Raw genomic sequence first — 57,185 nt, 5'->3', positions numbered from 1 at the left:
GATGTCGTGGCCGACGCGGAGGCCGGACCCGAGGTCGAGATCACCACCACGCTGCGCATCCTCCGCGCGCTCAAGCCGGACGACTCGCCCGTGCCCGAACCGGTCAACGCCGTCCTGCACTACGTGCCCGTGGCCGTCGCCTTCGTGGACGACGACCTGGACCTTCCCCTCCCCGACCCCGACTTCCCCGACCGCATCAGGGCTCTCACGGCCCTCACGGCCACGGCCCCCGCCTCTTCGGCTCCGACCGCACCGGTGGTCGGCGGTTCGGCGGAAGCCCCCCGCCGCGCACGCAAGCGCAAGCCCCTGCCGGAACGCAGGCGCCCGCGCCGCACCGCGACCGGCTCCACATAGAGCCCGGCTCCGCAAAAGGCCCCGCTCCACGCAAGGCCGGTTTCACGCAAGGCCGGTTTCACGTGAAACGGGAGCGCGGCTGGTTCCACGTGAAACATCGCAGGGGCAGGAGGTGCAGCGCCTCCTGCCCCCGCGATGCGATGTCCTGCGGCGAGGTGATGTCCTGCCGCCGTGTCAGCCGCGGTCCTTCTGTTCCGCAGCCTCCGCTTCGGCCTCGGCCTGCTTGGCCTGGACCTCGGGGTCGAGCTCGTCCTGAGCGCTGCCGTCGACCGAGGTCAGGTGGCCGCCCTCCGGGACCTCCGTGGCGGCGGGCGGTTCGACCAGCCAGTCGGGGTTGGCCTGCTTGTCCCACCACTTCCAGGCGGCGAAGGCGCCACCGGCCAGGATGCCCAGCACGGCGAGGCCCTTGGCGAGGCGGCCGACCCTGGCCCGCCGCTCCTGCTTACGGACCAGCTTCTCGACCTGCTTGGCCGAGACCTGACCGCGCAGCGCCGCCAGCGCCGCCACACTGCGGGACGTGGCCTCCTCGCGAACGGGGCCGGCCGCGACCCTGGCCTGCTCGATCCTCGGCCGGGAGTAGTCCGCCGCCTGTCGCGCGGCCTTGCGGGTGCGGACAGCTGCTTCGTGGGCGGCCTGGTCGACCTTCGGCGGCACATGCGTACGTGCCTGCTCAAGACGCGGGGCGAGATGGGCGTCGTACTGCGTACGTGCCTGTTCAGCGGCCTGGAGAGCTGCGGCCGACACCTTCGGCGCGAGCTTGACGCGTGCTTCGTGCGCGTACTGCGTGGCGCGGTCCCTGGTCGTGTCGGCGTAGGGCGCCACCACTTCCGCGGCGTGCCGCACGCTGTCCTTTGCCGACTCGGCCGCTGCGCGCACGCTGTCCTTGCGGGTCACGGGATCCTCCTCCTCGGTGGCGTACATGGGGGCTTGGGGCCATCCCCCAGCAAGTCACAGTTCACCTTTCCACCCTTATCCGGATCATGCCTGCCGGAGAGCTCCGGGGCATGCGAGGGCGGGCATCCGGGTCATGAGAGCCGACTCCGGGCGTACTCGGGGCAATAACTGATCAATACGGTGCAACGGGAGCTTGCCACGACAATGTCACGGATCCCCGGACTGTGCCCCGCTTTGGTGCGAAGCGGTTGAAGCGGTCCGGAGCGGCGGTGACGGAGGACGAGGGGCGCGGTCCGTGCGAGGATCGGGGAGTCACAAAGGACAACGGAAGGCAGATCGTGGCTGAGCAGCTTTACGCCACCCTGAAGACCAATCACGGCGACATCGAAGTGCGGCTCCTGCCGAACCACGCGCCCAAGACGGTCCGGAACTTCGTGGAGCTCGCCAAGGGCGAGCGTGAGTGGACCAACCCGGCCACGGGTGCCAAGTCCAAGGACAAGCTCTACGACGGCACGGTCTTCCACCGGGTGATCAGCGGATTCATGATCCAGGGCGGTGACCCGCTGGGCAACGGCACCGGCGGCCCCGGCTACGAGTTCGAGGACGAGTTCCACCCCGACCTCGGCTTCGACAAGCCGTACCTGCTGGCCATGGCGAACGCCGGCCCGGGCACCAACGGCTCCCAGTTCTTCATCACCGTCTCCCCGACGGCCTGGCTGACCCGCAAGCACACCATCTTCGGTGAGGTGAGCGACGGGGCGAGCCAGAAGGTCGTGGACGCCATCGCCTCCGCGCAGACCAACCCGCGCACCGACCGCCCGGTCAGCGACGTGGTCATCGAGTCGGTCGTCATCGAGACCCGCTGAACCGAGGCACCCGCAGGGATCGAGGCCCCTCGGACGAAACCGAGAGAGGGTCTCCCGCAGGGAACCAAACGCCCCGCCCATCCGTAAGGATGAGCGGGGCGGTGCGTTGCGTACCAAATGCGTACAGAGGATGAGGGGATCCCGATGGACCAGGCGCCAGGCAGCCCGCAGGAACCACAGGGTGCCGCGAGCCTGCCCACCTGTTACCGGCATCCGGACCGGGAGACCGGCGTCCGCTGTACGCGCTGCGAGCGCCCCATCTGCCCCGAGTGCATGATCAGCGCCTCGGTCGGCTTCCAGTGCCCGGAATGCGTGCGGAACGGCTCCGGCACGGGCCACGCCCCCAACGCCGCCCAGCCCCGCACTCTCGCGGGCGGCACGGTCGCCGCGGACCCCCGGCTGATCACCAAGATCCTCGTCGGGCTCAATCTCGCCGTCTTCCTGGTCCAACTCTCCGTGGGTGACCGCTTCACCGACAGCTTCGACCTCATCGGCCGGGCCTTCGTGCCGATCCTCGGAAGCGTCGAGGGCGTCGCGGAGGGGCAGTGGTACCGGATGGTCACGGCGATGTTCCTGCACGGCAGCTATATCCACATCGCCTTCAACATGCTCAGCCTGTGGTGGATCGGCGGCCCTCTGGAGCAGGCTCTCGGCCGCGCCCGCTATATCGCCCTGTACGCGGTGTCCGGCCTCGCCGGCAGCGCGCTCACGTATCTGATCGCCGAGCCGAACCAGCCGTCGCTCGGCGCCTCCGGCGCGATCTTCGGCCTGTTCGGTGCGACCGCCGTCCTCATGCGGCGGCTCAACTACGACATGCGCCCGGTGATCGCCCTGCTGGTGATCAACCTGATCTTCACCTTCGGGTGGAGCAACATCGCCTGGGAGGCCCACATCGGTGGCCTCGTCGGCGGTGTGGTGATCGGTTACGCCATGGTGCACGCGCCTCGCGAGCGCCGGTCCCTGATCCAGTACGGCGTGTGCGCGCTGGTGCTGCTCGCGGTTGTGGTCATGACACTGGTGAGGACCGGCCAGCTCACCTGAGCCGAGCCCTCTCGGCCCCTCCGAAAGTCAAGTCCGACCCGCCTGAGAACCCCGCGCGAGCCCACGTTGTCCACAGACCGTGGCGGATCTTGTGCATGCTGTGCAGGAACAAGTGTGCCCCCTGTCCCTGACCTGGGTTTCCCCAGGCGGGACAGGGGGCGAACGCACTTGCGGATACCGGTAGGTCAGTCACACCGGCGTCAACACCGGATGGGTTATCCACAGATCTTCAGACCTATCCACACTGTGGAAACCCTTGTGGATAACTCAGTGGACAACTTGGGCCACGGCTTGCGGACACAGGCGTGGAGGAGCCCCGGTACAGGCTCCCGACACCTTATGGCCGCGTTACTTCCACTGCGTGGAAACGCCGAATCCCGCCGCGATGAAGCCGAAGCCCACCACGATGTTCCAGTTGCCCAACGCGTCGATCGGCAGCGAACCGTCCGTCACGTAGAACACGACGATCCAGGCGAGGCCGATGAGGAACATGGCCAGCATGACCGGGGCGACCCAGGCACGACTGTTCAGCTTGATGTTGGTCGCCTGCTTCGCCGGGGGCGGCGTGTAGTCGGCCTTCTTGCGGATACGTGACTTCGGCACGAGGGTCTCTCCTGTCGATGCGCTGCGTGGCCGCGCAGGGAACGTGGGCTGGCTCCGGGGCAGCGTACAAGGGGACTCTTAGCGCTCCCCCGGGCGTCCGTTAGCGTAGTGCTTCCGCGGCGCCGAAGGAGATAAGGGTACGTTGAGCAATTCTGCCGACTCCCCCCAGCCGGGTTCCAGCCCTGGCACAATCCGGCGTTTCCGGCCGGTACGGGTGCTGACCGTGGCCGTGTTCGCCCTGGCCGGGCTGATCTTCTTCACCAGCTTCAACACGGCCAAGGGCACCAATATCCGTACGGACGCCTCGCTGCTGAAGCTCTCCGACCTGATTCATGAGCGCAGCCACAAGAACGGGCAGCTCGACGAGAGCAACGGATCGCTGCGTGAGGACGTCGAGTCGCTCGCCGAGCGCGACAACGGCAGTACGAAGGCGGAGGAGGCCAAGCTCGCCGCCCTGGAGAAGAACGCGGGCACCCAGAAGCTCAAGGGCGAGGCCCTCACGGTCACCCTCAACGACGCGCCCCCGAACGCCACCGCCAAGCTCCCCGGCTACCCCGAGCCGCAGCCCGACTACCTGGTCATCCACCAGCAGGACCTCCAGGCCGTGGTGAACGCCCTGTGGCAGGGCGGCGCCAAGGGCATCAAGGTCATGGACCAGCGGCTGATCTCCACCTCCGCCGTCCGCTGTGTGGGCAACACCCTGATCCTCCAGGGCCGCGTCTACTCGCCCCCGTACAAGATCCAGGCGGTCGGTGACCCGGAGAAGCTCCAGAAGGCCCTCTCGGCGTCCAAGGCGATCCAGAACTACATGGTGTACGTCAACGTCTACGGACTCGGCTGGAAAGTCGACGAGGACGGGACCGTGACTCTGCCCGGCTACTCGGGCACAGTGGATCTCCACTACGCGAAGCCTGTGGAGTAGAGCAGCCCGTGGGGTAAGAGCCCATGGAGTAGTGGAGCCGCTGCCGCTGGGGGACTTGTGTCGGTGCGAGTGGTCGTCAGGACGTTCAGCGAGCTGTGCATCACCGTCGGCACCGTGATCGTGCTCTTCGTGGTGTACGTGCTGTTCTGGACGGGTGTGAAGGCCGACACCGCGATGGACGAGCAGATCGCGCAGCTCCAGGAGCAGTGGTCGAAGGGCTCCGTGGCGGCCGGGCCCAAGGAGCCGAGGTCCACGGGGACGGGCGCTCCCGGCACGGGCTCCGGGACGAGCCCCGACGAACCCGCCCCGTACAAGAACGGCAAGCCCTTCGCTGTGATGTACATCCCGCGGCTTGGTTTCACGTGGAACAAGCCCGTGCTCGAAGGCACAAGGACGAGCACCCTCAAGAAGGGTCTCGGCCACTACGTGAGCACCGCACAGCTCGGACAGCCGGGGAACTTCGCCGTCGCCGGCCACCGGCGCACGTACGGGGACCCGTTCAAGGATTTCCCCAGGCTGCGGCCGGGTGACTCGGTGGTGCTGACCGACGGGACGACCTGGTTCACGTACCGCATCGACACAAAGCCCTACAAAACATTGCCCAGTGACATAGCGGTCATTGACCCCGTACCGAAGAAGTCGGGGTACACGCGTGCGGGTCGCTATCTGACGCTGACGACCTGCGAGCCGGAATGGGGCCACAGTCACCGGCTGATCGTCTGGGCACATCTTGACTCGACCCAGCCTGTAGAGGCTGGGAAACCGGAGGCCCTACGCCGTTAGTCTGGTCCGGTACGGCGTGAGTCTGGTGCCGTGGCGCGACGGAAGGGACGGCATGTACGGCTTTATCTGGCGGCATCTGCCGGGGAACACGTGGATCAAGGCACTGATCTCCCTCGTGCTGGTCCTCGCGGCGGTCTACGTGCTCTTCCAGTACGTCTTCCCGTGGGCCGAACCGCTGCTGCCCTTCAACGATGTGACGGTGGACAACCAGTGAGCGCGCGGATTCTCGTCGTCGACAACTACGACAGCTTCGTCTTCAACCTGGTCCAGTACCTGTACCAGCTGGGCGCCCAGTGCGAGGTCCTGCGCAACGACGAGGTGTCGGCGCTGCACGCACAGGACGGCTTCGACGGCGTACTGCTGTCGCCCGGCCCCGGCACGCCCGAAGAGGCCGGTGTCTGCGTCGACATGGTCCGGCACTGCGCCGAGACCGGCATCCCCGTCTTCGGGGTCTGCCTCGGAATGCAGTCGATGCAGGTGGCGTACGGCGGGGTCGTCGACCGCGCGCCCGAGCTGCTGCACGGCAAGACCTCGCTCGTCGAGCACGAGGGCACGGGGGTGTTCGCGGGGCTTCCGTCGCCCTTCACCGCCACCCGCTACCACTCGCTGGCCGCCGAGCCGAAGACCGTCCCCGTCGAGCTGGAGGTCACGGCCCGTACGCACGACGGGATCATCATGGGGCTCAGGCACCGTGAACTCCTGGTCGAGGGTGTGCAGTTCCACCCCGAGTCGGTGCTGACCGAGCACGGTCACCGCATGCTGGCCAACTGGCTGGTGGAGTGCGGAGACCAGGGAGCCGTCGCCAGATCGGTCGGGCTCGCCCCGGTGGTGGGCAGGGCCACGGCGTGACCGCCCTGCGCCCCGAGCGCGACAGTGCCGCCCCGTACGGCGAGGACGCCTTGTACGGGGGCGCTGAGGCGTTCGAGGCGCCGGGCGCCTTCGAGGGGGCGGCGGCCTTCGAGCCGGCCCGCGATTTCGGGGCACCGAATGTCGATGCCCGGCCGAACGGTGCGATGCGGGCCGCCGTCGACGGGCTCGCCGACCCGCTCAGCGACCCTCTGCCGGGACAGCGGCCGCCCGCGGCGCCCGAGCAGCAGGAGTGGTACGACCCTCAGGGGTATCCGCGGGACTGGAGCGTCGGGCAGACCGCCTCTTCGCCCGCGGAGCCGGTACGCCGCGCGTACGAGGACCCCGCGCACGGGTACGCCGAGCCTGGGCAGCCGTCGTCGTATGCGGTGCCGCAGCCGCAGCCGCAGCCGCAGCCGCAGCCGCCGCAGCAGCAGCCGTACGAGCCCCAGAGGCCGTACGAGCCGCAGCGCCCGTACGGGGAGGAGCAGCGACCGTCCTATGGAGGGGCGCCGCAGACGTCGTACGACGGGACGTACGCCCAGCCGGACCCGCTGAGTCCGACGAACCCCCTGAGCTCGACGGGCCCCCTGGGCTCTGCCGGCCCGCTGAGCGCTTCCGGTCCGATGAGCCCGGCGAGTTCCCAGGCTCCGGCGTACTCCGCTTCGTACGATCAGCCGCCTCTCGCCGACGACGAGACGGTCGGGCTGCGCATAGCTGATGTCGTCGAGTCCATACCGGGGAACCCGACGACTGCCGCCGGGCCCGCTGGGCGCGTCGTACCGCCCACGGGGGCCGCAGGCGGCGCTGGAGTCCCCGGTGGCGGCCGTGCGGCCCGTCGCAAGGCTTCCAGGCGCCACGGGCGGCATGGTGGGGCCGGTGGGGCACAGGAGGGGCAGGAGGAGGCCCAGGAGAGCCGGGCGGCGTCCGGCGCGCCCCTCTCCCGCATGGAGGCGCGGCGTGCGGCGCGGGCGCGGAAGCCTGGCGCGGCGGTGATGGCCAGCCGGGCGATCGGCGAGGTGTTCATCACCACCGGCGTGCTGATGCTGCTGTTCGTGACGTACCAGCTGTGGTGGACGAACGTCCGGGCGCACGCGCAGGCGGGCAACGAGGCGAGCAGCCTCCAGGACGACTGGGCCAAGGGCAAGGGGAACCCGGGGGTGTTCGAGCCGGGCCAGGGGTTCGCCCTCCTGCACATCCCGAAGCTCGACGTGGTCGTGCCGATAGCCGAGGGCACCGACAAGAAGCGGGTGCTGGACCGCGGCATGGTCGGCCACTACGCCGAGGAGGGCGTGAAGACGGCGATGCCGGACGCCAAGACGGGCAACTTCGGTCTGGCCGGGCATCGCAACACCCATGGCGAACCGTTCCGCTACATCAACCGCCTGAAGCCGGGCGACCCGATCGTCGTGGAGACGCAGGACAAGTACTTCGTGTACAAGATGGCGTCGATCCTGCCGGTGACGTCGCCGAGCAACACGGCCGTCCTGGACGCGATCCCCAAGGGCGCGGGCTTCACCAAGGCGGGCCGCTACATCACTCTCACCACCTGCACCCCGGAATTCACCAGCAAGTACCGGATGATCGTCTGGGGCACGATGGTCGAGGAACGATCACGCGACAAGGGCAAACCGGACGCTCTCGTCGACTGACGCAACTGGGCGGTCGGCGACACCACGCTTCACGACATCCCGAGCTTCACAACGTCCCAAGCTTCATCCCGAGCTTCACGACATTCCAAGATTCCTGAGAGACCAGACGGGGCAACGCAGTGGCAGCGACGACCGACCACGAAGAGCACACGGACGCCCGGGCGTCCTCGCCCGCGCCGCGGCGCCGTGGCGGCGGCCGGATCGCGGCGGCCGTCAGCGTCTTCGGTGAACTCCTCATCACGGCGGGCCTGATCCTCGGCCTGTTCGTCGCCTACTCGTTGTGGTGGACGAACGTCGTCGCGGACCGCGAGGCCGACAAGCAGGGCGACAAGGTGCGCGACCACTGGGCGGAGGACCGCGGCCCGGTCGGTCTGGACACCAAGGACGGCATCGGCTTCCTGCACGTCCCGGCGATGAAGAACGGCGAGGTGCTGGTCAAGAAGGGCACCTCCACGAAGTCCCTCAACAACGGCATCGCCGGCTACTACACCGACCCCGTCAAGTCCGCCCTCCCGCAGGACAAGAAGGGCAACTTCTCGCTGGCCGCCCACCGCGACGGCCACGGCGCCAAGTTCCACAACATCGACAAGCTCAAGAAGGGCGACGCGATCGTCTTCGAGACCAAGGACGACTGGTACGTCTACAAGGTCTACGCGACCCTTCCCGAGACGTCGAAGTTCAACGTCAAGGTCCTCGCGCCCGTCCCCAAGGAATCGGGCACGAAGAAGGCCGGCCGCTACATCACGCTCACGACCTGCACGCCCGTCTACACGTCCCGCTACCGGTACGTCGTGTGGGGCGAGCTGGACCGCGTGGAGAAGGTGAACGACGAGCGGACCCCGCCGCCGGAACTGCGCTGAGCGGGAACCGCACATCGCTACAGCCCCGCGCCGCTTACGGGCGCGATCCCGCACACCGGACCTCGCAGAGGCCATGCAAATGGGGGCCTGTACTGCTCGACCGAGCAGTACAGGCCCCCATTGACGTCGACCAGCGGTCAGCGTCCGGTCGCCCGGGTCAGTCCTCTTCGGAGGGCTGCTCAGCCGCCGCCTCCGATGAGGCCGCCGTTGCCGTTGCCGCCGTTGTTCTGCTGTCCGGCGTCGATCGTTCCGAGGTTGACCCTGTCGCCGGCCTTCACCTGCTGGCCCTCCTGCGGGTTGCTGGCGAGGACGATGGCGTTGTCGTCCTGCGACCCCTGGACGTTGCCGAGCTGGAGCTGGTTCTGCGCGAGAACCTGCTTGGCCTGGGCGAGGGTCATCTGGGTCACCTTCGGCATGGCGAACTCCTCGTCCTCCGCCGCCTTGCCGATCTGGATGTTCACCGTGGAGCCCGGGTCGGCCGAGGAGTTGGCCGTGGGTGATGTGGCCACGACCTTGCCGACGAGGTTGTCGTCGTCGGTCTCCACATCGGTGCAGTTGCCCTTGAGGTCGTTCTGCTCCATCCGCGCCTTGGCGTCGTCACAGCTCAGGCCGCTGACGTCCGGAACAGTGGACTGTTCCTTCTCCTTGGCGACGGTGAGGGTGATCGTGGAGCCCTTCTCCACCTCGTCACCCGCCGTCGGGTCCTGTTCGAGGACCGTGCCGGGCTCTTCGCTGGACTCCTTGGACTCCGTCTTGACCGTGAAGCCGTACTTGTCGTCCTCGAGCTTGTCCGTGGCCTCGTCGACCGGGTCGTCGATGACGTTCGGGACCGCGACCTTCGGCGCCCCCGTCGACACGGTCAACGTGATCGTGTCGCCCTTCTTGACCTGGGTATCCGCCTTCGGGTTCTGGGCGCAGACGCTGCCCTTCGGGGTGTTCTCGCAGGCCTTGGGGTCGATCTTCAGTTCCAGCTCGCGGTTGGTCGCCATCTTCTCGGCCTCGGACTGGGTCCGGTTCACGAAGTTCGGCGCCGGGAACGCGTCGTCGCCCGACCCGCCCTGCCCGGTGAACGCCCACTTGCCGATGAGGATCGCGCCGACCAGTACGAGCAGACCCGCGACGACCAGCAGGATCGTCGAGGTGTTGTTCTTCTTCTGCTGGCGTCGGCGCCCGGCACGGTCGTCGTAGCCGAAGCCGCCGTCGTCCGGGTTCATCGGGGGCAGCATCGACGTGGCCTGCGCGTCGGTGGAGCGCAGAGCGGTGGTGGGCCGGTCGTCCGGGTAGCCGCCGTAACCCACGGAACCCATGGCCGCCGTCGCCGCGACGGGCTGGCCGTCGAGGCAGGCCTCGATGTCCACGCGCATCTCGTCGGCGGACTGGTAGCGGTAGTCCGGGTCCTTGGTGAGCGCCTTCAGGACGATGGCGTCCATCTCGGGCGTGATCTCGGGGTCGAAGACGCTGGGCGCCTGCGGCTCCTCGCGCACGTGCTGGTACGCGACCGCGACCGGGGAGTCCCCGATGAACGGGGGGCGGACCGTCAGGAGCTCGTACAGCAGACAGCCCGCGGAGTACAGGTCGGAGCGGGCGTCGACCTGCTCGCCCTTCGCCTGCTCCGGCGACAGATACTGCGCGGTTCCTATGACCGCCGCGGTCTGCGTCATCGTCATGCCGGAGTCGCCCATGGCGCGGGCGATACCGAAGTCCATGACCTTGACCTGGCCGTTGCGCGTCAGCATGACGTTCGCCGGCTTGATGTCGCGGTGGACGATTCCGTTGCGGTGCGAGTACTCGAGCGCCTGGAGGATGCCGATGGTCATCTCCATTGCGCGCTCGGGCAGCAGCTTGCGCCCGGAGTGCAGCAGCTCTCTCAGCGTGGACCCGTCGACGTACTCCATCACGATGTACGGGATGGAGATGCCCTCGATGTAGTCCTCACCCGTGTCGTACACGGCGACGATCGCGGGATGGTTGAGCGAGGCGGCCGACTGGGCCTCCCGGCGGAACCGGGCCTGGAACGACGGATCGCGCGCGAGGTCCGCTCGCAGCGTCTTCACCGCCACCGTGCGGCCGAGCCGGGTGTCATGGGCGAGATGTACCTCCGCCATGCCACCACGGCCGAGCACGTGGCCCAGCTCGTACCGGCCGCCGAGGCGACGCGGCTCTTCCATAGCTACCTACCAGCCCTCTCCGACGGTCCTGACCACACCACGTGTGGTCCGGCGGTGTGCTGTCCGGGCATACCGTACCCGGCTCGCCTTGACTGACCTGGCCACAACCGTCACCCGATACAGGACCGGTATCGCAACGTGCACCGATGTGAAGGGGACGTGAGCGGGGTCACTTCTTGCTGTCGATGACTGCCTTCATCACGTCCTTCGCAATCGGTGCCGCGAGGCCGCCGCCGGAGATGTCGTCACGGTTGGCGCTCTCGTCCTCGACGACCACGGCGACGGCGACCGGGGAGCTGCCGTCGTCGAGCTTCGCGTACGAGATGAACCAGGCGTACGGGTTCTCGCTGTTGTCGACACCACGCTGGGCGGTACCGGTCTTGCCGCCGACGGTGACGCCGTTCTCGTTGATCTGGCCCTTGGTGCCGGTGCCCTCCTTGACGACCGTCTCCATCATCGACTGAAGGATCTGGGCGTTCTTCTCGGACAGCGGCTCGCTCATCTTGGAGGGCTCGGTCTGCTCGATGACGTCGAGGCCCGGCGCCTGGAGCTTGTCGACCATGTACGGCTTCATGAGCGTGCCGTCGTTGGCGATGGCCGAGGCCACCATGGCCATCTGCAGCGGCGTCGTGGCCGTCTCGAACTGGCCGATCGAGCTGAGCGCGGTCTGCGGCCTGTCCATCTTCTCGGGGAAGTTGGAGGCGCTGGAGCGGATCGGCACGAACTGCTCCTCGTTGAAGCCGAACTTCTTGGCCGTCTCCAACATGTCCTCCTTGCCGACGTCGACGCCCAGCTTGCCGAAGACGGTGTTGCAGGAGACTCGCAGCGCCTCGCGCAGCGTCGCGTCCTTGCAGGGGATGTTCCCCTCGTTCTTCAGCTCGGTGGTGCTGTCCGGCAGGGTGTACGGCAGCGGCGAGTCGGTCTTCTCATCGGCGCTGTTGTAAATCCCCTTCTCCAGCGCCGCGGCCGCGGTGACCACCTTGAAGGTGGAGCCGGGCGGGTAGATCTCGCGCAGCGCCCGGTTCTGCATCGGGTCGTCGGGATTGTTCTTCTTCTGAAGCTTGGTCCAGGCGTTGCCGTCGACCTTGGTGGAGTTCCCCGCGAACGACGAGGGGTCGTACGAGGGAGTGGAGGCCAGCGCCAGGATCGCGCCGGTCTCGGGGTCGATCGCGGCGACGGCACCCTTGCCCTGCTTCAGCAGACCGCTGTACGCGGCCTTCTGCGCGGCGGCGTTGAGCGTGGTGACGACATTGCCGCCCTCCTGCTTCTTGCCGGTGATCATGTCGAGGGTGCGGCGGAAGAAGAGCCGGTCGTCGTTGCCGGTGAGGATGCCGTCCTCGATGCTCTCCAGCTGCGTGGCGCCGAAGGCCTGCGAGGCGTAGCCCGTCACGGGGGCCCACATCGCGCCGTCCTTGTACGTGCGCTTGTACTCGAAGTCGTTGAAGTCGTCGCCGCTGGTCTTCGTGGACCCGGTGATCGGCTCGCCGTCGACGATGATGTCGCCGCGCGGCGTGGCATAACGCGCTATGGCCACGCGGCGGTTCTTCGTGTCCTTCTTCAGCGAGTCGGCCTGGACGTACTGGATCCAGTTGTCGCGGATGAGCAGCGCGAGGACGAGGAGTCCACAGAAGATCGCGATCCGGCGCAGGGGCTTGTTCACGGTCGGACCACCTGGGTCATCTCGGCGTCGGGGTTGGGCGCGGGGGCCGGCGCGGGGCGGCGGGCGGTGTCGCTGATCCTGATCAGAATGCCGATGAGGGCCCAGTTGGCGATGACGGAGGAACCGCCGTACGCCAGGAAGGGCATCGTCATACCGGTCAGCGGGATCAGGCCCATGACGCCGCCGGCGACGACGAAGACCTGCAGGGCGAAGGCGCCGGACAGGCCGACGGCGAGGAGCTTGCCGAACGGGTCACGGGCCGCGAGCGCCGTACGGACACCGCGCTCCACGATCAGGCCGTACATCAGCAGGATCGCCATCACGCCGGCCAGGCCCAGCTCCTCGCCGAAGGTGGCGAGGATGAAGTCGGAGTTGGCGGCGAAGCCGATGAGGTCGGAGTTGCCCTGGCCGAGCCCGGTGCCGAGGGTGCCACCGGAGCCGAAGGCCCACAGGGCCTGCATCGACTGCTCGGTGTGGCCCAGGACGCCTTCCTGGCTCAGCGTGTACTCGCGCATCGGGTCGAGCCAGGCCTGGACGCGCTGCTGGACGTGCGACTCGAAGGAGGCGACACCGACGGCGCCGGCCGCGGACATCAGCAGACCGAACACGATCCAGCTGGTCCGCTCGGTGGCGACGTACAGCATGATCACGAACATGCCGAAGAACAGCAGCGAGGTACCCAGGTCGGTCTCGAAGATCAGGATCAGGATGGAGAGCGCCCAGATGACGACGATCGGGCCGAGGTCCCGCCCGCGCGGCAGGTAGAGCCCCATGAAGCGGCGGCTGGCCAGGGCCAGGGCGTCGCGTTTCACCATCAGATAGCCGGCGAAGAAGACCGCCAGGGCGATTTTCGCGAACTCACCGGGCTGGATGGTGCCGAGGCCGGGAATCTTGATCCAGATCCTCGCGCCGAAGACGTTCACGCCGAGGCCCGGGACCAGCGGGAGGAGCAGCAGGATCACCGCGGCGACCATGGAGATGTAGGTGTACCGCTGCAGGACGCGGTGGTCCTTGAGGAAGATCAGCACGACCACGAACAGGGCGACGCCCAGCGCGGAGTTCAGCAGCTGGCGGGGGGCCGCCTCGAAGAAGTTGGGGCTCTGCTGCAGCCGCTGCGACTGGTCCAGGCGCCACACGACCGCCAGGCCGATGCCGTTGAGCAGCGTGGCCAGCGGCAGCAGCAGCGGGTCCGCGTAGGGCGCGAACTTCCGGACGACGAGATGGCCGACGCCCGCGAGCAGGCCGAGGCCGAGGCCGTAACTCAGCAGCCCGGGCGGCACCGAGTCGTTCATGGCCAGACCGACGTTGGCGTAGGCGAACACCGCGATGACCACGGCGAACACCAGCAGCGCGAGCTCGGTGTTACGTCGGCTCGGTGCTCCGATCGAGCCGATCGTGGACGTGTGGTGCGTCGACGGGTTGGAAGAACTGCTCATCGTGTGACAGGGCCCCTCACGGCTGCTTACTGCTTACCGCACAGCGAGACCAGCTTCTGCTCTTCGTCGGAGAGGCTGGGGCCGGGTGTGGGAGTGGGTGCGGTCGTGGACTTGGACGGGTCGGGCGATGTTGTACCGGACCCCGACGGGGTCGGCGTAGGTGTCGCCTTGGACGCGGCTGAGGTCCTTGTGGTTCCCGTGACACCGCCGGCCTCGCCCTCACCGGTCTTCGCGTTCTCCTTGCTGTCCGCCTCGCGGCGCTCGGCGTCCTTCTTGCACGCGGACGCCTGGGTGGCCAGCTCCTCGATCTTCGAGCGGGCGTCGGTCAGACCGCCCTCGGCGATCGTGGCCTTGACCTGCTTCTGCTGGTACGGCGGCAGGTACTTGAGTTCGATCTCGGGGTGATCCTTCTCCACCTTCGAGAGCGAGACCCAGGCCAGGTCCTGGCTGATCCCCTGGTACAGCGCGACGTGCTCGTCGTTGGAGCCGACGTAGTACTGCGTCTGCGTCCAGCGGTAGCCGCCGTACAGTCCGCCGCCGATGACGCCGAGCGCGAGCGCGATGTAGAGAGATCTCTTCAGCCACTTCCGCCCGGAGCGCGGCTTGACGAAGTCGTCGTCCGAGTAGCCGCCGAAACCGCCGGCGGGTACGTAGCCGGTGGTGTCGCCGCTGCCGGGCGGGCCGAACTCTCCGCCGCCGCCCTGCCCGGGCACCTGCCGGCCGAGGCTGGAGGCGCGGCCGGCGGGCGTCTGCATGGCGCCGTTGTCGTGCAGCTGGTGCTGGTTCTCGGCGACCGCGCCCACGACGACGGGGGTGTCGGAGAGCTGCCCCGCGAGGGTGTCTCCGCCGTCGATGTCGAGGACGTCGGCCACGATGACCGTGATGTTGTCGGGGCCGCCGCCGCGCAGCGCCAGCTCGATCAGCTGCTGCACGGTCTCCTGCGGGCCCTGGTAGCTGGCGAGGGTGTCCTCCATCGTCTGATGGGAGACGACCCCGGACAGCCCGTCGGAGCAGATCAGGTACCGGTCGCCGGCGCGGACCTCACGGATGGAGAGGTCCGGCTCGACGTGGTCGCCACTGCCCAGCGCGCGCATCAGCAGGGAGCGCTGCGGGTGGGTGGTGGCCTCTTCCTCCGTGATGCGGCCCTCGTCGACGAGGCGCTGCACCCACGTGTGGTCCTGCGTGATCTGCGTCAGCACGCCGTCCCGCAGCAGATACGCGCGGGAGTCACCGACGTGTACGAGGCCGAGCCGCTGCCCGGTCCACAGGAGCGCGGTGAGGGTGGTCCCCATGCCTTCGAGCTGGGGGTCCTCCTCGACCATCATCCTGAGCTGGTCGTTGGCGCGCTGAACGGCCGTCCCGAGCGAGGTGAGGATGTCGGAGCCCGGCACGTCGTCGTCGAGCGCGACGATGGTGGAGATGACCTCGGAGGAGGCCACCTCGCCGGCGGCCTGGCCGCCCATTCCGTCCGCGATCGCGAGCAGCCGCGGACCGGCGTAACCCGAGTCCTCGTTGCCCTCGCGGATCATGCCTTTGTGCGATCCGGCGGCGAAGCGCAGTGACAGACTCATGCGCACCTCGCCCGTCGGCTCCGGGTACATCCGCACGGTGCCCACCCTCCGGTCGGGAGCGCGCCGGGGTCCGTCGTGTGGACCGCCGCTGCCCGCTCGCTCCGCTCGCGCTCATTCATGACGTAGCACTACTTCCGCAGCTCGATGACGGTCTTGCCGATGCGGATCGGCGCGCCCAGCGGGATCGGCGTGGGAGTCGTCAGTCGGTTCCGGTCGAGATACGTGCCGTTGGTGGACCCGAGGTCTTCGACGATCCACTGGCCGTCACGGTCCGGGTAGATCCTGGCATGCCTGCTGGACGCGTAGTCGTCGTCCAGCACGATGGTGCTGTCGTGTGCACGCCCCAGGGTGATGGTCTGCCCCTGCAGGGCGACCGTCGTGCCCGTGAGGATGCCCTCGGAGACGACCAGCTTGGTGGGGGCGCCGCGGCGCTGACGCCCGCCGCCGCTCGGTGGTGCCGCCTGCTGGCGCTGCTGCGGCGGCGCGGCTTGGCGCGCGGCCTGCTGCGGTCGGTTGGCGTCCCTGCGCGAGCCGCGCTGTGTGACGCGCGTTCCGAACAGGTCGCTGCGGATGACCTGCACGGCCACGATCACGAACAGCCACAGTACGGCCAGGAAACCCAGCCGCATGACCGTGAGGGTCAGCTCTGACATTGCCCCCGCTTCACCCTTCGGCTTGCCGGTAAATGATGGTGGTGCTGCCCACGACGATCCGCGAGCCGTCGCGGAGCGTAGCGCGGGTGGTGTGCTGCCCGTCCACCACGATGCCGTTGGTGGACCCGAGATCCTGGACAGTCGAGGGCGTTCCGGTCCGGATCTCACAGTGCCGGCGCGAGACGCCGGGGTCGTCGATCCGCACGTCGGCTTCGGTGCTGCGGCCCAGCACCAGCGTCGGGCGGGAGATCTGATGGCGGGTGCCGTTGATCTCGATCCAGTGCCGCGTACGTCCACCCGGCTGCGGGGCCGCGGCGGGCCGCTGGCCCGCGGGTGCGGCGCCCGGACGGCCGCCGGGGGGCGGCGCGGCAGGCATGGGAGGAGCCGCCGCGGGCGGGTAGCCGTAGCCGCCTGCCTGCCCGCGGGCCGCCGGGGGCGGGCCCGCGGGTGCGCGCTCGGGAGTGGCCTGCTGGTTGGCGGAGGAGGCGAGCGTACGGCTGCGGACCCGGTACAGGCCCGTGTCCAGGTCGTCCGCCTTCTCCAGATGCACCTTGATGGTGCCCATGAAGGTGTATCGCTGCTGCTTGGCGTAGTCGCGAACCATTCCGGCGAGCTCGTCACCGAGCTGGCCGGAGTAGGGGCTGAGCCGCTCGAAGTCGGGCGTGCTCAGCTCCACGATGAAGTCGTTCGGGACGACGGTCCGGTCGCGGTTCCAGATCGTGGCGTTGTTGTCGCACTCGCGCTGGAGCGCTCCCGCGATCTCCACGGGCTGGACCTCGGACTTGAACACCTTGGCGAAGGTGCCGTTGACCAGACCTTCGAGACGTTGCTCGAACTTCTTCAGGACTCCCATGGGGCACCTCCTCCTTCGTCGTTGCCCTGGTACTGCTTACTGATCGTATCCACGCGCCGGGAAATCGGCTGGTTCCCCCTGTCGGCCCGGTCGACAGAAGTCGACGCCCACTGAAGTCCCCTCCCGAAGTTCCCTGGGAAGCCCCTCTTCGAACTCCCCCCGGGCACTCCGTATGAGAAGGATCGTAGAGGTGGCGTCCCCACAGTGTCCCGCACCCGACTGTGGACCCTGGCCCCCTCCTGGGGAGATGGCCTGGACCGGTACGAGGTTGATACGTGAACCGGTTCTCGTTGATACGTGGAGGGTGGGGACGGAGGGATCCGGGGTGCCGTCCGAGGCGGTCCCGCAGGTGACGCAGGCGTGAAGCGAGGCTGATGGGGGGCCGACGCGGAGGTCCGCCGCCCCACCGCCGGCCCTCGGAAACGGATGTGAATCCACCCCATCCACCGTGCTAATCTTCTGCATGTCGGCAGGCGCTCACCCACTCGGTGAGAGACGGACGACACACCCAATGCGCGGGTGGCGGAATAGGCAGACGCGCTGGATTCAGGTTCCAGTGCCCGCAAGGGCGTGGGGGTTCAACTCCCCCCTCGCGCACCACAGGAGACCGGGTCTCCACCAGAACGAAAGTTCCGGTGGGGGCCCGTTCTTCGTTCCCCGGCACATGCACGAACACCTCGTCCGCTCCGGCCGACGACGTGACTGGGCAGGCCCCTGGCGGTGAGGTATCTCACGGTCGGGGGCCTGGTTTGTGTGGGCGCAGGATCGACCCGATGCGGAACAGCTCTCCTCTGACGCTGCCTCGTTATGGCAAGGCGTGTGCGCATCTGTACGTCAACGGGGTGCGCCGGGGTCGCGGCGTTCGTCGGGAGGGCTGGTGGTGACGCTGGCCTTCTTCGGCTTCTTCCCCGGGCTTCATGTCATCGGCTGGGCCCCTCGGCCCTGCGACGTGCGGCTCGTGCGGGCAGGGCCTAGGGTGCCGGTCCGGCCGAGTGGTGGGAGTGGGCTCTGTGAAGGTGATCCTCTTTGGGGCGACCGGGATGGTCGGGCAAGGGGTTCTGCGGGAGTGTCTGCGGGACGCGGGTGTGGAGAGTGTGCTGGTGGTCGGGCGGTCGGCTGTCGGGGTCTCGCATCCGAAGCTGAGTGAGGTCGTGCGGGCCGATCTCATGGATCTCGGCGGGCTCGAGAGCGAGCTCTCCGGGTACGACGCCTGCTTCTTCTGCCTCGGGGTTTCGTCGGCGGGCATGAAGGAGGACGCGTACCGGAAGGTCACGTACGACCTCACGCTTGAGGTGGCGCGTTCGCTGGGCCGCTGGAATCCGGGGCTGACCTTCTGTTACGTGTCCGGGCAGGGGACCGACGGCTCCGCAAAGGGGCGGGTGATGTGGGCGCGGGTCAAGGGGGAGACGGAGAACGCGCTGCTCGCCCTGGACGGTGTGGAGGCGTACATGTTCCGGCCGGGGCTCATCCAGCCGCTGCACGGAATCCGGTCGAAGACCCGGGTGTACCGGGCGATGTACGCGTTGACCGGGCCCCTGCTGCCCGTCCTGCGGAAGCTGGCGCCCCGGCGGATCACCACGACCGAGCAGGTGGGCCTGGCGATGATCGCGGTTGCCCGGGACGGGGCGGCCGAGCGGGTGCTGGAGACGGACGGGATCAACCGGGCGGCGGCAGCGGCCTCGTAGGGGCGACTTCCGTCGTGATGGGGTTTCTGGGGCCGCGGTGGGGTCCCCAGGGGGAAATGGGTCTCCTAGGGATGCCCATCAGTGAAAGTGCCCTCTCCGTAGAGGGTGAAAAACGGTCGTGCGGCGCCGCCTTCGGGCGCCTTGGGCGCCGTACGACCGGGGTGCGTGCTCACGCGGTGAAGTGTCAGGCCGCCTTGGCCGTGAGCTGTTCGGCGAGGGTCCTGGCCTTGTCGGCCGCCTCCCGCAGGGCCTTGGCGCGGGAGGCCTCGAAGAGCGGGACCAGCTCGGACATCGCCGGGACGTGCGGGGCCATCGTGAGCTCCGGGACGATGAATTCGAGGTCCAGGCCGAGCATGTCCTTGAGGATGGCCTCCAGATAGTTCTGCACGTACTCGTAGCCCTCGCGCGGAGTGCCCGGCGCGTAGGAGCCGCCACGGCTGGCCACGACGGTGACCGGGGTGCCCTTGGCGGACGGGGTCTCGCCCGCGGTACGGCCGACGAGGATCACGTTGTCCAGCCACGCCTTGAGGGTCGACGGGATCGAGAAGTTGTACATGGGCGCGCCGATCAGTACGGCGTCCGCCTGCTCCAGCTCCTCGATGAACTTCACGCGCGCGGCGAAGGCGGCGGCCTGCTCCGGGGTGTGCTCGGACGGATCGGCGAAGCCGGCGCTGTGGGCGTCGGCGGTGATGTGCGGCACGGGATTCACGGAGAGGTCGCGGTAGATCACCGTGCCCTCCGGGTGCTGCTCCTCCCAGCTCTTGCGGAAGGCGTCCGTGACGGCGCGGGACGCCGAGGCGGGACCGGGGAAGACGGACGAGTCCAGGTGCAACAGGGTGGCCATGAGTTCTCCAGGGGGCTTCGTTTCTGTTCGTAACTATGAATAACACAGCTACTTACTTTTTTTCACCCCCTCACGGGAGACCAGTACCCTGAAGGGCATGGCGGTCCAGGAAAACCACGACGCTGCGTCGTGCAGGCGGGTGGACAACGGCATCACCCAGGTCTTCCAGGTGCTCGGAAAGCGCTGGACGGGCCCGATCGTGGCCGTGCTCCTGCCCGCCCCCGTGCACTTCGCCGACCTGCGCCGTGCCATCCCCGGCATCAGCGAGCGCATGCTCTCCGACCGGCTCACCGAGCTGGCGACGGTCGGGCTGGTGGTGCGCGAGGTCGACGACGGGCCGCCGCTGCGGGTCTCCTACCGGCTGACGGAGGCGGGAGCGGCGTTGGAGCCCGCGCTGGGGGAGCTGGGCGCGTGGGCGAAGACGTATCTGGCGGAGGACGGACGCTGCCAGGAGCAGTTCCGGCGCTAGCACCGCCTGCCGGCCGTCGTCCTGTTGGTTGTCGTCGGCGCTGAGCTGGTGTGTTTTCCACAGGTGCGGAGTTGTCCACAGGGGCTCACGCGGATCGCCGCCCGGCGGTACGGTCGTCTCGAAATTGATGTTCGTGGCTGATGCTCGTGACTGATGTTCGTGCGCGGGGGAGGCGGTTCGGGTGAGCGAGACCGGTGGTGTGGTGGCCGGGGCGGCAAGGGTTCCGGCGGTGCGCGGGTTCGCGCGGCTGTCCGGAGAGGGGTCGGCGAAGGAGCAGGGCTCGCCCAAGGAAGAGGGCAAGGCGCTGCGAGGCAGCGTCCCGCGCAGTGCGCACTCCTCCATCGACACGAACGGCGACCGCCCGGACGCGGTGACCGCGGTCGACGCGTCCAATCACGGCCGGATCCCCGGGCTCACGCCGATACGGGTCGGCCGGATGGCGGCCACCCCCTTCGCCTTCCTGCGCGGTTCGGCCGGACTCATGGCCTACGACCTGGCGCGTACGCCGCTGACCGGCATCGGCGCCCAGATCTGCGGCGACGCGCACGCGGCGAACTTCGGTCTGTACGGGGACGCGCGCGGCGGTCTCGTCATAGACCTCAACGACTTCGACGAAACCGTCCACGGGCCGTGGGAGTGGGACCTCAAGAGGCTCACGACCTCGCTCGTGCTCGCCGCCCGGGAGGCGGGGGCGGACGAGGACACCTGCCGCAAGGCGGCGTACTTCGCGACCGGTTCGTACCGGCGCACCATGCGGCTGCTCGCCAAGCTCCCGGTCCTGGACGCGTGGAACGCCATCGCGGACGAGGAGTTGGTCTCGCACACCGACGCCCACGATCTGCTCGGCACGCTGGAGCGGGTCTCGGAGAAGGCCCGTGGCAACACCAGTGGGCGGTTCGCGGCCAAGTCGACGGAGGTCGTGGAGGGCGGCGGGCGCCGCTTCGTCGACGCCTCGCCGGTGCTGCGGCGCGTGCCGGACGAAGAGGCCTCCGCGGTCGCGCGGTCGCTGGAGGAGTATCTGGCCACGCTCTCCGAGGACCGTCTCCCGCTCCTCGCGCGGTACGAGGTGCACGACGTGGCGTTCCGCGTGGTCGGCACGGGCAGCGTGGGCACCCGCTCGTACGTGGTGCTGCTCCTCGACCACCGCGGTGAGGCCCTTGTCCTCCAGGTGAAGGAGGCCCGTACGTCCGTCCTGGTGCCGCATCTGGCGACGGCCGGCCTCGCGGTGCCCGAGGTCGAGCACGAGGGCCGCCGGGTCGTCCTCGGCCAGAAGCGGATGCAGGTCGTCAGCGACATCCTCCTCGGCTGGACGTCGGTCGAGGGGCGCCCCTTCCAGGTGCGGCAGTTCCGCAACCGCAAGGGCAGCGTCGATCCCGCGGCGCTGGCCGCGGACCAGATAGACGACTACGCCCGGATGACAGGGGCCCTGCTGGCCCGGGCGCACTCGCACAGCGCCGATCCACGGCTCATCGCCGGGTACTGCGGCAAGAGCGAGGAGCTGGACGAGGCCGTCGCCACCTTCTCGGTCGCCTACGCGGACCGGACCGAGGCCGACCACGCGGAGCTGGTGGCTGCCGTGCGGGCGGGGCGGATCGAGGGAGAGCTGGGGGTCTGACGGGGCGGCGAAAGCCCGGGGAAGGCGTCCGGGGAAGGCCCCTGGCCAGGCAGTTCGAATAGGTGGCTGAGCCGTGGCCTAGGCTGGGCGGGTGACGACCCCGGAAGCTGATCAGCCCCCGTCCGAGCCCCTCGCGGAACCGGGCTCCGGTGAGCCGCGCGCCGAGAAGGTGCCGTCTGCCGAGTCGGACACCGAGAAGCCCGATGAGCCGTCTGTCGAGCCGTCCACTGAGGCATCTGTTGAGGCAGCCGCTGAGGCATCTGCTGAGTCGGGCGCCGAGCCGGGTGCTGAGCCGTCGGTTGAGGCGTCTGCCGGGTCGGGCGCCGACGTGCCGCCGTTGTCGGACGCGGTCGGAGGTGGTGGGGCCGGAGGCGACGAGTCTGCGGACGGCTCCACGGCTGGTGACGGGACGGCGGACGCCCCAGCGGTGGGCGACGAGCCGGTAGGTGGCTCGACCGCGGGTGCAGGGTCGATGGGTGGCTCGACCGCGGGCGATGGGACGGCAGGCGGCTCGGCGGCCGGTGACGCGATCGCGGGTGACGCCGGAGGTGAGGGGCAGGAGCGGCCCGAGGCGCGGTTGGAGCGGGCCGTTCGGGCGGCCGAGCAGGCGTTGATCGAGTTCGAGATCGCGGTGGAGACGTTCCGGGTCGAGGTGGAGAACTTCTCCAGGCTGCACCACCAGAAGCTCGGGCCGATGTACTCGCGGCTCGACGAGCTGGACGCGCAGATCGCCGAGGCGCGGGCCGCGAGCACCGGTGACCCGGAGGACGTGCGCAAGGCGAAGGAGGCACGGGCCCGCGTCATGCCGATGCCGGGGATAGAGGAGTTGTTCCACGACTGGCTCGACTCGGACGGGCTGTCCCCGGAGGCCTCGGCCATGCTGACCGATCAGCCGGTGCGGCCACCGCAGCGGGTCCGGCCGAGCGACGAGGCGCGCAAGCTCTACCGCGAGCTGGTCCGCAAGGCGCACCCCGACCTGGCGCAGGACGACACGGAGCGCGCGCGGCGCGACGAGTTCATCTCCCGGGTCAACGCGGCGTACGGCCGTGGGGACGAGCCCCTGCTCCGGGAGCTGTCCGAGGAGTGGGCCGCCGGTCCCGTCTCCGAGGAGTGGCGCCCGAGCCGCAGCGAGGAGCTCTACGTCCGTCTCGAATGGCTCGCCCAGCGCAAGGAACTGCTCGCCCTTGTCGCCCGCGACCTGGAGGAGAGCGCGATCGGCGCGATGCTCAAGATCGCGCCGGACGACCCCGACCGGCTGCTGGAGGAGATCGCCGAGCAGCTGCTGGCGCAGGTCAGCGAGCGGGAGGCCGAGCTGGCGGGCCTGCTCGGCAGCGGGGCCTGAGGGCAGGCTTCGGGTGACGTCGGCCCTGGGAGCAGTGGGGTGACGTTGGCTCCGGGACCAGTGGCGTCCGTCCGTGTGCACCGGGCCGAGCTGCGGAATGGCCGGGTCGGGTAGCGTCGGGGCATGAGTTTCGGAGCTGGTGTGCCCACGGTCGAGGTCTCGGACCTCGCGGACGGTGACTTCCTGCTGGACGTCCGGGAGGACGACGAGTGGCAGGCGGGTCACGCCGAAGGGGCGCTGCACATTCCCATCAGTGACTTCGTCGCACGCTACGGCGAGCTGACCGAGGCGGCGCCGCAGGACGGCAAGGTCCATGTGATCTGCCGCTCCGGGGGCCGTTCGGCACAGGTCGCGATGTACCTGGTCCAGCAGGGCATCGACGCGGTGAACGTCGACGGCGGCATGCAGGTCTGGGCGGCAGCGGGCCGTCCTGTCGTGAACGCGGAGGGGCAGTCGGGGTTCGTGCTCTAGCCGACGCCGACCCGGGGCGGCCGGGTTTCCCGGCCGCCTGCCTGTCTCAAGGCTGCCTGCCTGTCTCAAGGCTGCCCGGCCGTCTCAATGCACCTCGCTCATCCCGGAGCCTCGCGCTCAGCCCAAGGGATGCGCCGCCAACAGGTCGCCCAGTGCCTCCTCGTGTGCCGCTGCCGGGCCGAGTGAGAGTTCCAGGTGCTTGGCCCAGGCGTGGTACCGGTGCAGGGGGTAGTCGGTGTCCGCGCCGATGCCGCCGTGCAGATGCTGCGCGGTCTGCACGACACGGCGTACGCCCTCGGAGGCCCAGATCTTGGCGACGGCGATGTCACCCGACGCTGGGAGCGCCCCGCCCGCCCCCGAGCTGATCCGCCACGCGGCCTGCCAGAGGGTCGCCTCCATCGCGCGCAGGTCGATGTAGCGGTCGGCGGCCTGCACGGCCACGGCCTGGAACGTGGCGACCGGGAACCCGAACTGCTCCCGCTTGCTGGTGTATTCGCTCGTCATCCCGAGCACTCCCTCGCCCAGCCCGAGCGCCAGCGCGCACGTCCCGGTGGCGAGCAGGTCACGCAGCGACTTCCAGGCTCCGTCGGCGTCGATGACGTCACGGGCGGGAACGTGTACGGAATCCAGCCGGAGTTCGCCGAGCCGCTCGCCCGATGTCGAGAACTGCTCGGCGAGCAGCACGCCTTCGTGGACGCGGGGGACAAGAGCGAGCACGGAGCGGCCCGAGTCGCTGCTCAGCGCGGGTACGAGGACGAAGTCGGCGTTCTGCGCCCAGGGGACGGCCGTCTGCATCCCGTCCAGCACCCACAGGTCGCCCTCCGGCCGCGCGGTCACGGCGAGTTCGGCGCCGTCGTGGCCGGTACGTCCGTTCGCGGCGACCGTCAGGACCAGTTCACCCCGGCCGGTCCGGGTGAGCAGGTCCGCCTTCAACTCCTCGCCGCCGTACGTCTGCACGGTCACCGCGGCAGCGGTGGTCTCCAGCAACGGCACCCGCGCGAGCACCTTCGCCGACTCGCGCAGCACCAGGCAGAGCGCGACGGCGTCCAGGCCCGCGCCGCCGTGGCGGGCGTCGAGCAGCAGGCTCAGCAGGTCCGCGTCGGCGAGTTTCGCCCACAGGGCGCGGTCGAAGTCGTCCGCGACGGCACCGGCGGTGAGCGCGGGACTCGGCACACCGTCCGGCGCGACCCCCGCGAACACCGCCCTCGCCGCCTCCACGGCCGCCTGCTGCTCCTCGGTGAAGGTGAAGTCCACGGCCTTGTCCTTCCGGCGGATCCGTTGATCTGGCGGAGCGTCAAGATAGAACAGGTTCTAGAAGAAGGGAACGGTGCGGGCGGGCCGAGCCGGTCCGGCCGATCGCCGGAGGGCTGCCGACCGACAGGCTGACCGGCAGGCCGATCGATCGGTCGGTGTGTTCGATTCGGGGAGGAGCGAGGGTCGTAAGGTGTCAACCGCTGTGGATAACCTCGTGGCCTCTGTGACCCATGGGACTGTGCTCGGCGGCCGGGCCTGAGTACCGTGCCGGTGCGACTGTCGCGGGACGGGCGACGGGAATCGGACGGACTTCGGGAACGGGGCGGAATGGACGCGTACGACAAGGGCTCGAACGCCCGGCCCGTGCCGGGTGAGCCCGCGGCGGCCGTCCCCGTCCCCGACAGTTCTCCGCCGGACGGCCACGAGACCGCAGACGATCACAAGACCTCGGACGGCCACGAGACCTCGGACAGTCCTGGGCAGAAGCTCTCCGGCGAGGCTCCCGCCCGGATCCCCCAGCAGTACGGCGACCCGCAACGCGACGACCAGCGATACGACGGCCGGTACGACGACGAGCAGTACGTCGACACAGCCCTCGCCGGTCCCCCGCTCCCCCCTCCCACCGGCATCGCCGCCCTCTCCCTCCCGTACCAGATCGCTGCCGCGCTCGCGCTCGCCGTCGTCGCGGTGGCCGCCTGTGTGCACGTCGGCATGGTCTTCCTGCATGTCGCGCCGTCGAACACGGTCACCAAGCAGCACGGGCAGGCGATCGACGAGTGGATCTACCCCGAGTTCGAGCAGAACTGGAAGCTCTTCGCGCCCAACCCGCTGCAGCAGAACATCGCGGTCCAGGTCCGCGCCGACGTGCGGGCCGCGGACGGTGAGATCAGGACGACCCGCTGGTACGACCTCTCCGCGCTGGACGGTGCCGCCATCGACGGCAATCTGCTGCCGAGCCACACCCAGCAGAACGAGCTGCGCCGGGCCTGGGACTTCTTCGTGGCCACGCACGACAACGCGAACCGTCCGAACGGCCTGCGCGGCTCCCTCTCCGAGAAGTACCTGCGCCGCATCGTCGTCCTGCGCCTGGACCGCGAGCAGGCCGGCGGCCGGGGCGCGGTCGTGCAACAGGTCCAGGTCCGCTCCCGTACGAGCAATGTGCCGCCTCCGAAGTGGAGCCAGGAGCAGGTGTCCGACAAGCCCATCGTCCGCGTGCTGCCCTGGTGGCCGGTCTCGGAGGCCGACCGGGCGGCCGGGACGCGGCCCGCGGAGTCCACGGGGACGGAGGCGAGCGCCCGATGAGCGACCTCGGCCACGACCCGACGGGCAACCCCGACCCGCTGGGCAACCACGAACCGACGGGTGACCGCGACCCCAAGCCCACCCCGCCGGACAACCATGACCGCGGTCCCAACCCGGCCGGCGTCCCGGCGAGCACCCCCGACCACCACCGCACGAGCACCCTCAGCCGGGACCGGACGCGCACCCTCGGTCGGGAGCGGCTCGCCGGCCGGATAAGCCGGTTCGACCGTAGTCACCGCGTCGACCGGACCCTCGCGCACGCCATCACACGCGTCACCGGCGAGGCGCTCGGCCCGTACCAGAGCGCCGTGATCCGCATAGGTTTCGCCGCGACCTGGCTGCTGTTCCTGTTGCGGGAGTTCCCGCACCGCGAGGAGCTGTACGGGCCCGACGGCCCCTGGAGCTGGGACCTCGCCCAGCAGCTCATCGCGAGCAATCACGCCTTCACGGCCCTGATGTGGGCCGACGGCCAGGTCTGGTTCGGGATCGTCTACGCGTTCGCCGTACTGTCCAGCTTCCTGCTGATGCTCGGCTGGCGGACCCGGACCATGTCCGTGCTCTTCATGGTCGGCGTGCTCTCCCTGCAGAACCGCAGCATCTTCATGGGGGACGGCGGCGACAACGTCATCCACCTCATGGCGATCTACCTCGTGCTCACGCGCTGCGGACAGGTCTGGTCGCTGGACGAGCGGCGGGAGCGCCGAGCCAGGGACGCATGCGCGCGTGGAGCGTGGGTGGGCCCGGACAGGGCCGGTCCCGTCCTCTGGACAGTGCTCGGCCTCGTCCTGGCCGCGGCCACGCTCGCGGGGAAGATCGACGGCGGCTTTCTCGGCGGCTGGCGGACGATCTACTGGGGGCTGTGGGCCGTACAGGGCCTGTGGTGGCTGGCCGGCCGGTACGGCCGGAGCGTCCAGCCCCGCATCCTCCTCGACGTGGTCGCCAACCTCGTCCACAACGCCGCCCTCTTCGTGATCATGGCCGAGGCGTGTCTGATCTACGCGACCGCCGGCTGGTACAAGATCCAGGGCACGCGCTGGCAGGACGGCACCGCCGTCTACTACCCCCTCCACCTGGACTACTTCTCCCCCTGGCCGGCTCTCTCCGATCTGCTGTCCGCGAGCGGCACGCTGATGCTGCTCGTGACGTACGGGACGGTGATCGTGCAGGTCGCCTTCCCCTTCACGCTGTTCAACCGGCGGGTGAAGAACGTCCTGCTGGCCGCCATGATCACCGAGCACGCCGTGATCGCCGTCGTGCTGGGCCTGCCGTTCTTCTCGCTCGCGATGATCGCCGCCGACGCCGTGTTCCTGCCGACGTCGTTCCTGCGCCGCGTGGGCGGATGGGCGGCACGCGCGCGTGGACGGCTGTTTTCGCGTCTGGGCCGAACGCTTCGTACGGTCCCGCGGCCCCGCAAGGAGCCGGAGCGCACCCCGGAGACGGCCGAGAGGGCCGAGCCTCCGCACGTAGGCTTCACGGCATGACGGACGACCCCCGCGACCTCGATCCCGTCGACCCCCGCGATCTTGATCCCGTGAGCGCCTGGCGTCGGCTCGCCGGCACCTCCGTGCTGCTCGACGGCTTCCACGCCCTCAAGCACGCCGTGCGCTTCCGGGCCGAGATCCCGCTGGCGGTCACCGCCGATCGACAGGCCGCGCTCGCCCTCGCCGACGACCTGGCCCCGGACGTACGGGACACACTGGACGCCCTCCTGACGGAGGTCCCGCAGGCCGCGTACGAAGCCCTCGTCCCGCGCCCGCACCCCACCGCCGTGGCCGCCCTGGCGGTACGTCCCGAGCGCGCAGCCAATCTGCGCGTGCTGGCCCGCACGCCCCGCATCGCGCCCGTGGTCGTCCTCGACCAGCCGCGCAACCTCGGCAACGCGGGTGCCGTGATCCGGCTCGCGGCCGGTTTCGGGGCGACGGGGGTCGTCACGACCGGCACGCTCGATCCGTGGCATCCCACGGTGGTACGCGCCGGGGCGGGCCTGCACTTCGCCACGGCCGTCGAGCGGCTGACCGTGGACGAGCTGCCCGCCGGGCCGGTGTTCGCCCTCGACCCCGAGGGCGAGGACATCCGGGCGCTGAAGCTTCCGGACGACGCGGTCCTCGCCTTCGGCTCCGAGCGCAGCGGGTTGTCGGGTGAACTGCGCGCCCGTACGGACCACTTGGTCTCGCTGCCGATGCGGCCCCAGGTCTCCAGCTACAACCTCGCCACCAGCGTGGCGATGACCCTGTTCCACTGGAGTGCCTCGTAGGTACGGGGTGCCCCATCAGGGGCGCGGGGAACTGCGCGACCAGCCACACCGGTCCGCAGTCGCAAGACGTCCCGCGCCCCTCGGGCCGAATCCTCACGCCTCCCGGCGAACCTCCACCACGCGGAACCGGTTGGCCACGAACGCCCCGTCGCACAGCGCGGCGTTCGCCGCCGGGTTGCCGCCCGAGCCGTGGAAGTCCGAGAACGCGGCGGTCTGGTTGACGTAGACCCCGCCGGTCAGGTTGAGCGAGAGCTGGGCGCACTCCTCCAGGCAGGCCTCCTGGACGGCCTCCTCGACCTCCTCCGAGGTCGTGTACGCGCCCACGGTCATCGCGCCCCTGCTGCTGATGGTCCGCCGCAGCAGCGCCACGGCGTCCGCCGCCGAGTCGACCGCGACCGCGAAGGAGACGGGGCCGAAGCACTCGTTCATGAACGCGGCCTGGTCGTCCGGCTTGGCGCCGTCCAGCTTCACGATCACCGGGGTGCGTACGACCGCGTCCGGGAACTCGGGGTTGGCGATCTCCCGTGAGGCGAGGGCGACTTCGCCCAGACCGGCGGCTGCCTCCAGGCGGGCCTTCACGTCAGGGTTCACGATCGCGCCCAGCAGGCCGTTCGCCCGGGCGTCGTCCCCGAGGAGTCCGCCGACCGACCTCGCGAGGTCGGCGACCACCTCGTCGTACGACCGGGGGCCCTCCTCCGTACGGATGCCGTCGCGGGGGATGAGGAGGTTCTGCGGGGTCGTGCACATCTGGCCGCTGTAGAGGGACAAGGAGAAGGCGAGGTTCGACAGCATCCCCTTGTAGTTGTCGGTCGACTCCACGAGCACCGTGTTGACGCCGGCCTTCTCCGTGTAGACCTGCGCCTGGCGGGCGTTGGCCTCCAGCCAGTCGCCGAACGCCGTCGAACCCGTGTAGTCGATGATCCGGATCTCCGGGCGTGTCGCCAGCGTCTTGGCGATGCCCTCGCCCGCCCGCTCGGCGGCCAGCGCCACCAGGTTCGGGTCGAAGCCGGCCTCGGCGAGCACCTCGCGGGCCACCTGGACGGTGAGCGCGAGCGGCAGCACCGCGCGCGGGTGGGGCTTCACGAGCACCGCGTTGCCCGTGGCCAGGGAGGCGAACAGGCCCGGATAGCCGTTCCACGTCGGGAAGGTGTTGCAGCCGATCACCAGCGCGACACCGCGCGGCACCGGCGTGAACCGCTTGGTCAGCGCGAGCGGGTCGCGCTTGCCCTGGGGCTTCGTCCACTCGGCGTTGTCGGGGGTGCGGACCTGCTCCACGTACGCGTACGCCACCGCCTCCAGGCCGCGGTCCTGTGCGTGCGGGCCGCCCGCCTGGAACGCCATCATGAAGGCCTGGCCGCTGGTGTGCATGACCGCGTGCGCGAACTCGTGCGTGCGGTCGCTGATCCGCTTGAGGATCTCCAGGCACACCACCGCCCGCATCTCCGCGCCCGCGTCGCGCCACGCGCGCTGCCCCGCGCGCATGGCGGGCAGCAGGGTGTCGACGTCCGCGTGCGGGTAGGTGACGCCCAGCTCGATTCCGTACGGCGAGGTCTCGCCGCCCACCCAGTCGTCGGTGCCGGGCTGGCCGAGGTCGAGGCGGGAGCCGAGGAGGGCGTCGAAGGCGGCCTTGCCCGCCACCGCGTCCAGGCTGCCGTTCTCCCCGTACGCCTTGGGGTGCTCGGGGTGTGGCGACCAGTACGCGCGCGTGCGGATCGCTTCCAGCGCCTGGTCGAGGGTGGGCCGGTGCTGTGCGATCAGCTGGTGCGCGGTGAGTTCGGCGGCCATGAGGGACCAACTCCTCGTCTCATGAGCTCTTCGTCGAGCTCACGACCTGGGCAGAAACGGGCGGACAGAGTTAGAGTAACCGAACGATCGGTCGGGACAAGGGGGTCCGCTGAACCTGTGGACAACCCCGTGCGGGAGGATCGCGAGCATGACAGCACTCGACCTCGCCGGCCCCGTGGCCGTCGTCGGTACCGGCACCATGGGCCAGGGCATCGCTCAGGTCGCGCTCGTCGCGGGCCACCCCGTACGGCTGTACGACGCCGTGCCGGGCCGTGCACAGGCCGCGGCCGACGCGATCGCCGCCCGCCTCGACCGGCTCGTCGAGAAGGACCGGCTGACCGGCGCCGAACGGGACGCCGCCCGCGCCCGTCTGCGCCCCGCGGAGAGCCTCGCCGACCTCGCCGACTCGGGCCTGGTCGTCGAAGCCGTCCTGGAGCGCCTGGACGTCAAACAGCAGCTGCTGCGCGAGCTGGAGGACGTCGTCGACGACGACTGCCTGCTCGCCACCAACACCTCCTCCCTGTCGGTGACCGCGATCGGCGGCGCCCTGCGCAACCCCGGCCGTTTCGTGGGGCTGCACTTCTTCAACCCCGCGCCGCTGCTGCCCCTGGTGGAGGTCGTCTCCGGGTTCGCGACCGACGTCACGTCGGCCACGCGCGCGTACGAGATGGCCCGCGCCTGGGGGAAGACCCCGGTCGCCTGCGCCGACACCCCGGGCTTCATCGTCAACCGCATCGCGCGGCCCTTCTACGCCGAGGCCTTCGCGGTCTACGAGGCCCAGGCCGCCGACCCCGCCACGATCGACGCGGTCCTGCGCGAGTCGGGCGGCTTCAGGATGGGCGCCTTCGAACTGACCGACCTCATCGGCCAGGACGTCAACGAGTCCGTCACGCGCTCCGTCTGGGAGGCCTTCTTCCAGGACGTGCGGTTCACGCCCTCGCTGGCCCAGCGCAGGCTCGTCGAGTCGGGCCGCCACGGCCGCAAGTCGGGGCACGGCTGGTACGACTACGGGGCCGAGGGCGAGCGTCCCGAGCCGCACACCGCGGAGAAGGTCCAGCCGCCCGCGTACGTCGTCGTCGAGGGCGATCTGGGCCCCGCGGCCGAGCTGGTCGCGCTGATCCGCGAGGCGGGCATCCAGGTCCGCGAGGACGAGGAGGACCACGGCACGCGGCTGGTGCTGCCGAGCGGCGGCCAGCTGGCCCTCGCGGACGGCCAGACCGCCGTCGAGTTCCGTGACGTCGTCTACTTCGACCTGGCGCTCGACTACCGCCGGGCGACCCGGATCGCCCTGTCCCACTCGCAGGACACCCAGACCCAGACCCTCGCCGAGGCCACCGGGCTCTTCCAGGCGCTCGGCAAGGACGTCAGCGTCATCGGGGACGTGCCTGGCCTGATCGTCGCCCGCACGGTGGCCCGCATCGTCGACCTGGCGCACGACGCCGTCGCCAAGGGAGTGGCCACCGAGGAGGACATCGACACGGCGATGCGCCTGGGCGTCAACTACCCCCTGGGGCCCTTCGAATGGAGCCGCAGGCTGGGCAGGAGCTGGGCCTACGACGTCCTGGACGACCTGCACATGCGCGACCCGTCGGGGCGTTACGCGCCGTCCCTCGCGCTCTACCGCCACGCGTACGCCTCCGAGAAGCGGGAGGGCACCCCATGACCACTGCCAAGCGCGACACCTACACCCCGGAGACGCTGCTCTCCGTGGCCGTGCGGGTCTTCAACGAGCGCGGCTACGACGGCACCTCCATGGAGCACCTCTCCAAGGCGGCGGGCATCTCCAAGTCGTCGATCTACCACCACGTCACGGGCAAGGAGGAGCTGCTGCGCCGGGCCGTCAGCCGGGCGCTCGACGGCCTCTTCGGGATCCTCGACGAGGAGCACGCGCGCGTGGGGCGTGCCGTGGAGCGCCTGGAGTACGTCACCCGGCGCATGGTCGAGGTCCTCACCGCCGAGCTGCCGTACGTGACACTGCTGCTGCGCGTGCGCGGCAACACCGACGCCGAGCGGTGGGCCCTGGAGCGGCGCCGGGACTTCGACCACCGGGTGGCCGAGCTCCTGAGGGCCGCGGCGGCCGACGGGGACGTACGCGTCGACGTGGAGTTCCGGCTCGCCACGCGGCTGGTCTTCGGGATGATCAACTCGATCGTGGAGTGGTACCGCCCCGACGGGCGGGGCATGGGCGAGCGCGAGGTCGCCGACGCGGTGGTGCGGCTGGTCTTCGGGGGGCTCCGGCAGGAGGACTGACCGGGCCGTCACAGGGCTGCTCCGAGGCGTCTTGGGCCCCTCGAAGGCCGAGCGGGCAGCCCTGGACCGATCAGGTCACCCCTGCGGCTCCAGGTCCTCCTCCTCGAACACCAGCAGCGTCCGTGTGCTGAGCACCTCGGGGATGGCCTGGAGCCGGGTGAGCACCAGCTCGCGCAGTGCCCTGTTGTCGGGCGTGTGCACCAGGAGCAGGACGTCGAAGTCCCCGCCCACCAGCGCGATGTGGGAGGCCCCTGGGAGCGCCCTCAGCTGCTCGCGCACGGTGCGCCAGGAGTTCTGCACGATCTTGAGGGTGATGTACGCCGACGTGCTGTGCCCCGCGCGCTCGTGGTTGACGCGGGCACCGAAGCCGCGGATCACGCCGTCCTCGATGAGGCGGTTGATGCGCGCGTAGGCGTTCGCGCGCGACACGTGGACGCACTCGGCCACGGACCGTATCGAGGCGCGGCCGTCCGCCTGGAGCATCTGGAGGATGTCCTGATCGATGGCGTCCAGCGGGCGCGGCGGTGGTAGGGAGGATCCGGCCTCCGGCCCCTCGGCCATTTGTTCAGGTGCCATGTCCCCCCGCCTCCCTACCATGGACGTACTGCATCCATCTCAGGCTGTGGAGAACCGTTTGTCCACAGCCTGGAGGTGCCTGTAGCCAAAATGTGCCGACGACCGAACAATCGGTAGGTGAGGCGCGTCACTCTCGGCACGTCTCTCGAAGCCGCCCCCCGAGGAGGTGCCGACATGACGGTCATGGAGCAGCGAGGCGCATACCGCCCGACCCCGCCGCCCGCCTGGCAGCCCCGCACCGACCCCGCGCCGCTGCTGCCCGACGCGCTGCCCCACCGCGTCCTCGGCACCGAGGCGGCCGAGCGGGTCGACCCGGAGCTCCTGCGCAGGCTGTACGCGCAGCTGGTGCGAGGCCGCCGTTACAACGCGCAGGCCACGGCCCTCACCAAGCAGGGCCGCCTCGCCGTCTACCCCTCCTCCACCGGCCAGGAGGCCTGCGAGGTCGCCGCCGCGCTGGTCCTCGAAGAGCGTGACTGGCTCTTTCCCAGCTACCGCGACACGCTCGCCGCCGTCGCCCGCGGCCTCGACCCCGTCCAGGCGCTGACCCTGCTGCGCGGAGACTGGCACACCGGCTACGACCCGCGCGAGTACCGGATCGCCCCCCTGTGCACACCGCTCGCCACCCAGCTCCCGCATGCCGTGGGCCTCGCGCACGCCGCCCGCCTCAAGGGCGACGACGTGGTCGCGCTCGCCCTGGTCGGCGACGGCGGCACCAGCGAGGGCGACTTCCACGAGGCGCTGAACTTCGCCGCCGTCTGGCAGGCACCGGTCGTCTTCCTCGTACAGAACAACGGCTTCGCGATCTCCGTCCCGCTCGCCAAGCAGACCGCGGCCCCGTCGCTGGCCCACAAGGCCGTCGGCTACGGGATGCCCGGCCGCCTGGTCGACGGCAACGACGCCGCAGCTGTGCACGAGGTCCTGGGCGACGCCGTCGCCCACGCGCGCGCGGGTGGCGGTCCGACGCTCGTGGAGGCGGTCACGTACCGCATGGAGGCGCACACCAACGCCGACGACGACAAGCGCTACCGCGGCGACTCCGAGGTCGAGGCCTGGCGCGCGCACGACCCGATCGCCCTCCTGGAGCACGAGCTGACCGAGCGCGGGCTGCTCGACGAGGCCGGGATGCGCGCCGCGCGCGAGGACGCCGAGGCGATGGCCGCGGACCTGCGCGAGCGCATGAACCAGGACCCGGCGCTCGACCCGATGGACCTCTTCGCGCACGTCTACGCCCAGCCCACCACGCAACTCCTGGAACAGGAGGCACAGTTGCGGGCCGAGCTGGACGCCGAGGCGCACCACCACGAGCACGGGACCGAGAACGAGCACCAGTCGGAAGGAACGGCCCGATGACCACCGTCGCGCTGAAGCCGGCCACCATGGCGCAGGCCCTCGGGCGCGCCCTGCGGGACGCCATGGCCGACGACCCGATCGTGCACGTCATGGGCGAGGACGTCGGCACCCTGGGCGGTGTCTTCCGGGTCACCGACGGGCTCGCCAAGGAGTTCGGCGAGGACCGTGTCACGGACACACCGCTCGCCGAGGCGGGCATCCTCGGCACGGCCGTCGGCATGGCCATGTACGGGCTCAGGCCGGTCGTGGAGATGCAGTTCGACGCCTTCGCCTACCCGGCCTTCGAGCAGCTGATCTCGCACGTGGCCCGTATGCGCAACCGCACGCGCGGGGCGATGCCGCTGCCCATCACCGTGCGCGTGCCCTACGGGGGCGGCATCGGCGGCGTCGAGCACCACAGCGACTCCTCCGAGGCGTACTACATCGCGACCCCGGGCCTCCATGTCGTCACACCCGCGACGGTCGCCGACGCGTACGGACTGCTGCGCGCCGCCATCGCCTCCGACGACCCGGTCGTCTTCCTGGAACCCAAGCGCCTGTACTGGTCGAAGGACACCTGGAACCCCGACGAGCCGCAGGCCGTGGACCCGATCGGCCGCGCGGTCGTGCGGCGCCACGGCCGCAGCGCCACGCTCATCACGTACGGGCCGTCGGTGCCCGTCTGTATGGAGGCCGCCGAGGCGGCGCGGGCCGAGGGCTGGGACCTCGAAGTCGTCGACCTGCGCTCGCTGGTGCCGTTCGACGACGAGACGGTCTCCGCGTCCGTACGACGCACCGGGCGGGCCGTCGTCGTACACGAGTCGGGCGGCTTCGGCGGGCCCGGCGGGGAGATCGCAGCGCGGGTCACCGAGCGGTGCTTCCACTACCTGGAGGCGCCGGTGCTGCGCGTGGCCGGGTTCGACATCCCGTATCCGCCGCCGATGCTGGAGCGCCACCACCTGCCGGGCGTCGACCGGATCCTGGACGCGGTGGCCCGGCTGCAGTGGGAGGCACAGAGCTGATGGCCCAGGTCCTGGAATTCAAGCTGCCCGACCTCGGTGAGGGGCTCACCGAGGCCGAGATCGTCCGCTGGCTCGTCCAGGTCGGCGATGTCGTCGCCGTCGACCAGCCCGTCGTCGAGGTCGAGACGGCCAAGGCGATGGTCGAGGTCCCCTGCCCGTACGGCGGCGTGGTCACGGCCCGCTACGGCGAAGAGGGCACCGAACTGCCCGTCGGCTCCCCGCTGCTGACGGTCGCGGTGGGGGCACCGGCCTCCGAAGTATCAGCCTCCGGCATACCGGCTTCCGGAGCAGGTGCTTCCGGTACGCCGGCTTCCGGTGGCGAGGACGAGGGCTCCGGGAACGTACTCGTGGGCTACGGCACGCAGGCGCCTCCGGCGAGGCGTGGACGGCTGAGGCCGCCGGGGGTCGGGGCGGCTCCGGGGCGGCGGTCACCGGGTTCGTCCGATGGCGGGCCGGGCTCGGGACGGCACGGCAGTGCTGCCGGCGCTGGAGCCGGGGCCGGATCGGCAGGAAGCCGTCGTGCTGGGCTCCCGGACGCCGACCTGGCCGTCGCGGCGGCGCCCACCGCGCCCACCGCGCCCACCGCGCTCGCCGGGCCCGGCACGGCCCCCCGTCGTCCCGTACGGGACGACGAGACGGTCGTGGACGGGACCGGTGCCGATGCGGGGCGCCGGGCCGACGGTCCCGTGCCGGTGATCTCCCCGCTCGTGCGCAGGCTGGCCCGGGAGAACGGGCTCGACCTGCGGGAGCTGGCGGGCTCGGGTCCCGACGGGCTGATCACGCGCGCGGACGTCGAGCACGCCGCGCGGGCCGCCACGTCCGCTCCGACCGCCGCGCGGCCACCACAGGCCGCGGCGCCCGCGCCCGCACCGACGTCCACGTCCGCGCACGCGCGTGGCACCCGCGTTCCGCTCAAGGGCGTCCGAGGTGCCGTTGCCGACAAGCTCTCCCGGAGCCGGCGCGAGATCCCCGACGCGACCTGCTGGGTCGACGCCGATGCCACGGAACTGATGCACGCGCGCGTGCGGATGAACGAGGCGGGCGGGCCGAAGATCTCCCTCCTGGCCCTCCTCGCCCGGATCTGCACCGCCGCGCTGGCCCGTTTCCCCGAGCTCAACTCGACGGTCGACATGGACGCCAGGGAGGTCGTCCGGCTCGACGCGGTGCACCTCGGGTTCGCCGCGCAGACCGAGCGCGGGCTCGTCGTGCCGGTGGTGAAGGACGCGCACACACGGGACGCGGAGTCCCTGAGCGCGGAGTTCGCACGGCTCACCGAGGCGGCACGGACCGGGACGCTCACACCGGCGGAACTCACCGGCGGGACCTTCACGTTGAACAACTACGGGGTGTTCGGCGTCGACGGCTCCACACCGATCATCAACCACCCCGAGGCGGCCATGCTCGGCGTCGGCCGGATCGTCCCCAAGCCCTGGGTGCACGAGGGCGAGCTGGCGGTGCGGCAGGTCGTGCAGCTCTCGCTCACCTTCGACCACCGGGTGTGCGACGGCGGAACAGCGGGCGGATTCCTCCGGTATGTGGCGGACTGTGTGGAACAGCCCGCGGTCCTGCTGCGAACTCTGTAGCCCCTTGTAGCCCCCTCGGCCCGTACGACCTCGTCACCACCCCCGTCCACATGCTGTGCGCGGGGGTGGAAATGATCCATCGGGCGCCCATACTCGGGGGGTGACCGCGTACGAGCGTCCCAGCGCACCCGGTTCCTCCGGCGCACCCGGTGTGGACGGCCGGGACACGGACGGCCATGACGCCGTCGTGCTCGCCGGCGGTGCCGCCCGCCGCCTCGGCGGGGCGGACAAGCCCGGCGTTCACGTCGGTGGCCGCGCCCTCCTCGACCGCGTCCTGGCCGCCTGCTCCGGCGCGGCCGTCACCGTGGTCGTCGCGGAGCCCCGGCCCACCGCACGTCCGGTGGAGTGGGCGCGCGAGGACCCGCCAGGCGCGGGCCCGCTGGCCGCCCTCGACGCCGGACTCCGGCACACCACCGCCGCGTACGTCGTGGTCCTCTCCGCCGACCTGCCGTTCCTGGACGGGGGGACGGTCGAGCGGTTGCTGACCGCTCTTCAAGAGGCAGACACGGAGGGCGTGTTGCTCACCGACTCCGGCGGCCGGGACCAGCCGCTGGTGGCCGCGTACCGGAGTGCGGCGCTGCGCCGCGAGCTGGCTGCCCTCCGTGCCGAGCACGGCGAACTGACCGGGCTGCCGCTGCGCCGGCTCACCGGTGCGCTCGAACTCACCCGTATCACCGACCCCGTCGCGTCCTTCGACTGCGACACCTGGGACGACATCGCCGCCGCCCGGGCACGTATCAGGGAGCATGGGCACGTGTTGGATGAATGGATTACCGCAGTCAAGGACGAGCTCGGCATCGACCTGGACGTCGACACCGGCACCCTGCTCGACCTCGCCCGCGACGCCGCACACGGCGTGGCCCGCCCGGCGGCACCGCTGACCACGTTCCTCGTGGGGTACGCGGCGGCGCAGGCCAAGGGGGGCCCCGAGGCGGTCGCGGAGGCCGCCCGCAAGGCGACGGCACTGGCGCTGCGCTGGGCGGCGGAGGCGGAGGCCGACGACGGCACCGCACCACCCCCGACGACCCCGTCCGGCACCAGCACCGAGACCGGGACCAGCACCGGCACCAACAGCGGCACCGGGACCGGCACAGCCGCTCCCGAAGCCCGCCCGGACGCCGGATGACCGCCCCGGGGCAGTACGAGGAGGTCGAACTCGACGACCTCGATGTGGAGGAGGCCCTCGCCCTGGCCAAGGAAGGCGGTGCCCAGGTGCCCGACGGCCCCGGAGCCACTGGAGGCTCCCCCGCCGTGCCCCCGCCGTCACCGAGGGGCGGAAGCCGGGACAGCCGGGAGCAAGGTCAACACACCGCCGGAACCGCCGCAGGAGCCACCGGTGGAACCGCCGCCGGAACCTCCCGGGCCGGCACGGCCGCCGAGCACGGCCACCACAGGGCCACCCCCTGGCCCGAGGCACGCGCCCTCGCCGGGCGGGCCCCCCGCCGGCCGGACGCCCCCGTCTCCGTATCCCTGGACGCCGCGCTGGGCCTCGTACTCGCCGCTCCCCTCGCCGCCCTCACGGACCTCCCGTCGTTCGACACCTCCGCGATGGACGGCTGGGCCGTCGCCGGGCCGGGCCCATGGGCCGTCCGGGCCGAGGGAATCCTCGCGGGCCACGCCGAGCCCGAGCCCCTCACCGACGGCGAGGCCGTCCGTATCGCGACGGGCGCGAGGATCCCGCAGGACGTCACCGCGGTGATCCGCAGCGAGCACGGCCGCACTGACGAGAAGGAACGGCTCCACGCGACCCGCGAGGTCGTGCCCGGGCAGGACATCCGTCCCCGGGGCCAGGAGTGCCGCTCCGGGGATCCCCTGCTGCAGCGCGGCACGGTGGTCACCCCGGCCGTGCTGGGGCTCGCCGCCGCTGCCGGATACGACACCGTCTCGGCCCTTCCCCGGCCTCGCGCGGAAGTCCTCGTCCTCGGGGACGAGTTGCTCACCGAGGGTCTGCCCCACGACGGACTGATCCGGGACGCGCTCGGCCCGATGCTGCCGTCCTGGCTGCGTGCGCTCGGCGCGGACGTCATCGCCGTACGCAGGCTCGGTGACGACGCCGAAGCCCTCCGCAAGGCCCTGAAGAACTCCGACGCCGACCTCGTCGTCACGACCGGCGGCACCGCCGCGGGCCCTGTCGACCACGTGCACCCCACCCTGCGCCGCATCGGCGCCGAACTCCTGGTGGACGGCGTCAAAGTGCGGCCCGGCCACCCCATGCTCCTGGCCCGCACCAAGGAGAACCAGCACCTCGTCGGGCTCCCCGGCAATCCGCTCGCCGCCGTCTCCGGTCTGCTCACACTCGCCGAACCCCTGCTGCGCACCCTCGCGGGACGCGCGGCCCCGGAGACATACACACTGCCCCTGAAGGAGACCGTGCACGGCCATCCGTACGACACCCGGCTGATCCCCGTCGTCCTGCGCGAGGACCGGGCCGTACCGCTGCACTACAACGGACCGGCCATGCTGCGGGGCATCGCCGTGGCCGACGCGCTCGCGGTCGTGCCGCCCGGCGGGGCGCGCCCCGGTCAGGAGCTGGAGATTCTCGACCTGCCCTGGGCGACGGCCGGGATCGGGGTGTGTTTCACGTGAAACTTCCGGGCCAGGACGCCATCGCCCGTCACGCGGACGAACGCATCGTCACCCGCCGGGTGAAACTGCCTCGCAGACGGGTGGAACATCCGTTGCGGCAGGTCGCCAAACGGGTCACCATCGCGCTGCTCGTGCTGGTCGGCACCGCCCTCATCGTCTACGCCGACCACGACGGCTACAACGACAACTCGGACGGTTCGGTCGACCTGCTCGACGCCTTCTACTACGCGACCGTCACGCTCTCCACCACCGGATACGGCGACATCACCCCCGTCAGTGACGCCGCCCGGTTCACCAATATCTTCGTGATCACGCCCTTGCGCGTGATGTTCCTGATCATTCTGGTCGGCACCACTCTCGAGGTCCTCACCGAACGAACCCGGGAGGAGTGGCGACTGAACCGCTGGAGGACCGCTTTGAGGGAGCACACCGTTGTCATCGGGTTCGGCACGAAAGGCCGCTCCGCGATTCAGACCGTGTGCGCGACGGGGCTGAAGAAGGAGCAGGTCGTGGTCGTCGATCCCAACTTCAAGGTGATCGACGCGGCGACGGCGGACGGGTACGCGGGCGTGGTCGGCGACGCCACCCGCAGTGACGTGCTGATCCGTGCCGAGGTCCAGCGGGCCCGGCAGATCATCATCGCGACCCAGCGCGACGACACGGCCGTGCTCGTCACGCTGACGGCCCGGCAGCTCAACCGCGGGGCGAAGATCGTGGCCGCCGTGCGCGAGGAGGAGAACGCGCCGCTGCTCAAACAGTCCGGCGCCGACGCCGTCATCACCAGCGCCAGCGCGGCCGGCCGCCTCCTCGGTCTCTCCGTGCTCAGCCCCAGCGCCGGCATGGTCATGGAGGACCTCATCCAGCAGGGCAGCGGCCTCGACATCGTCGAACGACCCGTCATAAAGGCCGAGGTCGGCAAGGGCGTCCGCGAGACCGAGGACCTGGTGGTCAGCGTCGTACGAGGACACCGCGTCCTCGGATACGACGATCCCGCCATCGGCAAGCTGCAGTTGACGGACCGTCTGATCACCATCGTCCGGGTCACCCCGCACACCCAGGTCGCACCGGACATGAGGCCGCTGCGGCAGGACTAGAGGCAGGACCGGCGGCAGCTGGCGGCAGGGCCGGAGGCCCGGAGTAGCCTCGCCGATATGCGAGCGATCACTATTCCTGAACCTGGTGGGCCCGAGGCGCTGGTGTGGGACGAGGTCCCGGATCCGGTGCCCGGAGAGGGCGAAGTACTGGTGGAGGTGGCGGCGAGCGCGGTGAACCGTGCCGATCTGCTGCAGCGGCAGGGGTTCTACGATCCGCCGCCCGGCGCGTCCCCTTACCCCGGTCTCGAATGCTCCGGGCGGATCGCGGCCGTCGGCGCCGGTGTCTCTGGGTGGGCCGTCGGGGACGAGGTGTGCGCGTTGCTCTCCGGCGGCGGGTACGCCGAGAAGGTGGCCGTGCCGGCCGGGCAGCTGCTGCCGGTGCCCGAGGGGATCGGGCTCGACAAGGCCGCCGCGCTGCCCGAGGTGACCTGCACGGTCTGGTCCAACGTCTTCATGATCGCCCACCTCCGCCCCGGCGAGACGCTCCTGGTGCACGGCGGGGCGAGTGGCATCGGCACCATGGCGATCCAGCTGGCCAAGGCCGTCGGCGCGAAGGTCGCCGTCACCGCGGGCAGCAAGGAGAAGCTGGACTTCTGCGCCGACCTCGGCGCGGACGTGCTGATCAACTACCGCGAGCAGGACTTCGTGGAGGAGATCAAGGCAGCCACCGACGGGGCCGGCGCCGACGTCATCCTCGACAACATGGGCGCCAAGTACCTGGACCGCAACGTCCAGGCCCTCGCGGTCAACGGGCGCCTCGCGATCATCGGTATGCAGGGCGGCATCAAGGGCGAGCTGAACATCGCGATGCTTCTGGGCAAGCGCGGCGCCGTCACCGCGACCTCGCTGCGGGCCCGTCCCGCCGGCGAGAAGGCGTCGATCGTCGCGGCCGTACGGGAGCACGTCTGGCCGCTGATCTCCGCGGGTCACGTACGTCCGGTGGTCGACCGCGAGCTGCCGATGAGCGACGCTGCCGCGGCGCACCGGGTGCTGGAGGAGAGCGGGAACATCGGAAAGGTGCTGCTCACGCTCCCGTAGGACCCGACGGCCGGGGCGGGGCTGCGGCGGGGCCGGACCGTGGCCCCGCCCCGCCTCAGGCCCGCCGTACGCGCAGTGCGACGAACGCGAGGCCGAGGCCCAGGCCGATGAGGACCAGTCCGCTGCCGAGGGGCAGGACCCGCAGGACGGGTTCCGAGGCGCGTACGTGGCGGCCGGCGGCCGGCTCGGCGTCGAACGGCGGGTGGGACCGGGGCACGGTGTTCCCGGGCGTCTCAGGGGCGACAGCGCCCTCCGACTGCTCGCCGTCCGCTGGCCCGTCCGGGTGACCGGCCCCGGCGTCCTCGTCCTGGGCTTCTTCTTGCGCCTCGTCCGGCGTTGCCTCTTCGTCCTGCTCTTCCTGTTGCTCTTCCTCTGTCTCCTCCGTCTCCTTCGTCGGCGCGGGTGCCCGGCCCGGCCGCTCGCGTCCCTCCCCGGCCCGGCTGCCGGCCCGTGACTCGCCGGGCGCGGGCTCGTAGGAGGAGACGTGAGGGACGGCGTACGACATCGGAGCGGGGCCCGCCAGCAGGACCAGCAGCAGGCCGGTCACGCGCAGGGGGCGGAGCCATGGAGTCACGTCGGTGACCCCCTCCTGGTGCGAAGGAACCAAGATCGACGGCACCAGAGTCACACGTGGCGCCCGCACCGGCATCCCGACCGTCCGGTGCCGACACGGTCACCCTCAGTGACACCCTTGGCGTGCACAGATGTACGGGGTAGAGATACCGGTTATGTCGATACGTCACGGTCTGCTGGCACTTCTGGAGCGTGGGCCCCGCTACGGTTCGCGGCTGCGCACCGAGTTCGAGGCGCGCACCGGCTCCACCTGGCCGCTGAACATCGGGCAGGTCTACACGACGCTGGGCCGACTGGAGCGGGACGGTCTGGTCGTTCAGCAGGGCGCGGACGAGGCCGGACACGTGCTGTACGCGCTCACGGACGAGGGCCGCGCCGAGCTGCGGTCCTGGTTCACGCGTCCCGTGGAGCGCACGAACCTGCCGCGCGACGAGCTGGCGATCAAGCTGGCCATGGCGGTCGGGGCGCCAGGCGCCGACATACGGGCGACCGTGGAGACACAGCGGCGTTATCTGTCGGAGGCGATGCACACGTACACCCGGCTGCGGGCGCAGGCGCTTGCGGAGGGCCCCGGGCACCGGGACGAGGTGGCCCGGCTGCTCGTCCTGGAGCATCTCGTCTTCCGCGCGGAGGCCGAGATGCGGTGGCTCGACCACTGCGAGGCCCGGCTGCTGCGGCTCGCGGCGGAGGCGGCCACGGATCCGCCGCAGCCGCCGCCGGTCTGACGCTCGGCACCGGTGCGTACACGCCGGTGCGTACATGGTGGATCACGCTCGGGAGGGGGCACGAGAGTGATGAAGTGTGCGGGTGCGAGAGAATGGCGGCATGGAGATGCCGAGGAACGAAAGGTCGCCGGAGAACCCCCAGATCCTGGTCGTTGGCCAGGACGGGATGGCTCTCGGCGGCGGAGGAGACGAGGACTCCCGTGAGGTCCCGGTGACGGAGATGGTGGAGCAGCCCGCCAAGGTCATGCGCATCGGGAGCATGATCAAGCAGCTGCTGGAGGAGGTGCGTGCGGCACCCCTCGACGAGGCGAGCCGGGTCCGGCTCAAGGAGATCCACGCCAGCTCGGTCAAGGAGCTGGAGGACGGGCTCGCTCCCGATCTCGTCGACGAACTGGAGCGGCTGTCCCTGCCGTTCACGGACGAGGGCATCCCTTCCGACGCCGAACTGCGGATCGCGCAGGCCCAGTTGGTCGGGTGGCTGGAGGGGCTCTTCCACGGGATCCAGACCACCCTGTTCGCCCAGCAGATGGCGGCCCGCGCCCAGCTGGAGTCGATGCGCCGGGCGCTCCCGCCGGGTGTGGGCGGCGGCGAGGAGGACGACGACCCGCGTGCGGGCGGCCGTGTCGGGGGTCCGTACCTGTAACTGCGGTCCGTACCCGAACCTGCACCCGTAACTCCGACGATTCCCATCACTCCGAACAGCGTGCGGACGAAAGGGGCCCGGCAGAAATGCCGGGCCCCTTCGCGTGTCCGAACGGTCAAGCAATCAGGCGGGGTTGCCCGTCGACACATAGAGCTGGATCTTGGGCATGCTCTTGGGGTCGACGTCCGCCTCCGCGGCGGGGATCTGGCTCATGACCGTGTCCTGGCCGTAGGCGTTCTCGTCGACCGGCTGGCTCTCGTACTGCCAGCCCGCCGCCTGCAGGCACGCCTTCACCGAGTCCATGTTCTTGAACTTGAAGTCCGGGACCTTGATCTTGTCGGCGTCGTTGTACGACTCGTCGGGCTCCGTGCACTCGGTCTTCTCGATCTTCTTCGTGGTGTCCGGCCCCTTGTGCCCGGCCACCTCGGACGCCGACGCGCTGGATTCGGTACCGCCGCCCTTGTCGTCGTCGCCCCCGCCACCCATCTGCAGCGCGGCGATCAGACCGCCGACGGCGGCCAGCGCGACGACGATCGAGCCCACGATCACCGGCATGTTGCTCTTGCGGCCACCCCCGGAGCCGGGCGTCGAGGGCTGCTGCGGCGTGATCGTGTACGGCGGCGGCGTCGAGTAGCCCTGCTGCGGGGAGTACGCGGCGGTCTGGGCCGGCGTCGGGTAGCCGCCCTGCTGCGGATAGCCGTACGACTGGGCGGGTGTGGACGTGTGCGCCGGGGTCGGCGGGCCGTAGGCGCCCGGCTGGTACGGCGTCTGTACGTTCCCCTGCGGAGCCTGGGCCGACTGGTCGACCGGCGGGAACACCGCGGAGCCGACACCGGCGCCGCTCGACGTCTGGGCGCCCGGCACGATGCTCGGCGGTGCGGCCTGGAACGACTGGGCCACGCGCAGGCACTCGTCGCGCATCGACTCGGCGCTGACGAAACGCTCGTTCGGGTTCTTCTTCAGGGCGCGGGTGATCAGCGCGTCCACGGCCGGCGGCAGCGAGCGGTTGACCGAGGAGGCCAGCACGGGCTCCTCCTGGACGTGCGCATACGCTATGGCCAGCGGCGAGTCCGCCTCGAACGGCAGCCGCCCGGTGACCAGCTGGAACAGCATGATGCCGACCGAGTACAGGTCCGAGCGGGCGTCCACGCCCCGGCCGAGGGCCTGCTCCGGCGAGAGGTACTGCGGGGTGCCGACGACCATGCCGGTCTGTGTCATTGACGTGACACCGGACTGCATGGCGCGGGCGATGCCGAAGTCCATCACCTTGACGACGTTCCGCTTCGTCATCATCACGTTGCCCGGCTTGATGTCGCGGTGGACCAGGCCCATCTCGTGGCTGATCTCCAGCGCCGCCAGCACGTCCGCGGTGATCTTCAGGGCCTTGTCCGCCGGCATGGCGCCGTACTGAGTGATGTCCTGGTCGAGGACAGAGCCGAGCGGGCGGCCCTCGACGTACTCCATGACGATGTACGGAGTGGTCGCCCCGTCCAGGTCGTCCTCGCCGGTGTCGAAGACCGAGACGATGTTCGTGTGGGTGAGCTTGGCCACCGACTGGGCCTCGCGGCGGAAGCGCTCGCGGAAGGCCTGCTCACGGCCGAGCTCGGTGTGCAGTGTCTTGATCGCGACCTGTCGGTCGAGCACCGAGTCGTACGCGAGATGGACCGAGGCCATACCGCCCTCGCCGAGCAGGTCGCGCAGTTGGTAGCGCCCGCCGGCGACCGAACGCCCCGCGTACCGGCCGTGTCCGCCGTCCTGGCTCATGTCTCTGCGTCCCCCATCGGCGTGCCCCGTCACACGGGCCGAAGCTGCTGATGTGGCCCCCGAGGCGGTGATCCTTAGTGTTATTCCCGGCCAAGTCTGCCGGAGGCCACTGACACGTCAAGCTCGGTGCCCGTTCCGTGACCGTACGCGAAAGAAGAGTCGCGGAAGCGTTACAGGTGCCGTACGCCCGGTACACAGAATTTGCACGCGCGGACCGGCTGTGGGTTTCATGGCCGGTCCATCCCGGGTCGGCCTCTCACGCGGAGGCTGTAGCGTGGCCCGACGGAGACCGTAACAACCACCGCGCGTACCTTTCGACCGGTGCGGACAGAAACGACGGCGAGGACTGATGGCACAGCAGCGCGCTCAGGGCCCGTCCGACCCCGAGGCGACTGGCGGCGGTATGTCAGATGCGCCGGAGTTTTGGGGTAACGGCGGGCTGGTCGGCGACGGCCGGTATCGGATGACCCACAGACTCGGCCGGGGCGGCATGGCCGAGGTGTTCGCCGCCGAGGATGTCCGGCTGGGGCGCACCGTCGCGGTCAAGCTGCTCCGCTCCGACCTGGCGGAAGACCCCGTGTCCAAGGCGCGGTTCACGCGCGAGGCACAGTCGGTGGCCGGGCTCAACCACCATGCGGTGGTGGCGGTCTACGACTCCGGCGAGGACGTGGTCGGACACCAGGTCGTCCCGTACATCGTGATGGAGCTCGTCGAGGGCCGCACGATCCGTGACCTGCTGCTCAACGCCGAGGCGCCCGGGCCCGAGCAGGCACTCATCATTGTCTCCGGAGTGCTTGAGGCGCTTGCTTATTCGCATCAGCACGGCATCGTGCACCGCGACATCAAGCCCGCGAACGTGATCATCACCAACACCGGTGCGGTCAAGGTGATGGACTTCGGCATCGCGCGCGCCCTGCACGGCGCCCAGTCGACAATGACTCAAACCGGCATGGTCATGGGCACGCCCCAGTACCTCTCGCCGGAGCAGGCGCTCGGCAAGGCGGTCGACCACCGCAGCGACCTGTACGCGACGGGCTGCCTCCTCTACGAACTCCTCGCGCTGCGGCCCCCGTTCACCGGTGAGACCCCGCTGTCGGTGGTCTACCAGCACGTCCAGGACATCCCGGTGCCCCCTTCCGAGGTCTCGGACGCGGCGCCGCCGGAGCTGGACGGCCTGGTCATGCGCTCTCTCGCGAAGGAGCCGGACGACCGGTTCCAGACCGCGGAGGAGATGCGCGGGCTCACCCAGTACGGGCTGCAGATGCTGTACGACCAGGGCGGCCACACCGGGACCTGGAACACCGGTCCCGTGGAGATGCACGAGGCCGTGAACACCCCGGCGATGGGCCTCGCGGGCTCCGCAGGGCTGCCGCACCCCGGCGACTCGGGCACCACCCAGATCCCGTCACCGATGCTGCCGCCCGGCCGTGGCGGAGGCGGCGACGACGGGGGCTTCGAGGGGCACGGCAACCGGGGCAGCGGTCGCGGCAAGCTGTGGATCCTCGCGGTTCTCGCGGTGGTCGCGATCGCGGCGGGGGTCGCGCTGGCGCTGCAGAACGGCAACGGCGACGGCGGCGGGGGCGGTACGAAGGAGACGCCGACCACCTCGCAGACCGAGAAGGAAACGACACCGAGCGAGAGCACGTCCGACGAGCCCACGGACGAGCCCACGGACCAGGACACCGGCACGGGCGGCGACCCGGACTTCACGCCGTCGTACACACAATCGCCGAGCAACAGCCCATCGCCCACGAAGAGTAAGCCGACGGACCCGGAGACGACTCCGACGGACGATCCGACGGAATCGGACCCGGAGACGACTCCGACGGACGACCCGACACCGTCGGGCGAGCCGACGGGTGAAGTCGGTGACGTGGAAGGCGTGACCGGCGGCTGATCCGGCCCCTCCGGAACACCCTTCACGCGCGCGTGGAACCCGGAATCGGGCTCCACGCGCGCGTGCCGTTTCACGACTCCCACGGCCGAGACGGCCGAGACGACCGCGCCGAGTGAGCCGGCTGACGCGGTCGAGTCGGTTCGGCCTCACCCCACGAACGCCTCGCACACCGCGTCGTACTCCCGCGTCCACCACACCGCCAGCGCGGAGGCCGCGGGGAACTGCGGGTCGGCGCGGGTGTCCCCGCGCTCGTAGTGCCAGCGCAGTATCCAGAAGTCGTTGAGCCGCTCCCACCACACGCGGTGCACGGCGGCCGACAGCTCGGAGGGGGTGGCCCGCGCGGAGCGCCGGTACGCGCGCGCGTAGGCCCGTACCTTCGTCAGGTCGAGCGTGCCGGCGGGGCGTACGAAGAAGATCACCGCGGAGCGCACCGCCTCCTCGGCCTGCGGCTGGACGCCGAGCCGGTCCCAGTCGACGATCGCGGCGGGGGTGTTTCCCCGGTAGAGCACGTTGAAGGGGTGGAAGTCCCCGTGCACCCAGCCCACCGAGCCGCCCTGCGGGGGCCGCCGGTCCGCGTGCCGTTCCAGGAGGGCGCGCCGCTCCAGGAGGCGGTGGCGGGCCAGTTCGTCGAAGGCGTCGGCCGGGTGGTGGCGGCGCACGCGTGCGAGCAGGTCGTCGATGAGGGCGAAGGTGTCGGAGGGGTCGGCGCTCTCCGCGCGCTCCTCGGACCGCCGCGGCGGCATCACCTGCTCCAGGGACGCGTGTACGACGCCCAGGAGCGCCCCCAGGCGCCGGCACTGCTCCGTGGTGAGCTGGGCCCCGCTGCGGTGGCGTCCGTCGATCCAGGGGTGCAGCGCGTACGCGTGGCCGCCGACGACCGCGACCGTGCGGCCGTCGGTTCCGGTCAGCGGCGGGGCCACCGGGACGCCGAGGTCGGCGAGGCGCTGGGTCGCGCGGTGCTGGCGGGCGATCGCGGCGGGGTCGGCGGTCTCGGGGTCGAAATGGTGCTTGAGGAAGTACCGGCCCCGGGTGGTGGCGAGGCGGTAGCCGCGGTTGAGCAGCCCCTGGTCGACGGGTTCGCAGGCCAGCGGGACCCCGGCGGCGTACCGCCGCAGCAGGGCGCCCAGAGGGGGTGCGGGGGAGAGGGCGGGCGAAACAGATGAGCGCGGCACGCGCCAGATGTTAGGGCACCGGAGAGGCCGTTGACCTCGGGCTTGTCACGGAAAGTGCCGGTGTGCAAGCTCCAGGCCACCGTCCGTCGAGTGCACGGTGACGAACTCCGGCGTGACCTCCAGGTACACCGGCTCGAAGGGCGCGTCGTCCACGCGGCGCGGGGCCGGGCCGAAGAGCGCGAGCTGGGCGGTGGTCGGCTCGACGTGCTCGCACACGCCGACGACCTGGACGGACCAGTGGCCCTCGCCCGCGCGCGGGGAGCCCAGGTTGTCCGCGCCGTACGCGACGACGCTTCCCGCGCACGCCCGGTGGTGGCCGTACCCCTTGTGGATCCGCAGCAGGACACGGCCGCCCACCACGATGTGGCGGGCCGTGGCCAGGAAGGGCAGCGCGCGCATGCTGGCCGCCAGGCGGCCGTGCTGGACGCGGCCGAGCAGTCCGGCGGCGAGCTGTTCGTCGGTCGGCATGCCTCTCAATGTGCTGCACCGCGGGAGCCGGAGAAAGGGCCGCCCGACCCTCCACGGAGGGACATAAGTCCTGAATAAGGGGCCTCTACGGAGTGCCGGACGTGAACGGCCTCCACGGAGTGCCGGACGGTGTCCGCGCAGTGCCGATCGGCCTCTACGGAGAGCGCGGAAAACTCGACACGGCCCTACGTGGAGGGCGGCGGGCGGGGAAAGCTCAGCGCTGCTTCTCCGCCTGCATCCGGGCCACATAGGCGGCTGCCTGCGCACGTCGCTCCATGCCGAGTTTGGACAGCAGACTGGAGACGTAGTTCTTGATCGTCTTCTCGGCGAGATGGAGCCGCTCGCCGATCACGCGATTGGTGAGCCCCTCGCCGATCAGGTCGAGGATCCTGCGCTCCTGGTCGGTGAGGCTCGCGAGCCGGGTGTCGCCCTTGGCGCTGCCTCCGTCGCGCAGCCGCTCCAGCACGCGGGCGGTGGCTTCCGGGTCGAGCAGGGACTTGCCGGCGGCGACGTCACGGACCGCCGAGAGCAGCTCCTCGCCGCGGATCGCCTTGAGGACGTAGCCCGAGGCGCCCGCCATGATCGCGTCGAAGAGGGCCTCGTCGTCGGCGTATGACGTCAGCATCAGGCATTTGATGCTTTCGTCCCGGGAGCGGATCTCGCGGCACACCTCGACCCCGCTGCCGTCCGGCAGGCGTACGTCGAGGACGGCGACGTCCGGGTGGGTGGCCGGAATTCGCACCAGTGCGTCGGCCGCCGTACCCGCCTCGCCGACCACTTCGAAGTCGTCCTCCACCGAGAGCAACTCGTGCACACCCCGGCGGACCACCTCATGGTCGTCGAGAAGAAATACAGTGATTTTTCCTTCTTCGCGCACGGAGCCAGTCTCACACACGATCTTTCCGGCCGCCCCGGTCTGACTCTTCCCGTCCCCGGGGTGACCGGGATAACGTGCCGGTGTTCCGGCCCCCTGCCAGGCTGTAACCAGTGCTCTGACCAGCGACTGTTCCGGATCGGCGCGAAGTACTTGGAAGTCCGAGTGGAAAGTACTCGGAAATCCAAGCAAAAACGCAGGTCAGGAGGGGTTTCACAGAAATGTGGAGCACTGGGTAACGTGCTATGTGCAGGGCGCTCGCCGGGGCACCTGTCACGCCTGTTCCCGGCCGAGCGCACCCACCCCGTGCGCGGGTGCGGAGATCAGGCGAGCCGCACTGGTCACCCGGCAACCCCGGGGACCGGACCGACGGAGGAGCACACGTGACCGTGGAGAGCACTGCCGCGCGCAAGCCGCGACGCAGCGCCGGTACCAAGCGCACCGCTGCGAAGAAGCCGCCGGGCGCCCAGCCCGAGCTCGTACAGCTGCTGACGCCCGAGGGCAAGCGCGTCAAGAATGGCGAATATGACGCGTACGTAGCCGACATCACCCCCGAAGAGCTCCGCGGCCTGTACCGCGACATGGTGCTCACCCGCCGCTTCGACGCCGAGGCCACCTCCCTGCAGCGCCAGGGCGAGCTGGGCCTGTGGGCCTCGCTGCTCGGCCAGGAGGCCGCCCAGATCGGCTCCGGACGGGCCACCCGCGAGGACGACTACGTCTTCCCGACCTACCGTGAGCACGGCGTGGCCTGGTGCCGCGGGGTCGACCCGACCAACCTCCTCGGCATGTTCCGCGGCGTGAACAACGGCGGCTGGGACCCGAACAGCAACAACTTCCACCTCTACACGATCGTCATCGGCTCGCAGACGCTGCACGCCACCGGCTACGCCATGGGCGTGGCCAAGGACGGCGCCGACTCGGCCGTGATCGCGTACTTCGGGGACGGCGCCTCCAGCCAGGGCGACGTCGCTGAATCGTTCACCTTCTCCGCGGTCTACAACGCTCCCGTCGTGTTCTTCTGCCAGAACAACCAGTGGGCCATCTCCGAGCCCACCGAGCGCCAGAGCCGCGTGCCGCTCTACCAGCGCGCGCAGGGCTACGGCTTCCCGGGCGTCCGCGTCGACGGCAACGACGTCCTCGCGTGCCTCGCCGTCACCAAGTGGGCCCTGGAGCGCGCCCGCCGGGGCGAGGGTCCCACCCTCGTCGAGGCGTACACGTACCGCATGGGCGCCCACACCACCTCCGACGACCCGACCAAGTACCGGGCCGACGAGGAGCGCGAGGCGTGGGAGGCGAAGGACCCGATCCAGCGCCTGCGTACGTACCTGGAGGCTTCAAACCACGCGGACGAGGGATTCTTCGCGGAACTCGAAGCCGAGAGCGAGGCGTTGGGAAGGCGAGTGCGCGAAGCGGTCCGAGCCATGCCGGACCCGGACCACTTCGCCATCTTCGAGAACGTGTACGCGGACGGGCACGCGCTCGTCGACGAGGAGCGGGCCCAGTTCGCCGCCTACCAGGCGTCGTTCGCCGATGAAGGGGAGGGCAAGTAGCGATGACCGCGGAAAAGATGGCATTGGCCAAGGCGATCAACGAATCGCTGCGCACGGCCCTCGACGCCGACCCCAAGGTCCTGATCATGGGCGAGGACGTCGGCAAGCTCGGCGGCGTGTTCCGGGTGACCGACGGTCTGCAGAAGGACTTCGGCGAGGAGCGGGTCATCGACACCCCGCTCGCCGAGTCGGGCATCGTCGGCACGGCGATCGGCCTCGCGCTGCGTGGCTACCGCCCGGTCGTGGAGATCCAGTTCGACGGCTTCGTCTTCCCGGCGTACGACCAGATCGTCACGCAGCTCGCGAAGATGCACGCGCGGGCGCTCGGCAAGATCAAGCTCCCCGTCGTGATCCGCATTCCGTACGGCGGTGGCATCGGCGCGGTCGAGCACCACTCCGAGTCCCCGGAGGCCCTGTTCGCGCACGTCGCGGGCCTCAAGGTCGTCTCGCCCTCGAACGCCTCCGACGCGTACTGGATGATGCAGCAGGCCATCCAGAGCGACGACCCGGTGATCTTCTTCGAGCCGAAGCGGCGCTACTGGGACAAGTCCGAGGTGAACCGCGAGGCGATCCCCGGCCCGCTGCACAAGGCGCGCGTGGTGCGCGAGGGCAGCGACCTCACACTGGCCGCGTACGGCCCGATGGTGAAGGTCTGCCAGGAGGTCGCGTCCGCCGCCCAGGAGGAGGGCAAGTCCCTCGAAGTGGTGGACCTGCGGTCCATGTCCCCCATCGACTTCGACTCCATCCAGGCCTCGGTCGAGAAGACCCGCCGCCTGGTCGTGGTCCACGAGGCACCGGTGTTCCTGGGGACGGGCGCGGAGATCGCGGCCCGGATCACGGAGCGGTGCTTCTACCACCTGGAGGCACCCGTGCTGAGGGTCGGCGGCTATCACGCCCCGTACCCGCCGGCACGGCTGGAGGAGGAGTACCTGCCTGGCCTGGACCGGGTGCTCGACGCCGTCGACCGCTCGCTGGCGTACTGAGGAGAGGGTCGTGACGACGATGACTGAGACTGCCTCGGGACTTCGCGAGTTCAAGATGCCCGACGTGGGCGAGGGTCTGACCGAGGCCGAGATCCTCAAGTGGTACGTCAAGGCCGGTGACACGGTCACCGACGGCCAGGTGGTCTGCGAGGTCGAGACCGCCAAGGCCGCCGTCGAGCTGCCGATTCCCTTCGACGGGGTGGTGCACGAGCTGCGCTTCCCCGAGGGGACGACGGTGGACGTCGGCCAGGTGATCATCGCGGTGGACGTGGACGGCGGAGCCGCTCCGGCAGCGTCGCCGGCCGAGGCGCAGGCCCCGGCCGCGTCGGCGCCCGCCGCGTCGGCTCCGGCAACCCCGTCCGCTCCGGCGGCTCCCGCCGAGCGCACCGAAGCTCCTCCGCAGAAGCCCGCGGCTTCCGAGGAGAAGCCCAAGCCCGCGGGCCGCACGCCGGTCCTCGTCGGGTACGGGGTCGCGGAGTCCTCCACCAAGCGCCGCCCCCGCAGGGGAGTTCCGGCCCAGCAGCCCGAGGCCGCCGCGGCGAAGGTGGCCGTCCAGAGCGAGCTGAACGGACACGGGCACGCGGCTGTGGCGGCACGCCCGCTCGCCAAGCCGCCGGTGCGCAAGCTCGCCAAGGACCTCGGCGTCGACCTGGCGACGGTCACGCCGTCCGGTCCCGACGGGATCATCACGCGCGAGGACGTGCACGCGGCGGTGGCCCCGGCCGCTCCCGTGGAGACCCCGGCCACGGCAGCGCCCGCGTCGGCGCCGGCTCCCGTCCGGGCTCCGGCTCCGGCCCCGGTCGTCACGTACGACGGCGCCCGGGAGACCCGTATCCCGGTCAAGGGCGTCCGGAAGGCGACCGCTGCCGCGATGGTGGGCTCGGCGTTCACCGCGCCGCACGTCACCGAGTTCGTCACGGTGGACGTGACGCGCACGATGAAGCTGGTCGAGGAACTGAAGCAGGACAAGGAGCTCCAGGGGCTGCGGGTCAATCCGCTGCTCCTGATCGCCAAGGCCCTGCTGGTCGCCATCAAGCGCCACCCGGAGGTCAACGCCTCGTGGGACGAGGCCAACCAGGAGATCGTCCAGAAGCACTATGTGAACCTGGGCATCGCCGCCGCCACGCCCCGCGGCCTGATCGTCCCGAACATCAAGGACGCCCACGCCAAGACCCTGCCCCAGCTCGCCGAATCGCTCGGAGAACTGGTCGCCACCGCCCGCGACGGCAAGACGTCACCGGCGGCGATGCAGGGCGGCACGGTGACGATCACGAACGTCGGTGTGTTCGGCGTCGACACGGGTACGCCGATTCTCAATCCCGGCGAGTCCGCGATCCTCGCCGTCGGCTCGATCAAACTCCAGCCGTGGGTCCACAAGGGCAAGGTCAAGCCTCGTCAGGTGACGACGCTGGCGTTGTCCTTCGACCACCGCCTGGTGGACGGGGAGCTGGGCTCCAAGGTGCTGGCGGACGTGGCGGCGATCCTGGAGCAGCCCAAGCGGTTGATCACCTGGGGGTAGTGGCTCGGCTGCGGGGCGGTGGGGGCTGGTCGCGCAGTTCCCCGCGCCCCTGAAAGCGAAAAGATTGCGCAGTTCCCCGCGCCCCCAAAACTTCGGGGGCGCGGGGAACTGCGCGAGCAACCACGTACGACCCGCAGAGGGGGACGAGCCGAAGCCCGTCCCCCTCTGCGCGGAGTGGTTCGCCTACTTCTTGAAGGCGTAGTCCATCAGCTTCTTCGCGTCCGACTCGCGGGCCGAGATCGACGACGAGGCAAGCACCGTGCCGATCACCGTCTTCCCGTTGCGGGTCGCGGCGAAGACCAGGCAGTACTTGGCCTCGGGGCCGGAGCCGGTCTTCACGCCGATGGTGCCGCTGTAGCTGTTGAGTAGACCGTTGGTGTTGGTCCACGCCGCCATCGTGCGGGTGCCACCGGTCTTCGTCACGGTCTTCGCCGTGTACTTCTTCGTCTTGACGATCGCGCGGAAGTTGGCGCTCTTCATCGCGCTGCTGGCGATCTTCGTCAGATCGCGCGGCGTGGAGTAGTTCGAGCCGTTGCCGATCCCGTCGAACGAGTCGAACTTCGTGTTCGTCAGACCGAGGTCCTTGGCCTGCTTGTTCATCTTGCCGATGAACGACTTCACGCGGGCGGCACGCGTCGAGCCGGCGCCGAACTTGTCGGCGAGCGCGTACGCGGCGTCGCAGCCGGACGGCAGCATCAGCCCGTACAGCAGCTGGCGGACGGTGACCTTGTCGCCGACGATCAGCCGGGCCGACGAGGCGTTGTTGCGGACGATGTAGTCGCTGTACGCCTTCTGGATGGTGACCTTGCTGTCCAGGTTGAGGTTCGGCTGCGACAGCACGACCTTCGCGGTCATGATCTTCGTCGTGGAGCCGGTGGAACGGCGGGTGTCCGCGGCCTTCGTGTAGAGCGTCTTGGCCGTGCCGTTGTTCATCACGTAGCCGCCCTTGGCGACGACCGTGGGGGTCGCGAGGGCCTGCGCGGGCGCCGCTGTGAGGGCCCCGGTCGCGAGCACGGCTCCGGTGGTGACGACCACTGCGGCAGCTCTGCGAATCCGCGCGCCCTTTATGACGGTTATCAAGTCGATTACCCCGATTAGGTTGAAGGCACCGAAGGTGCCAAATGCCCCAGGATGGTGGCCACTTGAGAGTGGCGCCTTCTTGTGTGACATGTGAGTAGCACAAAAGGATGTGCGGTTCCTGAACTGGGGTGCCTTTTTTTATCGGTCACTCGCCCGTTCACTCGCCCGGCCCGCACTTGGCCCCTCGTACGGGGTGCCGCTCGTCCGAATCCTGGACGGCCCGCGACCATGTGTACGTGTTGTATCTATGATGTCGCCATGTCTTTGGCAGTGAAGCAACCCCCCGCCGCCGAACGCGTCTACGCGCACGTCAAGCAGGCTGTGCTGGAGCGTCGTTACGAGGGCGGGACCCTGCTCACCGAGGGCGAACTGGCCGACGCGGTCGGGGTTTCACGGACTCCCGTGCGCGAGGCGCTGCTCAAGCTGGAGGTCGAGGGCCTGATCCGGCTCTACCCGAAGAAGGGCGCCCTCGTGCTGCCCGTCTCCGCGCAGGAGATCGCGGACGTGGTCGAGACCCGGCAGCTCGTCGAGGAGCACGCCATCCGCAAGGCGGTCCCGGCCTCCCCCGCGCTGATCGAGCGCCTCACCGAACTCCTGGCGAAGCAGAAGGAGCAGGCCGCCGCCGGCGATCTGTCCGGAGCCGCCGTCACCGACCGCTGCTTCCACGCCGAGATCGTCCGTAGCGGGGGCAACGAGATCCTCTCCCGCCTCTACGACCAGCTGCGCGACCGCCAGTTGAGGATGGGCGTCGCCGTGATGCACGCCCACCCCGACCGGATCACCAAGACGCTCACCGAGCACCAGGAGATCCTCGACGCGCTGCGCTCCGGCGACGCGGAGGCGGCCGTCTCCCTGGTCCACCGCCACGTCAGCTGGTTCTCCAACCTGGCGCGGGGGGACGTCCGATGAGCTCGTCCTCCTCCTCGGCGCTCACCCTCCCCGGTGATCCGCCCGGCGGCCGTCGCGCGGTCACGGTCTGGTCGGTCGGCGTCTCCGTCTACTTCGTCGCGGTCATCTTCCGTACGTCGCTGGGGGTGGCCGGCCTCGATGCCGCCGACCGCTTCCACGTCAACGCCTCCGCGCTCTCGACCTTCTCGATCCTGCAGCTCCTCGTCTACGCGGGCATGCAGATACCCGTCGGCCTGATGGTCGACCGGCTCGGCACCAAGAAGGTGCTGACCCTCGGCGTCGTCCTGTTCACGATCGGGCAGCTGGGCTTCGCGCTCTCGCCCTCGTACGGGATGGCGCTCGCCTCGCGCGCGCTGCTCGGGTGCGGTGACGCGATGACGTTCATCAGCGTGCTGCGTCTCGGCTCGCGCTGGTTCCCGGCCCGGCGCGGGCCGATGGTCGCGCAGCTCGCCGGCCTGGTCGGCATGGCGGGCAACCTCGTCTCGACGCTCGTCATCGCCCGGCTGCTGCACGGAGTCGGCTGGACGGCAGCCTTCGCGGGCAGCTCGGTCGCCGGTGTTGTCGTCCTCGTCCTGATGCTGCTGTTCCTGAAGGACCACCCCGAGGGACACGAGCCGGAGCCCTTCCCGCACCACGGAGCCGCGTACGTACGCCGCCAGATCGCGGCGTCCTGGCGGGAGCCCGGTACCCGGCTCGGGCTGTGGGTGCACTTCACGACGCAGTTCCCGGCGATGGTGTTCCTGCTGCTGTGGGGGCTGCCGTTCCTCGTCGAGGCCCAGGGCCTGTCCCGGGCGGCGGCCGGCGAACTCCTCACGCTGGTCGTGCTCTCCAACATGTTCGTCGGCCTCGTGTACGGGCAGATCGTCGCCCGGCACCATGCGGCGCGGCTGCCGCTGGCGCTCGGTACGGTGCTGTCGACGGCCGTCGTGTGGGGCGCGACGCTCGCCTATCCCGCGGACCATGCGCCGATGTGGCTGCTGATCGTGCTGTGTGTGGTCCTCGGTGCGTGCGGGCCCGCGTCGATGCTCGGGTTCGACTTCGCGCGGCCCGCGAATCCGCCGGAGCGTCAGGGGACTGCCTCCGGCATCACCAACATGGGTGGTTTCGTCGCCTCCATGACGACGTTGTTCGCGATCGGGGTGCTGTTGGATGCCACCGGGGGTGACTACTCGGTCGCGTTCTCCGTGGTGTTCGTTCTGCAGGCGTTCGGGGTGAGTCAGATCTTGCGGTTGAGGAAGCAGGCGGCTCGGCGTGAGCGGGAACGGCTCGTGGCGAGCCGGGTGGAGACGGTGCACGTTCCGGCGTAGGCCGGTCTGGCCTGGCCTGGCCCGGCCTTGTCTGGCCCGGCGGGGCGGGGCGGGTGGGTT

The 57,185-nt window shown here is 70.2% G+C and carries 52 protein-coding genes and 1 tRNA gene (1 of these 53 running past the window's edge); 35 read left to right on the top strand and 18 right to left on the bottom strand.

Annotated elements, in window-relative coordinates:
• Positions 1-354, top strand: the 3' end of a protein-coding gene (locus AOK17_RS15665; protein WP_063997227.1) for a hypothetical protein. The gene continues 621 nt to the left of window position 1, outside the view; the window shows 354 of its 975 coding nt (coding positions 622-975); its start codon lies beyond the left edge, outside the window; its stop codon occupies positions 352-354.
• A 174-nt stretch (positions 355-528) separates the two neighbouring features.
• On the opposite strand, the gene AOK17_RS15660 is transcribed toward AOK17_RS15665, so the two are convergent.
• A complete protein-coding gene (locus tag AOK17_RS15660) occupies positions 529-1,248 on the bottom strand; it encodes a DUF5324 family protein (protein ID WP_055613080.1) in 720 nt (239 codons plus the stop codon).
• A gap of 338 nt (positions 1,249-1,586) precedes the next feature.
• Here AOK17_RS15660 and AOK17_RS15655 point away from each other — a divergent pair, with 338 nt between their 5' ends.
• Together AOK17_RS15655 and AOK17_RS15650 are read left to right on the top strand one after the other, a co-directional pair.
• Positions 1,587-2,114 carry a peptidylprolyl isomerase gene (locus tag AOK17_RS15655; RefSeq protein WP_055613079.1) on the top strand — a complete coding sequence of 176 codons (528 nt, stop codon included), beginning with the start codon at positions 1,587-1,589 and terminating at the stop codon, positions 2,112-2,114.
• 144 nt (positions 2,115-2,258) lie between these two features.
• Positions 2,259-3,155 (top strand): rhomboid family intramembrane serine protease, encoded by an 897-nt coding sequence (locus AOK17_RS15650; protein WP_055613070.1) that lies wholly within the window; start codon positions 2,259-2,261, stop codon positions 3,153-3,155.
• Between the two features lie 348 nt (positions 3,156-3,503).
• On the opposite strand, the gene crgA is transcribed toward AOK17_RS15650, so the two are convergent.
• Entirely contained in the window at positions 3,504-3,758 is a 255-nt protein-coding gene (crgA, locus tag AOK17_RS15645) for a cell division protein CrgA (protein ID WP_055613069.1), read from the bottom strand.
• Between the two features lie 142 nt (positions 3,759-3,900).
• Between crgA and AOK17_RS15640 the strand changes: the two genes are divergently transcribed.
• From AOK17_RS15640 to AOK17_RS15620, 6 genes are all read left to right on the top strand, one after another.
• Positions 3,901-4,680, top strand: a complete 780-nt coding sequence (locus AOK17_RS15640) for a DUF881 domain-containing protein (RefSeq protein ID WP_079053042.1) — start codon at positions 3,901-3,903, stop codon at positions 4,678-4,680.
• Between the two features lie 63 nt (positions 4,681-4,743).
• On the top strand, positions 4,744-5,463 hold the full coding sequence (locus tag AOK17_RS15635) for a class E sortase (RefSeq protein ID WP_055613077.1): 720 nt from the start codon (positions 4,744-4,746) through the stop codon (positions 5,461-5,463).
• Positions 5,464-5,515: 52 nt separating this feature from the next.
• Positions 5,516-5,677 carry a hypothetical protein gene (locus tag AOK17_RS50025; RefSeq protein WP_107102406.1) on the top strand — a complete coding sequence of 54 codons (162 nt, stop codon included), beginning with the start codon at positions 5,516-5,518 and terminating at the stop codon, positions 5,675-5,677.
• Positions 5,674-6,312, top strand: coding sequence for an aminodeoxychorismate/anthranilate synthase component II (locus tag AOK17_RS15630; protein WP_055613068.1), 639 nt, complete (start codon positions 5,674-5,676; stop codon positions 6,310-6,312). The genes AOK17_RS50025 and AOK17_RS15630 overlap by 4 nt, the downstream gene beginning before the upstream one ends.
• A gap of 386 nt (positions 6,313-6,698) precedes the next feature.
• Positions 6,699-7,961, top strand: a complete 1,263-nt coding sequence (locus AOK17_RS47740; protein ID WP_245697174.1) for a class E sortase — start codon at positions 6,699-6,701, stop codon at positions 7,959-7,961.
• Positions 7,962-8,080: 119 nt separating this feature from the next.
• Positions 8,081-8,821, top strand: coding sequence for a class E sortase (locus tag AOK17_RS15620; protein ID WP_055613066.1), 741 nt, complete (start codon positions 8,081-8,083; stop codon positions 8,819-8,821).
• 179 nt (positions 8,822-9,000) lie between these two features.
• Here the strand turns inward: AOK17_RS15620 and pknB are convergent, their stop codons facing one another.
• From pknB to AOK17_RS15590, 6 genes are all read right to left on the bottom strand, one after another.
• Entirely contained in the window at positions 9,001-10,989 is a 1,989-nt protein-coding gene (gene pknB, locus AOK17_RS15615; RefSeq protein WP_055613065.1) for a Stk1 family PASTA domain-containing Ser/Thr kinase, read from the bottom strand.
• Positions 10,990-11,158: 169 nt separating this feature from the next.
• Complete coding sequence (locus tag AOK17_RS15610) at positions 11,159-12,649, bottom strand: peptidoglycan D,D-transpeptidase FtsI family protein (RefSeq protein WP_055613064.1); 1,491 nt, start codon at positions 12,647-12,649, stop codon at positions 11,159-11,161.
• On the bottom strand, positions 12,646-14,085 hold the full coding sequence (locus tag AOK17_RS15605; RefSeq protein WP_055613063.1) for an FtsW/RodA/SpoVE family cell cycle protein: 1,440 nt from the start codon (positions 14,083-14,085) through the stop codon (positions 12,646-12,648). Before AOK17_RS15605 ends, AOK17_RS15610 begins: the two co-directional genes overlap by 4 nt.
• 26 nt (positions 14,086-14,111) lie before the next feature.
• Complete coding sequence (locus tag AOK17_RS15600) at positions 14,112-15,686, bottom strand: Stp1/IreP family PP2C-type Ser/Thr phosphatase (RefSeq protein WP_055613062.1); 1,575 nt, start codon at positions 15,684-15,686, stop codon at positions 14,112-14,114.
• A 98-nt stretch (positions 15,687-15,784) separates the two neighbouring features.
• Positions 15,785-16,309: an FHA domain-containing protein FhaB/FipA gene (locus AOK17_RS15595; RefSeq protein ID WP_055613061.1), complete on the bottom strand. Its 525-nt coding sequence runs from the start codon at positions 16,307-16,309 to the stop codon at positions 15,785-15,787.
• A gap of 10 nt (positions 16,310-16,319) precedes the next feature.
• The gene (locus AOK17_RS15590; protein WP_055613060.1) at positions 16,320-17,162 is read right to left on the bottom strand and encodes an FHA domain-containing protein; all 843 of its coding nucleotides are present in this window, start codon (positions 17,160-17,162) and stop codon (positions 16,320-16,322) included.
• A gap of 513 nt (positions 17,163-17,675) precedes the next feature.
• On the opposite strand from AOK17_RS15590, the gene AOK17_RS15585 reads away from it, so the two are divergent.
• Positions 17,676-17,762, top strand: a tRNA-Leu gene (locus AOK17_RS15585).
• Positions 17,763-18,172: 410 nt separating this feature from the next.
• The gene (locus AOK17_RS15580) at positions 18,173-18,847 is read left to right on the top strand and encodes a Rossmann-fold NAD(P)-binding domain-containing protein (protein WP_206190766.1); all 675 of its coding nucleotides are present in this window, start codon (positions 18,173-18,175) and stop codon (positions 18,845-18,847) included.
• 184 nt (positions 18,848-19,031) lie between these two features.
• Here the strand turns inward: AOK17_RS15580 and AOK17_RS15575 are convergent, their stop codons facing one another.
• Positions 19,032-19,691 (bottom strand): FMN-dependent NADH-azoreductase, encoded by a 660-nt coding sequence (locus AOK17_RS15575; RefSeq protein ID WP_055613059.1) that lies wholly within the window; start codon positions 19,689-19,691, stop codon positions 19,032-19,034.
• 97 nt (positions 19,692-19,788) lie between these two features.
• Between AOK17_RS15575 and AOK17_RS15570 the strand changes: the two genes are divergently transcribed.
• The 4 genes from AOK17_RS15570 to AOK17_RS15555 all read left to right on the top strand — a co-directional run bounded on the left by AOK17_RS15570 (position 19,789) and on the right by AOK17_RS15555 (position 23,588).
• Complete coding sequence (locus AOK17_RS15570; RefSeq protein WP_055613058.1) at positions 19,789-20,160, top strand: winged helix-turn-helix transcriptional regulator; 372 nt, start codon at positions 19,789-19,791, stop codon at positions 20,158-20,160.
• A gap of 181 nt (positions 20,161-20,341) precedes the next feature.
• On the top strand, positions 20,342-21,775 hold the full coding sequence (locus AOK17_RS15565; RefSeq protein ID WP_055613057.1) for a DUF2252 domain-containing protein: 1,434 nt from the start codon (positions 20,342-20,344) through the stop codon (positions 21,773-21,775).
• 472 nt (positions 21,776-22,247) lie between these two features.
• On the top strand, positions 22,248-23,117 hold the full coding sequence (locus tag AOK17_RS15560; protein WP_055613056.1) for a J domain-containing protein: 870 nt from the start codon (positions 22,248-22,250) through the stop codon (positions 23,115-23,117).
• A 141-nt stretch (positions 23,118-23,258) separates the two neighbouring features.
• A complete protein-coding gene (locus tag AOK17_RS15555; protein WP_055613055.1) occupies positions 23,259-23,588 on the top strand; it encodes a rhodanese-like domain-containing protein in 330 nt (109 codons plus the stop codon).
• A 117-nt stretch (positions 23,589-23,705) separates the two neighbouring features.
• Here the strand turns inward: AOK17_RS15555 and AOK17_RS15550 are convergent, their stop codons facing one another.
• Positions 23,706-24,842, bottom strand: a complete 1,137-nt coding sequence (locus tag AOK17_RS15550) for an acyl-CoA dehydrogenase family protein (RefSeq protein WP_055613054.1) — start codon at positions 24,840-24,842, stop codon at positions 23,706-23,708.
• A 327-nt stretch (positions 24,843-25,169) separates the two neighbouring features.
• Here AOK17_RS15550 and AOK17_RS15545 point away from each other — a divergent pair, with 327 nt between their 5' ends.
• Genes AOK17_RS15545 through AOK17_RS15535 form a run of 3 tightly spaced genes read left to right on the top strand, consistent with a single transcriptional unit; the run spans position 25,170 to position 28,398 of the window.
• Positions 25,170-26,144: a DUF5819 family protein gene (locus AOK17_RS15545; protein ID WP_055613053.1), complete on the top strand. Its 975-nt coding sequence runs from the start codon at positions 25,170-25,172 to the stop codon at positions 26,142-26,144.
• Complete coding sequence (locus AOK17_RS15540; RefSeq protein WP_107102407.1) at positions 26,141-27,625, top strand: HTTM domain-containing protein; 1,485 nt, start codon at positions 26,141-26,143, stop codon at positions 27,623-27,625. The genes AOK17_RS15545 and AOK17_RS15540 overlap by 4 nt, the downstream gene beginning before the upstream one ends.
• Entirely contained in the window at positions 27,622-28,398 is a 777-nt protein-coding gene (locus AOK17_RS15535) for a TrmH family RNA methyltransferase (RefSeq protein WP_055613052.1), read from the top strand. Before AOK17_RS15540 ends, AOK17_RS15535 begins: the two co-directional genes overlap by 4 nt.
• A 93-nt stretch (positions 28,399-28,491) precedes the next feature.
• Here the strand turns inward: AOK17_RS15535 and paaN are convergent, their stop codons facing one another.
• Entirely contained in the window at positions 28,492-30,183 is a 1,692-nt protein-coding gene (gene paaN, locus AOK17_RS15530; protein WP_055613051.1) for a phenylacetic acid degradation protein PaaN, read from the bottom strand.
• A 148-nt stretch (positions 30,184-30,331) separates the two neighbouring features.
• Here paaN and AOK17_RS15525 point away from each other — a divergent pair, with 148 nt between their 5' ends.
• Together AOK17_RS15525 and AOK17_RS15520 are read left to right on the top strand one after the other, a co-directional pair.
• Positions 30,332-31,846 carry a 3-hydroxyacyl-CoA dehydrogenase gene (locus AOK17_RS15525; protein ID WP_055613050.1) on the top strand — a complete coding sequence of 505 codons (1,515 nt, stop codon included), beginning with the start codon at positions 30,332-30,334 and terminating at the stop codon, positions 31,844-31,846.
• Entirely contained in the window at positions 31,843-32,433 is a 591-nt protein-coding gene (locus AOK17_RS15520; protein ID WP_055613049.1) for a TetR/AcrR family transcriptional regulator, read from the top strand. The genes AOK17_RS15525 and AOK17_RS15520 overlap by 4 nt, the downstream gene beginning before the upstream one ends.
• Positions 32,434-32,508: 75 nt before the next feature.
• Here the strand turns inward: AOK17_RS15520 and AOK17_RS15515 are convergent, their stop codons facing one another.
• Positions 32,509-33,009: an Lrp/AsnC family transcriptional regulator gene (locus AOK17_RS15515; protein WP_425424611.1), complete on the bottom strand. Its 501-nt coding sequence runs from the start codon at positions 33,007-33,009 to the stop codon at positions 32,509-32,511.
• A 174-nt stretch (positions 33,010-33,183) separates the two neighbouring features.
• Between AOK17_RS15515 and pdhA (AOK17_RS15510) the strand changes: the two genes are divergently transcribed.
• The 7 genes from pdhA (AOK17_RS15510) (at position 33,184) to AOK17_RS15480 (ending at position 41,661) form a co-directional block, all read left to right on the top strand.
• On the top strand, positions 33,184-34,359 hold the full coding sequence (pdhA, locus tag AOK17_RS15510) for a pyruvate dehydrogenase (acetyl-transferring) E1 component subunit alpha (RefSeq protein WP_055613047.1): 1,176 nt from the start codon (positions 33,184-33,186) through the stop codon (positions 34,357-34,359).
• Positions 34,356-35,360, top strand: a complete 1,005-nt coding sequence (locus tag AOK17_RS15505) for an alpha-ketoacid dehydrogenase subunit beta (RefSeq protein ID WP_055613046.1) — start codon at positions 34,356-34,358, stop codon at positions 35,358-35,360. Before pdhA (AOK17_RS15510) ends, AOK17_RS15505 begins: the two co-directional genes overlap by 4 nt.
• Positions 35,360-36,943 carry a dihydrolipoamide acetyltransferase family protein gene (locus AOK17_RS15500; RefSeq protein ID WP_055613045.1) on the top strand — a complete coding sequence of 528 codons (1,584 nt, stop codon included), beginning with the start codon at positions 35,360-35,362 and terminating at the stop codon, positions 36,941-36,943. The genes AOK17_RS15505 and AOK17_RS15500 overlap by 1 nt, the downstream gene beginning before the upstream one ends.
• A gap of 100 nt (positions 36,944-37,043) precedes the next feature.
• Entirely contained in the window at positions 37,044-38,069 is a 1,026-nt protein-coding gene (locus tag AOK17_RS15495) for an NTP transferase domain-containing protein (RefSeq protein ID WP_425424610.1), read from the top strand.
• A complete protein-coding gene (locus AOK17_RS15490; RefSeq protein WP_055613044.1) occupies positions 38,066-39,529 on the top strand; it encodes a molybdopterin molybdotransferase MoeA in 1,464 nt (487 codons plus the stop codon). Before AOK17_RS15495 ends, AOK17_RS15490 begins: the two co-directional genes overlap by 4 nt.
• Positions 39,526-40,623, top strand: coding sequence for a potassium channel family protein (locus AOK17_RS15485; RefSeq protein WP_055613043.1), 1,098 nt, complete (start codon positions 39,526-39,528; stop codon positions 40,621-40,623). Before AOK17_RS15490 ends, AOK17_RS15485 begins: the two co-directional genes overlap by 4 nt.
• A 57-nt stretch (positions 40,624-40,680) precedes the next feature.
• On the top strand, positions 40,681-41,661 hold the full coding sequence (locus tag AOK17_RS15480) for an NAD(P)H-quinone oxidoreductase (protein ID WP_055613042.1): 981 nt from the start codon (positions 40,681-40,683) through the stop codon (positions 41,659-41,661).
• A gap of 55 nt (positions 41,662-41,716) precedes the next feature.
• On the opposite strand, the gene AOK17_RS15475 is transcribed toward AOK17_RS15480, so the two are convergent.
• Positions 41,717-42,235 (bottom strand): hypothetical protein, encoded by a 519-nt coding sequence (locus AOK17_RS15475; RefSeq protein WP_063997229.1) that lies wholly within the window; start codon positions 42,233-42,235, stop codon positions 41,717-41,719.
• 154 nt (positions 42,236-42,389) lie between these two features.
• On the opposite strand from AOK17_RS15475, the gene AOK17_RS15470 reads away from it, so the two are divergent.
• Together AOK17_RS15470 and AOK17_RS15465 are read left to right on the top strand one after the other, a co-directional pair.
• Complete coding sequence (locus AOK17_RS15470; RefSeq protein WP_055613040.1) at positions 42,390-42,959, top strand: PadR family transcriptional regulator; 570 nt, start codon at positions 42,390-42,392, stop codon at positions 42,957-42,959.
• A 100-nt stretch (positions 42,960-43,059) separates the two neighbouring features.
• On the top strand, positions 43,060-43,602 hold the full coding sequence (locus AOK17_RS15465; RefSeq protein WP_055613039.1) for a bacterial proteasome activator family protein: 543 nt from the start codon (positions 43,060-43,062) through the stop codon (positions 43,600-43,602).
• 123 nt (positions 43,603-43,725) lie between these two features.
• Here the strand turns inward: AOK17_RS15465 and AOK17_RS15460 are convergent, their stop codons facing one another.
• Complete coding sequence (locus AOK17_RS15460) at positions 43,726-45,366, bottom strand: protein kinase domain-containing protein (protein ID WP_055613038.1); 1,641 nt, start codon at positions 45,364-45,366, stop codon at positions 43,726-43,728.
• Positions 45,367-45,712: 346 nt separating this feature from the next.
• On the opposite strand from AOK17_RS15460, the gene AOK17_RS15455 reads away from it, so the two are divergent.
• Positions 45,713-47,263, top strand: coding sequence for a protein kinase domain-containing protein (locus AOK17_RS15455; protein WP_107102404.1), 1,551 nt, complete (start codon positions 45,713-45,715; stop codon positions 47,261-47,263).
• A 146-nt stretch (positions 47,264-47,409) separates the two neighbouring features.
• Here AOK17_RS15455 and AOK17_RS15450 read toward each other — a convergent pair whose 3' ends face one another.
• The 3 genes from AOK17_RS15450 to AOK17_RS15440 form a co-directional block, all read right to left on the bottom strand.
• Entirely contained in the window at positions 47,410-48,435 is a 1,026-nt protein-coding gene (locus AOK17_RS15450; RefSeq protein WP_055613036.1) for a phosphotransferase, read from the bottom strand.
• A 45-nt stretch (positions 48,436-48,480) separates the two neighbouring features.
• On the bottom strand, positions 48,481-48,903 hold the full coding sequence (locus tag AOK17_RS15445) for a pyridoxamine 5'-phosphate oxidase family protein (RefSeq protein ID WP_055613035.1): 423 nt from the start codon (positions 48,901-48,903) through the stop codon (positions 48,481-48,483).
• Positions 48,904-49,117: 214 nt separating this feature from the next.
• Positions 49,118-49,780: a response regulator gene (locus AOK17_RS15440; RefSeq protein WP_055613034.1), complete on the bottom strand. Its 663-nt coding sequence runs from the start codon at positions 49,778-49,780 to the stop codon at positions 49,118-49,120.
• A gap of 380 nt (positions 49,781-50,160) precedes the next feature.
• Here AOK17_RS15440 and pdhA (AOK17_RS15435) point away from each other — a divergent pair, with 380 nt between their 5' ends.
• From pdhA (AOK17_RS15435) to AOK17_RS15425, 3 genes are read left to right on the top strand one after another with little or no spacing between them, the layout of a single operon-like run.
• Entirely contained in the window at positions 50,161-51,327 is a 1,167-nt protein-coding gene (gene pdhA / locus AOK17_RS15435; RefSeq protein ID WP_055613033.1) for a pyruvate dehydrogenase (acetyl-transferring) E1 component subunit alpha, read from the top strand.
• Positions 51,328-51,329: 2 nt separating this feature from the next.
• The gene (locus tag AOK17_RS15430) at positions 51,330-52,310 is read left to right on the top strand and encodes an alpha-ketoacid dehydrogenase subunit beta (protein ID WP_107102403.1); all 981 of its coding nucleotides are present in this window, start codon (positions 51,330-51,332) and stop codon (positions 52,308-52,310) included.
• A 10-nt stretch (positions 52,311-52,320) separates the two neighbouring features.
• Entirely contained in the window at positions 52,321-53,829 is a 1,509-nt protein-coding gene (locus AOK17_RS15425) for a dihydrolipoamide acetyltransferase family protein (protein ID WP_055613032.1), read from the top strand.
• 183 nt (positions 53,830-54,012) lie between these two features.
• On the opposite strand, the gene AOK17_RS15420 is transcribed toward AOK17_RS15425, so the two are convergent.
• On the bottom strand, positions 54,013-54,909 hold the full coding sequence (locus AOK17_RS15420) for a D-alanyl-D-alanine carboxypeptidase family protein (RefSeq protein WP_055613031.1): 897 nt from the start codon (positions 54,907-54,909) through the stop codon (positions 54,013-54,015).
• A 258-nt stretch (positions 54,910-55,167) separates the two neighbouring features.
• Here AOK17_RS15420 and AOK17_RS15415 point away from each other — a divergent pair, with 258 nt between their 5' ends.
• Together AOK17_RS15415 and AOK17_RS15410 are read left to right on the top strand one after the other, a co-directional pair.
• Positions 55,168-55,818, top strand: coding sequence for a GntR family transcriptional regulator (locus AOK17_RS15415; protein WP_055613030.1), 651 nt, complete (start codon positions 55,168-55,170; stop codon positions 55,816-55,818).
• Positions 55,815-57,125: an MFS transporter gene (locus AOK17_RS15410; RefSeq protein ID WP_055613029.1), complete on the top strand. Its 1,311-nt coding sequence runs from the start codon at positions 55,815-55,817 to the stop codon at positions 57,123-57,125. Before AOK17_RS15415 ends, AOK17_RS15410 begins: the two co-directional genes overlap by 4 nt.
• Positions 57,126-57,185 lie beyond the last annotated feature (60 nt).

Origin of the sequence: Streptomyces phaeochromogenes (assembly GCF_001418655.1) — a bacterium.
Classification (GTDB): domain Bacteria; phylum Actinomycetota; class Actinomycetes; order Streptomycetales; family Streptomycetaceae; genus Streptomyces; species Streptomyces phaeochromogenes.
This window is presented reverse-complemented; position numbering and strand designations above follow the sequence as displayed.

Bases quoted from the DNA above. Each gene is read 5' to 3' on its own strand.
- AOK17_RS15575 (WP_055613059.1), bottom strand. From the start codon at position 19,691: ATGGCCACCCTGTTGCACCTGGACTCGTCCGTCTTCCCCGGTCCCGCC.
- AOK17_RS15430 (WP_107102403.1), top strand. From the start codon at position 51,330: ATGACCGCGGAAAAGATGGCATTGGCCAAGGCGATCAACGAATCGCTG.
- AOK17_RS15415 (WP_055613030.1), top strand. From the start codon at position 55,168: ATGTCTTTGGCAGTGAAGCAACCCCCCGCCGCCGAACGCGTCTACGCG.
- paaN (WP_055613051.1), bottom strand. From the start codon at position 30,183: ATGGCCGCCGAACTCACCGCGCACCAGCTGATCGCACAGCACCGGCCC.
- pdhA (WP_055613047.1), top strand. From the start codon at position 33,184: ATGACGGTCATGGAGCAGCGAGGCGCATACCGCCCGACCCCGCCGCCC.
- AOK17_RS50025 (WP_107102406.1), top strand. From the start codon at position 5,516: ATGTACGGCTTTATCTGGCGGCATCTGCCGGGGAACACGTGGATCAAG.
- AOK17_RS15480 (WP_055613042.1), top strand. From the start codon at position 40,681: ATGCGAGCGATCACTATTCCTGAACCTGGTGGGCCCGAGGCGCTGGTG.
- AOK17_RS15470 (WP_055613040.1), top strand. From the start codon at position 42,390: ATGTCGATACGTCACGGTCTGCTGGCACTTCTGGAGCGTGGGCCCCGC.
- AOK17_RS15540 (WP_107102407.1), top strand. From the start codon at position 26,141: ATGAGCGACCTCGGCCACGACCCGACGGGCAACCCCGACCCGCTGGGC.
- AOK17_RS15465 (WP_055613039.1), top strand. From the start codon at position 43,060: ATGGAGATGCCGAGGAACGAAAGGTCGCCGGAGAACCCCCAGATCCTG.
- AOK17_RS15490 (WP_055613044.1), top strand. From the start codon at position 38,066: ATGACCGCCCCGGGGCAGTACGAGGAGGTCGAACTCGACGACCTCGAT.
- AOK17_RS15570 (WP_055613058.1), top strand. From the start codon at position 19,789: ATGGCGGTCCAGGAAAACCACGACGCTGCGTCGTGCAGGCGGGTGGAC.
- AOK17_RS15410 (WP_055613029.1), top strand. From the start codon at position 55,815: ATGAGCTCGTCCTCCTCCTCGGCGCTCACCCTCCCCGGTGATCCGCCC.
- AOK17_RS15590 (WP_055613060.1), bottom strand. From the start codon at position 17,162: ATGGGAGTCCTGAAGAAGTTCGAGCAACGTCTCGAAGGTCTGGTCAAC.
- AOK17_RS15505 (WP_055613046.1), top strand. From the start codon at position 34,356: ATGACCACCGTCGCGCTGAAGCCGGCCACCATGGCGCAGGCCCTCGGG.
- AOK17_RS15500 (WP_055613045.1), top strand. From the start codon at position 35,360: ATGGCCCAGGTCCTGGAATTCAAGCTGCCCGACCTCGGTGAGGGGCTC.
- pknB (WP_055613065.1), bottom strand. From the start codon at position 10,989: ATGGAAGAGCCGCGTCGCCTCGGCGGCCGGTACGAGCTGGGCCACGTG.
- AOK17_RS15515 (WP_425424611.1), bottom strand. From the start codon at position 33,009: ATGGCACCTGAACAAATGGCCGAGGGGCCGGAGGCCGGATCCTCCCTA.
- AOK17_RS15650 (WP_055613070.1), top strand. From the start codon at position 2,259: ATGGACCAGGCGCCAGGCAGCCCGCAGGAACCACAGGGTGCCGCGAGC.
- AOK17_RS15545 (WP_055613053.1), top strand. From the start codon at position 25,170: ATGGACGCGTACGACAAGGGCTCGAACGCCCGGCCCGTGCCGGGTGAG.
- AOK17_RS15460 (WP_055613038.1), bottom strand. From the start codon at position 45,366: ATGAGCCAGGACGGCGGACACGGCCGGTACGCGGGGCGTTCGGTCGCC.
- AOK17_RS15560 (WP_055613056.1), top strand. From the start codon at position 22,248: ATGGGTGGCTCGACCGCGGGCGATGGGACGGCAGGCGGCTCGGCGGCC.
- AOK17_RS15520 (WP_055613049.1), top strand. From the start codon at position 31,843: ATGACCACTGCCAAGCGCGACACCTACACCCCGGAGACGCTGCTCTCC.
- AOK17_RS15600 (WP_055613062.1), bottom strand. From the start codon at position 15,686: ATGTACCCGGAGCCGACGGGCGAGGTGCGCATGAGTCTGTCACTGCGC.
- AOK17_RS15535 (WP_055613052.1), top strand. From the start codon at position 27,622: ATGACGGACGACCCCCGCGACCTCGATCCCGTCGACCCCCGCGATCTT.
- AOK17_RS15605 (WP_055613063.1), bottom strand. From the start codon at position 14,085: ATGAGCAGTTCTTCCAACCCGTCGACGCACCACACGTCCACGATCGGC.
- AOK17_RS15595 (WP_055613061.1), bottom strand. From the start codon at position 16,309: ATGTCAGAGCTGACCCTCACGGTCATGCGGCTGGGTTTCCTGGCCGTA.
- AOK17_RS15525 (WP_055613050.1), top strand. From the start codon at position 30,332: ATGACAGCACTCGACCTCGCCGGCCCCGTGGCCGTCGTCGGTACCGGC.
- AOK17_RS15445 (WP_055613035.1), bottom strand. From the start codon at position 48,903: ATGCCGACCGACGAACAGCTCGCCGCCGGACTGCTCGGCCGCGTCCAG.